The organism is Komagataeibacter saccharivorans (assembly GCF_004348195.1).
Taxonomy (GTDB): Bacteria; Pseudomonadota; Alphaproteobacteria; order Acetobacterales; family Acetobacteraceae; genus Komagataeibacter; species Komagataeibacter saccharivorans.
In genome coordinates this window covers 1-41,060 of sequence record NZ_CP036409.1, presented here as the reverse complement: position 1 = coordinate 41,060, position 41,060 = coordinate 1, and the positions used below count along the sequence as shown (strand labels likewise).

The window sequence follows — 41,060 nt, the reverse complement described above, 5'->3', positions numbered from 1 at the left end:
CTCCATATGATGCTGCGGCATGGCCGGTTGCGGCGGTGCCATGACGCGGCTGGCGACCGCGGGATACCCGACAGGTGCTGCGACGGAAGCTTTCTCCTGTTTCCCTGAAGCGCGCCGGTTGGCCTCCTCGATCTTGGCTGCGGCTTCCGCAACCGACGTCTCCTGCTGCATGGTCAGGATGCAGGCATTGTTCGTGTCGATCTGCTCCTCGGTCAGGACGCCGCCGACGGGCGGTTGCGCGAGGTGGAGGGCGCATGAGGGCAGCGGGATATCCGCTGCGAGACAGGTCGCCGGAAGGGTTGCCATCATGGTCGCGGCCAGAAGGGTCCTCTTCATAGGGTGTGCGCCTCCACGGTTACGACGACATGGGTTTTCTGGACCACGGCGTCCCCGCCGCCGCCGAAGAGCCAGTTCATTGCCGAGCCAACGCCGTTTCGGGTGCGCTGGGTGGCGTCGTCGACGTAGCCGCTGAGGACGAGGGTCGAATTGTTCTGGAGCGTTACCGTGTCGTCGAGCGAAGTGCTCGACGTCTTGGGCGCCTGAATGGAGGACCCGTTACTGGTGATCGTGGTGATCGACAGCAGTGTCTGCAGCAGGAAGTTCACATGAAGCAGGATGCGGTTGTCGATGACCTTGGGAGTGACCGACCCCATGAACCCGGACATGACGACGCCGGGAGAGAGGGTGCTGGATGACCCGGCATTGGTCGCGAGCATGGAGCTGGAGTTTTCAAGATAGGTCGTGTTGATCCCGTTCTGGAATGGCGCCACGAGCCCATTGGTGGTGACTACCGAGCGGTCATACTGTTCCGTGACATTGCCGATCTGCTGGAGGGCCTGCACCACCACCTTCGAGCCCGAGAAAAGGCCACCAGTCCCCTTGCCGGTATCGAGGATGGAAGCGCCGAACGAGAAGGGGGTGTCGGAAGTCTGCAATGCCGGGATGGAGGCAGGCGTTGAGGTCAACCCGACCAGTCCGCCATGGGAGGTGAAGGAGACCTGGGGACTGAAGCCGTAATTGCTCTCGCGCGAGACCTTCACGGTGTAGACATGGACCTCGACCGCGACCTGCTTGAGCATATTGTCGCTAAGGGCGTGCACCCAGTCCTCGACGCGCGCGATCTGGTCGGGCGTACCCGTCACGGAAAGCGTGCCAAGGCCGTCATCCGCGACCACCTGTGCCCCGTTCGAGACGGTTCGGGCGGTTTTTTCGAGGTTCTTCCAGCGATCCGTCTTCGTCTGGGTGTAGATGCCACCCATGCCCATGGACTGACCGGACGAACCGCTGTTGCCGCCCATGCCTCCACCGCTACCCATGCCGCCCGAAGACATGCCGCCGCCCATACTACCCATGCCGCCGCCCATCCCGCCGGATGAACCGCCACCGCCGCCCGTATAGGCGATGATGGAATTGCTCGACGTGGTTTCGCCCGCAAACGCCGGAATGGGGAAAGTCCTGGTCTGGTAGCGGAAGAACTCGATATGGTCGTCGGCCCAGCGCTGCGAGATGCCGAAGCGTGTGGCGATCGTCTGGAACAGTCCTTCACGGGTGCCATGATAATCGAACCATGTGCCGCTCCGGCTCCAGCTCGAACTGCCACTTCGGGCAGCACTGCCCGAACCGCGCGTGGCGCTGGCGGCCGTCGTTGCACCCGGGGGCGGGGGGAGTGTTGTCCCGTTGAACGCCACCGGCATGGCAGTGGCCATGGTTTCCCCGCCGCTGTCATCGGCGTCGGCATCCGGGGCTATCCTTACAGGGATTGCCGTCACCCGGCTTGCGGCCATGACGAGATCGCGCAGCGACATGGGGCGTGCGAATGTCAGGCCGGCCGGTCGCAGCAGGGTTTCGGGCACCGGGTCCACGTCCCGGATGCTGTCCCCCAGAAGCCAGGGCTTGTCGCTGAATGTGACGACCGGCTGGTCAGGGACGTGGTTTTCGCGCGCGAACTTGCGGATGTCGTCTTCGCTACGGTGCGCGGTGTTGAAATCCTTGCAGCCGGCGAGAAGGGCAAGAAGGGCGCAGGACCCGACAAGGGTGCGGAACGGTTTCATTATCGGCTGTCTCCGCCCGGGGATGTGACGACCAGCATGCGGTTCGAGGCATGGAAGTCGGCGTGAATGGATTTGCCTTCATCCGAGATGGTGCGCACCACGTCGCCCATGATCTTGACGAAGTCGCCGGTGAAGGAGGTCATCGCCGGCACGGTCCAGTTCAGGGAATGCGGCCAGATGACTTTCCATCCGGCGCGGTCGCCCCATGCGATCATCTGGTCGCGGATGGGCTGGCCTTCGACAAGCGACCAGATTTCGACAGACGGCGCAGCGGGCGCGGTCGGAGTTGCGACCGAATGACTGACCGGGTGGATCGCCATACCGGCGGGTCCTGCCCTGGGGATGCGCAGTGTCAGGGTGGAACCGGCGCGCAATGTGCAACTGCCCACGCGCTGGAGGGCGCCGTCTTCGTCATGGCCGTAAAGACAGGTTGCATCCGCGTCATCGACATCGAGTTCGAGCAGCAGGTTCTGGCCGACCGGCGAGACGGCGTATCGCACGCCGTGGGCGCCCGGATAACGCATGCCTTCCGGTGAGATGGCAAAGCCGCGCTCGCGTAGTGTGTCGCTCAGCAGGATCTGTGCGTGGTCCGTATCCGGACCCGAATACGGCATAAGCTGGATCGTCGACTGGGGCGCGTCCATGCTGTTGGCAAGAATATCGGCAATAAAGACGGTCAATGCCGACGTATCGCGAAACGTCGCGCCCGAAATATGGGAGGTCGCGTCAGGGGCCTGCCCTGCGCAGCCGCCGAGGGCTATGGCAATGGACAGGCCGGCGGCATGATGGCGCAGTCGCATTACTGCTTTCCTCCATGGACAATGCGGATTGTGGGGGAACCGGCTTCCCGTCCGATGAGCAGGGCATCATCGACGGGCCGGTTGACGATGTAGGAATCTCCGGTCGTCGCATAATCCTGCACGCCTGATGCCTGCGGGGAGACGATGACCAGGCGGGGCGCGGCATTGATGCCCCCCGGTGGAAACTGGATGTATGTCCGGCCGCCGTCGCGATACACGCGCATGGGCTTCCATGATGGTTCCGCACCGCTCATGCGATAGGAAAAGTCGGGAGGCGACCTGTCATGTGTCCCGCTGGCGGGTATCTCGGCCGGTTCCGGCTGGGAAACCGGATCATTCGCGCCGTAGGCAAAGGCCACCGTCCGCATGCTTGGCGCACGGGGTGTGAGGCGCAGGATGTAGGAACGTCGGTTGGTCACAAGTCGCAGGACGGCCTCGGTCGCCTGTGATGTCGCTGAAATGGCGACCGCCCAACCTGCATGCACGCCCTTCGTGCCGCGTACCACATCGGCCCGCCAGCCGGCACTTCCGGTCAGCACTGCCGCATCCTGCGATGCCGTCTCGCCCCCCTGCAGCCGCACAATGCACAGATCGCCCGCAGCACAGGTGATGACAGGAGAGCCATCCGCATAGGCGAACCATACGATACCGCCCTTGCCGTAGACGGGTGCGGGATCGGGACGGGCAGTCTGCGGCGTGGCGGCCGGCGCCGGCAGCGCGGGTGATGCGGATGGCGCGGCAGCGGGAGCCGTCTTCGCCAGTGCGGCTTCGGCCGCGCCGGGTGGGGCCGCTACCGGGGATGGCACTTCCAGCCGTTGGTTCAGGCTCCCCATGAAACTGTGAACGCGGTCGATACTGTGCTGGAGCGCCAGTTCGGGCGAAGGCAGTCCCGGTGTGGTCACATCGACGGGCGCCGTATCCGGATGCTCCGTGCATCCGGCAAGGAGCGGCAGCACCGCGAGCAGAAGGTGGTTTCGTTTCATGAAGACAGTATCACGGCATCGTTTGTGGGTCCGGACATGCGTCACGCTTTTTCTTCGCGGATGACCGTACCCAGCCCCGTGCCGTTGATGATTTCGCAGGCCAGCTCGCTTACGACGCCACCCATGGCCACCGTCGCCGTCTCGCCCTGTCGGGTCCGGGCCTGTTTCCGGCGCTCGATCTCCGTCAGGGCCGTGCCGCGCGGGAAGACCTGCGCCAGTCTGCGGCGGGCTTCGGTCGTGCCCAGGGCGTCATAGACCCGTCGACGCAGTGCCGTATCCTCGGGCGTGGTTGAAAGCGCCCAGAGTTCGATCGGTCCCATGAGGTTGAGAACATGCAGTTCGTACCATGCGCCATGCACGAGGATCTGCAGGAGCAGCGGAGATCCGGCCCCGTCCTGTCGCGGGCCGGTGAGGCCGGTTTCAACGATCTGGTGGCCAGCGGGTGTCAGGCGGAACGTCTCGGCAATTTCCGTGGCTTCGTCCGGGTTGGCCGCGCCAAGGATGAAGCGTCCGGTGGAATGCTGGATGAGATAGGTCCCGAAATCGCCGAGTTTCTGGCTGGCGAGCCCGATTTTCACGTTGAGCTTGGCCGCGCGGCGGGCAGCTTCCTCGAACTGGCGCTGGATGAGTGGCGCACCCGCCGTACGCTGGAATTCATCGCAGCCGATGCGCTTGAAGGATTCACGGAATTCGCGAAACCGCCGTTCGTGATGGGGGCGCACATGCTCGGGGACGTCATGGGCTTCATCGGGGTCGAGGAAGAAGTTCCGGGCCATGATCTGGAAGCCAAGCAGGAACATGAGTTCCGTCTGGCGCTGGGACTCCCCGTGCCCTTCGGGTGCGACGCGGGCAATATCCACCACGATGATGCGCGCATCGCCAAGATCCAGCCTGGTCGGCTGGTTCAGGGTGGGATAGCGGCTGATGAACGAAGTGATGTAGCGGTGGAAGATGTCGATCGAGTTTTCCTGTCCGCCTGTCGGATTGGGCTTTTCAAACGGAATCCTGATCCGGTCTTCGCGTATGGCGTCCAGCAGGTCCGCCATGACGGGCACCGCCTGCTGGGTCGCAAAGTGTGCGAACCGCATGTCACCGGCCTGCGCGAAGGCGTCGGCGATGTCCCACCATGTCGCGTATTGCGCGACGTCGATGCGCAGGCTGGCGAGGCGTGCGTCCACGTCGGGGCGCATGCCGGCGCGGTACATCCTGGGCCTGACCGACGGCCCTTCATCGGAATAGAGTTCATAGACACAGGTGATCACCGCCGAAATCAGCTGGTTCATGCTCTCGAATGCCTTGCCATCCAGCGGGGTGCAGACCAGCGAGAGGAAGTTTTCGAGAAACGTGCGATGATAGCTCAGGGGTTTGCGGCAGCACGCCTCGGTGTCGAAGATGTTGTAGGCGTGGTCGACGATGAGCTGGAAGGGAACGTGCAAGGCGAGGTGGCGGTCCTCGGGGCGCAGGCCATTGATCGCCATATCGACAAAGCCACTGGTTGAATCCCCGACATCGAGCTTGCCGATCATGGGGATGCGCGGCCCTTCATCGCTCATGCTCGCATTGCTGAGCAGCGTGCCGAGAAGCAGGGCGTTATCGAGGACGGACTTGCCGCGACGGGAGGGGCCGACGAAAAGGTCGAGCACCGCGCCCCGTCCGGCGCCGGATGGGTCAAAGAAAACGATCTTCCCGTCCGCCGCACGGAACATGATGGCGCCGTCGCGCCATGGCGATGCCTGCCGCGCCCACGGCATCAGGGCAAGGGCTTCGGTCAGGGGGGCTGCCGTTGGTGGCGCGGTTGAGGCGATCGCGAGCCCCGGCGATGAGGACATGACACCGGCAAGGGGGTCGCCACATACCCGTGTCGCACTTGCGCCGCCCCATGCCCCAATGGCCTGCTGCAGCCGTGAGGCCCTGATTCCGAGGCGTTCGTCGTCACCCGTGCTGGCCCGCGTGGCAAAGGAGACGCGGAGCCTGGTGATCGCCTCCCCCTGTCGCGCGCGGATGGCGTCAAGTTCCTGAAAGGCGATGTGGATGGCCCTGTTGGTGCCGAATTTGAGAAAGGTGGCGATCGCGGCCTTCCAGTTCATGTAGCCGGGCCGTACGCCCTCGATCAGCGCGCCCATCCGCCACGGCATCCTGCGCTGGGCCATGCGCGCGGCCAGTTCGGTGAACGGCGCCAGCGTATTCGGGTCCGGAGCGCGGGTCATGTCGACCGGCGTCCAGTCATTCACGCCGATGCGGATCGTGGAAAAGTCCCGCGTATAGGCATCGTCAAGGAAAAGCTGTTCGCGCAGCGGCGGCCAGAGCATGTCTGAAATGTCCGCCGGCCTGTCCTCGTCGGGAATATGCTGCGGCGGGCGGTCCAGGGGTGTGGACGGTGTCCATGTGCTGCTCGCGGTTTCGGGAAGGATTTCCTCACGGATCGCACGCAGCCCGTCGCGCGGCGGGAGTTCGTCCACCAGGACGTCACGTTTGGACATGGCCTCCATGACGCGACCGACGAAGGCTGTATGGATGGTTGCCAGTTCCGGGTTCGACAGGCAGGGGTTCTGCGCGTCACCGAGCGGGGGAAGCATTGCCGTGTCGCGCTTCTGGCGTCGCGCGGCCAGCTTCTGTTCGGGGCGGGAAAGGCGGCCGGGGCGTGTCCATAGTACGAGCCATATGCGTTCCTCGCGCATGTAAGGCGTGAGCACGCGGGCGCGTTCGGAGAAGATATCCTCGAAGCCGGCGTTCAGTGCGCGGGCGATCGCGCGCCGGTCGGCAAGGTTGCGCTCCACCACGTCTTGGGCGGCATCCGGATCGGCGGCGTAGCAGAACTGCAGGGCATGTCCGGGTTCGGTAAACAGGCTCACCAGTTCGTCGCGAAGCCCCCTGGCCGCGTCGATGATGTCCTGTTTTGTCGCCAGCCTGCGCAGGCCGCCGATGCGCAGGACGGTGGCGTAATCGCCACCGAAGGTAATCAGGCCACTCGCGTCGCATGTCGCAAGGTCGCAGAACGATGTGAGGTCGCGGCGGAATACCCGCGACAGGCTGGCAAGAACGCGCAGTATGGCGCCCGTCGGGGACGTCGTCCTGCGTAGTGGCATGTCGCGGCGGCCGACTTCGTGTTTCTGCGTTCGTGTTTTCATGAGCCCGTCGCCTGGTCATGGAGCGTGCGGAGATAGAAGTCGGGGTCTGTACCGAACCATGTTCCGCGCATGAGGATGCGCAGTCCCGACATGCCGTTGCGGGCGTCGAGATCGGGGGACGGGGTGCGTGAGACCACCCGGCGTAGCGTGGCCGGTGAGTCCGTGCCGAAGCGTTCACGGGCCTCTGCGCGTAATGCATGGAGTTCGCCGAAAGTGCGGCTGGCGTGGTCTGCTGCCACACCCATGCCCGCTACGTCCGTTATTTCAGGATGTTTGCGGGCCAGATGGATGGCGCTGACCAGACGGCCCAGCACGCCCTGATCCATCTGTGGCAGCCATATGAGGGCTGCTACCGTTTCAATGTCCGGCTCATCAAGTGCGTAGGCGGGAGCGCAGGTCAGGCACACGACGACATCAGCCACGGTGACACGGGCGTCGATGCGACCGCAGCACATGCAGCCCTGTCCCGGCCGGATGCCCTGTGTCGAGAGTCTGAGGGCGCCTTCCGGCGCCCTCGCATGTATCACAGGATCATACATGTCACTGATCGAACAGCATCTGCTTCTGTTCGCCGGTAACCGCAGGAGACTGGTCGAAGAGGGTAAATGTCGCGGTCTTGGCGAGGAACGGCAGTGTCAGCAGCAACCCGCCGCAGACCAGACCGGCAATGACCATGCCCATCCGTATGCCGGAATTGGCGTTGCGCTGGTGCTGGTACCACGAGAATACGGAGATCGCGAGGAGCAGGCCGCCGCCGATCCAGCAGACCATGTTCAGCAGGTAGCCCCATGCCGTAATGACATGGGCACTTGCGGTCTGAGCCATCTGGTCGATGGCCTGCGCGTGCGCGGCTGTCTCGGCCAGATGGAGTGCGATGAGGGAAACGCCGAGGATGGAGGCCAGTTTTCGTGCCTGATGAAGTCTGTTCATGGATGATTCACCGTTTGGATTTGGCGGAGCGTTTTCATGACGATGTCAGGTTCAGCTCCTGAAGGAGCATGGGGCCGATGACGTCCGCGTTCATGACAAAGAAGCCACCGGCCAGCATGATCATGTTCAGGCCGGTGGAAGAGTTGTTGATGCCCCGGGCGCGGCCGACCTGCCGGATGATCGCGAAGTAGACGATCAGTGCGCCGTAGCTCATGAAGTAGAACCGGAAGAGATGCAGGATTGCCGTAAGGACCTGTACCGGGCCACCGGAAACGGCGCTGGTCAGGGCGTCGATGGACACTGCGGCGGGCGCATTGCCTTCCGACAGGGAAGCCGTGCTGTCGAAGCCGAGGGTCTGGTTGCCCATGTTCAGGAACTGCGGGAAGGACAGGAAGGTCGCTCCCGCCAGAATCATGAGTTCGGGCACGAAGGGACGGCTGGCCAGTCCGTTCGCCTGCGCCGAGCGCTGGTAGATCCCGTAGACGCCACCGATCAGGAATCCGCTGCCCCCGACGTAGCAGAACATCGGCAGGAGCCATTCCAGCGCCGAACCGATATCCGCAATGAAGTTGAACAGTCCCTGCATGGGACGATTACCGGATCACGCCATGATCGGTCTGGACCACCCAGCCGTTGCGCTCCTGGCGGACCGTGGAAACCTTGCCCCACGCTCCGAGATCCGTGCCGGGTTCCACCCGGATCGGGCTGCCTTCCGGCCCCGTCAGGATGGCGATGTCAGGGGCTGCCGCCTGCACCGTGTAATGCGGCAGGGAAATCGCCGGTGCGGCGGGTGCTTCATGATGTGCGCTTTCATGGCGCGCAGGCTTCTTTTCCGGTGCGGGGGATGCTTTCGCGGGGGGCGCGGCTGAAGGCGCGGCACTTGCCGGTGCTGCAGCCTCGGTCGCGGGAGCCGGCGCGGGCTGCGGTTGCGCCCTGCTGGCCGCCTGTTCATGAGCCTGCGTTTCCAGCATATCCTGGCGGTGGCGCAGTTCATCAAGACGGCCACCGAATTCGCCGATGCTGGTCGCCAGTCGCTCTCCCATCGCCTGCTGCGTGGTGTCGAGCTGATGTTCAAGGGCGTCCACATGGTCGGACAGCTCTTCCATCCTGTGACTTACCTCCACGAGAAGGCGATCCTCGGCGCTCGGCTGCGTGGGGGCGGTGGAGGGTGCTTCGACCGCTGGCTGCGTCGGGGGTGCTGCAGGCAGGGCAGTGACAGGAGCAGACGGCAGGGCGGGGGGCTGTGGCTGTGCTGGCTGCATGGCGACATTCAATGACGTCGGCAGGGCCGCGTCAGATATCCCCGCCGGCGCCGGGGTCGCCGGGATGCCTGGAGGATGGGCAATGGCTGCATTCCGGGGCAGGGTCGGCGGCTGCACGGGGCCGCCCTGCGCTGACACGCCTGCTGCATCAAGCTGGGGCGGCGAGATGGTTGCCGCGCGGGCCGATGCGGGTGCGGGATTGACGGCCGGGTCGCTGGAATGAGCGACCTCGTGCGTGGCAGCGAACGGCAGGCTTACGCCGTGGCGCATGGCGACAAAGCCCGGAAGGGCTGTTGCGACGATGACGACTGCCGCACCGGTATAAAGCGTCCTGCGCGAAATGCCGGGTCGCGGGGCCTGCGCTCCGTCCTGCGGGACATGCCCCCGTGCGGTCATGACCTGTGAGGGGGCGGATTGCGTCTGCGTGCCGGTATTGTCCGGCTGCCGAAAGCCCGGCTGCATGGGCGGGGGCTGGGCGTCGGAACCGCCCGTTGGTGGGGCTGCGGGCGTGCGGAGCATCGTGACCGAGCCGCCGTCATTGTCCTGCATGAGTGCGCTACCTTTCATGGGGTATCTCTCCTTCTCACCCCATTGTGGGATGTCCGGTTGTGGGTGCGGATCAGGGCGCGTAGACGGGTTCGTCGAAGAGGACGCCGATCTCATCACCCTGTTTGAGCTTCACCGTCGCCTGCTGCGGGGTCTGCTTCTGGAGGACCTGGAGAGTTCCTGTCCCATGCGACCGCCCGCGGCACCCATCTGCTGGGCAAGGTTGAGATGGGTGAAGGCGCTGACCCCATATCCCCCGGTGTATGATGTTGTGTTTGCACTCATCATCGCGTTGCCGAGACCTTCGACGAAGGCTGCGGCCGTGGGCAGGATGATGCGTGTGGCAAGGTGTTCGTTCACTTCGGACGCGACACCTGTTTCCGCCGTTCTGGGGGAGACGGCGTAGGCGGAGACCTGAAGCGGGGCGGCATCGCCGATCATGAGGCGATTGAACCTGATGATGAGCCGGTCGTTTTTCATTTCCAGCGCCCCGCTTATGCGGGCTTTCGCAAACGGGCCTGAGTCGATTTCCACGAGGACTTCGCTACCCAGATCACTGTTCGAGGTGATCACCGAATGGCCATAGACGCCGCGTCCCGCCGCCAGCAGGAGCTTTCCGCCCGCATGCGAAGACGGATCCGCGGCACCTGATGAGGACGTCCGGGTCGCGCCACCGCCCGTGCTGTCCACATCCCGTGCCGCGTCCGATCGCGTCCCGGCCGTAGAAATGGCACCTGCAATCGTATTACCCCTGCGTGCCGTGCGCGGGCTGTCATTATCGGGAAGCATCATTTCAAGGGTGGAGCCATGTCCGGACCATGCCGCGATCAGTTCGGCCTGGGCGGCCAGACTGATGGCTGGCTCCGCTTCGTGTGCCTCCATGCGCTGAGCCCGGTGCGTGGCGGGCGGCGGCGACGCAGGCGCGTTACTGAAAGGGTCGTCAGCCGCTGCCGTCTGCGGTGGTGTCGAAGCAGGCTTCGCCGCGGGTGGCACCGGTGCCGCAGGGGGCGGGGGAACAGGCGCTTGCGGGGCGCTGGCGGGCGCTGGAGGCTTGGGTTTCCCCGTGCCGGGCAGGTCGCCCAGTTCGGCGATGTGCTGCTCTTTGGGAATGTCGCGACCGGTCAGGGCAGCGGTGTAGGACTGGTTCCTGCGCGCAGCGTCTTCGGCGTTTTTCTTTTCCTGCTGGCTGGTGATGTCATCAAGGCGGGATGACTGGTTGTCACCGCCTGCAGGCGCGTCCAGTGCCGGGCTCCTGACACTGGAAGAGTGCGGCCTGTCCTTCTGGCCTACATGAAAGATGAAATACAGGCCGGCCAGAACCACCCCGATCAGGACCATCAGATAGCCTGCGACGCGCCGTGTGTCGTCAAAGCTTGCGCGCAACCGGGTTCTGGGGGGAGCAGGCTGGTCGTTCACGGGCCGTCCTTCGCGAGATGGAGGGGGAAGGACTGCGTACCGGCCCCGTTATTCACCAGGACTTCCGGTGTCTCGGGGATCTCGTAGACCACGTAGCCATACTGTTCCTCATGTCCGGTCGGGCCGGGCGACAGCACGTCGTAGTTTGTACGCAGATAGATGTGGTGGTCGTACTGCCACGCGCGCGCGCGATCGGGGTCGCCCCCGGATACGAGAAGCGGCACGGCTTCCGCAGGCGGGGTGCCATCGAGCATGGCGTTGAAGAACGACGATCCCGTGGCCGGGATTTCCGGCCCCGCACTGGGCCGGTCGCGGGCATTGGGACCGCGTGCGGCGATGCGCGCCGTAAGATCGGCGTCATAGGAGCCTGTACCGGCCACGATCATGAAACTGATGGGCTTTGGCGCACCCTTCAGGCTCACGAGAACGCCGCCATGGGCGTAGCGTGTCACCGGGGTCAGCTGCAGGACGTTTGATCCCGGCTCAGGCACGCAGGCATTGATGCCAACCGGGCGCACGGCGGTATTATGCCCTGCGCCGTCCTGGTCGCAGCCACCATTTTTGTTACTGGCGATGTCCCATGCGATCGGCCATGGCTGACCGGTTTCGTCGAGGAACGTGATGGAGGCCGGGTAGTCCTGTGCAATCCGCACGATATTGATCTGCGCGCCAGCGGCCAGGGCGACCGTCACGGATCGTGACACCGGCACAACGATACGATGGGGATCATCCACGCCATCCAGCGCGCGCTGTCCTGCGTCAAACCGGTTGTACAGCGTATTTACCGCATCAGGTGGCGGCGGCAGGGTGCCTGAGTAGACAGGATCGACATGTACGTTCCTGTCATCATGATTGAGAGACTGTGCGTACACAGCCGGAACCGGGGCTGTTGCAAGCAGCAGACCCAGCAATACCGCACGACAGGAGCGCATTCAGTCACCGCCATTACTGGCGCGGGGCGCGTTCAGCTCGGCAATGACCAGTCCGTCGGGATGAAGCGGGTCATTTGTCCTGCGGATGATGACATCGACCGAAAGCTGGTCGGTCTTCGAGCCACTTCCGTTCTCCCATCTGAGATACATCGGGAAATGGACATGCCATTCGTAATCGCCGCTCGGGGTTTTCCCTTCCCACCTGAGGGAGGCTGCCGATTTCGGGGTGGCGGTCAGCATGACCCGTCTTGCCTTGATGAACTCGATGTTTCCGGGCTTGCGGAATGCGTCGAGCCATGTATTCCACGCGGCCGCCGTAAAATACTGCGCATAGGATGAAAGCTGCTGCGCGTATTGCAGGAAATTGATTGTATAGAGACCTGTTACTTTCTCGGTCGCCCAGTTCGCGACCTGCGCATCCGTAAAATAGGGCTCGTTGGTGACGAGCAGCTCGCGCGGCTTGCCAAACGGGTCGTGATAGATATGCCGCACGCGGGGTGGATGGGTGATGGCGACGAACAGGCAGATCGCCAGTCCGAGGTTGAGCGCCATGCTGACAATAAGGCCGATGGCAAGCCTGCCCATCAATAGTTGCCCGAATGCCGGATCAAGTAGACGCCGTGTAACTGCCTGCCTGCTATTGCGCATATTCAGGCGAACCCGGCCGCATATGTGGCAAGGCGCCTGCGGCCGAGTAGGCTGCAATGGACTGTTTTCTGGTGACGCGGGGAGACGAAGAAGATGCGGCTGGTGACGCGGCAGATTTTTCTGATCATCTGGCTGGCCACCGTGCTGTTCGCAGGAACGGCGAACGGATCTTCGGACGGGCAGGTATTGAGCAGGGTCAGTCCGGTTCGTGCGGGCAGGCCGGCACGGCGGGCGGCTTCGCCCACGGTCTTGGGCGACAGGCCAAGAAGTTCTGCAATGAAAGTGGGGCTGTAAAGGCGCTTCCACAGTTCGGCAAGATGGGTGACGGCCCTGTCATCCCAGATTGCGCGGCCCGACCGGTTGCGTGAAACCAGGCCGGAAAAGTCAAGTTTATTTAAATAGATACTTGAATTTGTGATCGAAAAATGCGGGGGGGGGGGGGGGGGCGTCATGAGCAGAGGCGGCGTCAGCCGCCCGACCGCGTAGCGGTCGACGTAAGCCAAGGCGTAAAGCCTTGGCGCGTACGGCCCCGATTGTACGGCCCGTAACGCTGGCGATGAATTTGACCGTAACCTGCGTGGGGTACCTTAATGTAACGTACCGCTCTTCATCCGCGCTCCAGCGCGCTGTGCGACCCGTCCTGCCGTTACCGGGGAACCTGCCGTCTGTACCAGTCCGCACAAAGGGAATGGCGGAAGGGATAAATACAGGAGCGAACGGGTCCTGATAGAAACGGGAAAATGCGCTTCCTGTTATTAATGAAGATCGCACCAGAACCCTCCTGACCGGTAATCATTAGTGAATATGTTCGTTACATTACACGGCGAATAACAGCTTTGCACGCATAATCGCTCTGGTCCGCGGTCGTGGACAGTAATTCTTTCGTTCAGAAATCCCTAGTTATAATAACGAATTCGCGTTCGATAGATTTTCTGTCGTACCTGCCATGTACTCCGCGCATGGGTGCAATGTATCCACCCGGCTGGACACGGAGTCTGGCCGCGACGGCGATGTGCGCCATCACGCCTGTCCGGACCCACAACCGCCAGACCTATCCTCGGCACGATAATGTCTGTCGGAGCCAGTTATGGATCATCAGGAAGATCGTATGGTGGAAAGCCGCCTGCCGGAATGGCTGGAGGCCGGGCGTGCCCGTGACGTCCTTGCGCCAGCCCCCCAGAGGGAGGTGGCCGCTACCGGTCATGGCGATAACAGCGCCCACGTCATGCCGGAGCCCGTCGAATGAAACGGACCGCGTATGCTGGAGCCGTGGCGATAGCCTGCCTTGCCCTTCATGCCCGTGTAGCCATGGGGGCTTCGGCTACGGGATGCGAAACCCTGATCCAGTCCGCGGCGACAGGTGCTGCCGCCCAGATGAAAGCGGACGATACGACGATCCACCAGCCCCAATCCGTTACGCAGTTCACCTGTCTGGGCAATTTCTTCAATGGCGCGGGACTGGATGTGCTGACCAACGGGCTCAACGTCGCCTCGATCGCACAGGCGACCATGGGCAAGGTGTGCTCGGAACTGACCAGTGTATGGCAGAACCTCGAAGGCGCGGCGCAGTGTGGCCTGACCGTAACCGGCCTCGACAACAATTTCGATCTCGGGCTGGGGGCAGGCGCGTTCTGTCCCTCGCTTAATTTCGGGGGTGGGGGTGACGCGCTTATCAGCACGGCCACGAATACCAGCGGCGACAGTTCGTGGGACGTCACGGGAGATTCCCAGCTTCCCGATGGCTATTCGCTCCAGCTCATGGGCCCTGGTTCCGGCATCTCGGAGATCTCCCAATGAGGGCGGCGCGCGGCATCCTGCTTGCATCCGCCTGCTTTGCCGCGGGCATGATGCTGGCACCCCGGCCAGCTTATGCGCTGTTCGGGATTGATGAAGGGCCGATCATAGCCGCCATCACCGCCCTGCAGAGTGCAATGAACTCGGTCGTCAATACGACAAAGACTGTTCTCAATGACTCGCTCGGCCTCATCAATGGTTCGCTCGGCAACGGGTTTACCCAGCTCAGCAATTATATGAAGGCGCAGGTGGGCGCGCAGGAGCAGATTGCGGATGCGAACAACCTGGTCCAGGCCCGACTGGCCCGCGATGTGCGCAATGCGCAGATCCGCGACGATCATGCAGTCAACCGCCAGGACTGCCTCAACCTTGAAGGCGGACAGTCAGCGGTTGTAGCGGCGCATAACGCAATGGCGGTGGCGACCGCGCTCGACGGGGCAAAGGACAACCGGACGCACGCGGCCCGGGATACGCCGTCATGGGCTGGCGGGGGACAGGCGGCGCAGGCCAACAATACGCATCATTTCTCGAAATACTGCGACGATGCCGAAGCAGAAGCCGGGATCTGTTCGCTTGCGGCCGCCGGGGTAAAGGCGGCCGACCAGAACGCCTCCAGCCTTCTGACCCCGCCCGTCTATGCGGACCAGACGGCGATTGATCGCGCGAACGACTACGAAACCACCCTGATCCAGCCGGTGGCGCCCGCGGCATTGCGGGGCAGCGCCCTCAACACTACCGAAGGGCAGCAGGGCCTCCCCCAGCGCCGGGGCTATAACGCGGCGATCTCCCTTGCACACAAGATCGGTGACGATGTCCTGAGCTGGCATACCGGCACGGTCACGCTTTCCGCGGCGCAGAAAGCCGAAGCGCAGCGTGAGGGCATTACCCAGACCGACACAGGCAGCCAGTGGGAAGCCACCGAGCTTGAGGTCAACCGCAAATATGCGGGCACGGACTGGCAGGGCGATCTTCAGGCGATGCCCGGCGAAAAGTCGGTCCTGATCCAGATCGCCCTCCTTGATGCGCAACGCAACTGGCTGCTGTGGCAGCAGCTCAAGCTCGACCAGACCCGCGCGCTGGCCGAGGCGACGCGTCTTTCCATTACGGCGGAACAGCGCAGGCCCCGGACTTCCCCGATGCCTGTCCCGTCCACTTCCAGCAACTGAGGATCATATGTCACAGACAACCACCTCCCAGAGTTTTATCGCAACGGCCCTTGCTGGTCTGGATGCGCAGCAGCGCACCGTTCCCGAGGGCGAACGCGGTCTTGCGAAGGATCTCGCAGACCTTCAGAAGCGCCTTGCGGAAAACCCGGCGCTTGAAAACGATCCGCGTTTCTGCACGCAGGTCGCATGGCTGGTGCAGGACTGGCAGAAATTCAGCGGCACGGGTCAGGCCCCGGCTGTCTCGCCCTTCCTGACCGCAGGCATGGCGCATCTGGCATCCACCTATCCCGGGCTTGAAAACCCGCAGATCCGGGCCGCCCTTGAGCAGACCGCCACACTGCATGACCACGCGCTGATTACGGACATCCGCTCGGTCGCGATGGAAACGGCGCGCCTGACGCCCGAGCAGCAGGAGTCCTTCATGGCCCGGATGGCGGCCGAGCATCTTGTGCAGCAGGTGCAGGCGTCACTGGGGGCGCCGGTTATTGCGCGGGCAGCCGCCCCGTCACCGGTCCAGCCGGTTATTGCGCCTGAACTGGTGGCTGAACAGCCTGTCCGGAGCCAGCCATCCCCGGCAGCTGCAGCGGAAGCACAGCCGTTCCCGCCGGAAGCCGGAGATCCGGGATTTGCTGCGCCGCCTCAGGAGGCCGAGCTGGCGCGAGGGGCCGCGCCCGAGACCGTGCATGAAGATAGCGAACCGGGCACGGCTCCCGCCAATGAAAGATCATCGCGCGCATCACGGGGCGATGAGCAGCCTCAGGATGTGCCCGCTTCAGCAAAGGCTGCCAGTTCTCGAAATATAGAGGATCAGGTACGGGACGGGGATCGGGAGGCCGCGCGACAGGCCGAGGAATCACAGCCTTCTTCGGTTCGTGAACCACAAGAAGTTAAGGTTCCGAATAACGTTCAATCGCCAAAAGGTCCCGATCAAGAGCAGACCGAAGCGTCTGCCAGTCCCCAGAACAAACCGCAACCCGCACCTTCGAACATTCCCTCGCCGATTGCCGGCATCGGTAAATGGGCCAGTAATTTCAGGGGTAAGCGGGATGAGAGCCGGATCAACAAGATGATCGCCGCCACGACGACCGCGATGGATACGGTCAGGGATCGGCTGGGCGATCTCCGTCAGGAAGAGCCCGGTTTCTTCGAGCGTATCGAGACCGCCGCCCGCACGTCAGGGAAAACGGTTCCCGCTGTGGTGGCGGGCATGACAGCCGATGGCCCGTTCGCCGACCTGCGCAATGAATATAATACGATATGCGAGACTAATCCGGGCTTTGTCGCAGCACGCAACGAGCTTCATAAGGCCGGCATCGGACTGCGCACGGCTACGAGGCGACTGGACGAGGAGACACGCGAGCGCGGGGCATCCGAACAGGCCCCCGTTGTGGAGACGACCCGGAATGTCGCGGCTCTCGGCCTGGAACTCGAAAAAGTCCCGGGCGAGCAGGCTGGCAGGAATTTCCTGCAGGACATAGGGGGGCTGGTCGAACGACTGGTCGAGAAGTTTCGCGCGCATTTCGAACGTATCTTCGGGCAGCAGCGCGGACGTGACAGCAGCCCCTCCATGGAGCGCTGAGCCTTGATCCACACGCGCCCGCGCCCGGTCAGCCGCTTCTGGCTGATGGCTTTCGTGTTCCTGGCAGGTTATCTGCTCCTGTCAGGTAGCGCCCATGCGGATACCACCGCATCCGACGTCACCTGGAGCGATCTGGCGGCAGGGGATGACTGGACCGGGCGCGTGCTGGACAGCATTTTCCCGATGGGCAGTTCGTCCCAGACCACTACGGGAACGATGCTCTCGTATTTTTCCGCCTATGTCATGCTGATCGTCGCGGCATGGATCTCCTATGCCACGGTCATGCAGATCCACCGCACCGCTGAAAGCGGCAAGATATTCTCTGCCAGTTTCAGCGGCTGGGTTCCGGTGCGTGTGGCGACGGCGCTTATCATGATGAGCCCCATAAGCACCTTCGGCGGTTTTTCGACCGGTCAGGATCTGGTCCTGCTCGCCTCCAAATCGGCGATAGGCATGGCGCGTAATCTTCAGAATATTACGATCCGGGCCGTTGGTCCGGACGCCCTGCCGCTGGCGCAGCCCATGGCCCCCGCTACCCGTGAAATCATCTTCGGTGTGATGGCCAGCGAACTCTGTCGTGCCATAATCAACAACGCGTCAAACAACCACAATCTGATCCCCGAGCCCACCGTGCAGAATAACGGGTCCGGCAGGGTCACGCTGTCCTATAACCTCGCAGAAGGCGAACAGACCGCCGCCGCCCCATGTGGCAGCATTACCCTGCAGGTTCCAACGTCTTCTGCGCGCATGACCACATCGTCCCTCGGACCCTATATCGACCTTTCCTCCCTCGCTCCGCAGCAGCAGCAGGCCCTGACAAACCTCGTCAGCAACATCCGTGGCCCCATGCAGGGTATCGCAGCCACTTTGTGGGCAACCCGGAATGTTTCGACACTTCGCTCGCTTGATGCCGTTCTGATTGTCAACACGCAGTCCTATTCCAATGCGCTGTCGTCGATCGCCTCCAGTGCGGTCTCGCAAATACGGTCCGCGGCCGATGGATCGGGGGCCGATGCCGGGGTTACGGCCCTGCAGAACCTTGGATGGAGCGGGCTGGGAGCCTACTATCTGGAAATTGCCAGCCTGAACTCGGAAATCCTCGCCTTCTCGTCGCTCCGGCCCACCATCACCGCACCGGCATGGACGGGACTGGGCTGGTATCTTTCTGATGACGTCCTCCCGTTCGCACAGGCCATCGGCGATTACCTCGCCCAGCAGGAAGACAACATCATCACCGCCGATCAGGCCAGCGCGCCCTACGGCGCACCGCGCATGTTCGCCCGCGGACGCATCGGCAGTTCACCAGATTCCCTGCTCAGCCAGATTACGCGCGCCATCGGGATCAACGAGGATGTCTTCACCCTGATCCTCAACGAGATGATCGCCCCCAGTTCTGGCGATAACACCAGTCACCCGATCAGCGGGGGCGGGTCGGGATGGACCGACCCGCTGGCCAGCATGATTACGCTGGGACATGTGCTGATTGATATCGCCCTGACTGTCATAGGCATGGCGGCCGTAGGGGCGAGCAAGACCGCGTCCGGTGCGGCGGCCGTGGCGGGCTTTGTGACAGGCCAGCCCGGAGAGGTGGCGGCCGCGGCATCGGCCATGGTGTTCAGCGGCGCGATCAGCGCGCTCCTGACGCCGATTTTCGCGGGAGCGTTCATGCTGCTGGTGCCCGGTGTCACGCTGGCTTACGTGCTGCCCATGACCCCCTATCTTTACTGGATCGCGGGTGTCGGTGGCTGGCTCATCCTCGTGATCGAGGCGGTCATCGCCGTGCCGTTATGGATGCTGGCGCATATGGTGTTCGAAGGCGAGGGCCTGCACGGCAAGGGCATCCGGGGATATGAGGTGCTGTTCACCATCATCTTCCGGCCCTCCATGATGGTGATCGGGCTGATCCTGAGCTACACGATCTTCTCCGCGATGTCCTGGCTGCTGATGAAAAGCTTCTCCGTGGCAACCGGCTTCGTGTTTGCGCAGGGCTACCTGCTGGACAATTTCGTCGGGATCGTGGTGATGCTGGCCATGTATGTCACGACGGAGATGACACTGGCCGTCATGTCTTTCCGGCTGATCTCCACGTTGCCGCATCATCTGCCAGCCATGGCGGGCATGAACGCGATGAGCCGTGTCGATAGTGATAATTTCTCTGACAGCACAACGCAGCCATTGGAACCGCATATGGAAAAAGGCGCGCGTCTGTTGCAGGATAGTGTTTCCAGTGCTGCAAGCGGTGGGGCAAAAGAAGAAAAGTCTGCCGCTCCCGGTTCAAAGGGACTGGATTCAACAACGCAGTCCCACCTTATGGTTTCAGGTCGCGAGGAAGGTTAGGCGCAATGGGTGATTTTCTTGACTTTGACCAGCTTATCCGCATCCGGCGCGCAACGGAAAAAATGGCGAACAACGCCATCTCGGTGGCGGATTACAACGCCGTTGTACGGCAGAACGAGGCGTTGCGGCAGGAGGTCATACGGCTTCAGGCCAATGCCCGGCACTGGGAGAGCGCCGCAGTCACGTATGAACAAAACCGCAATGAGTTCAGAGATTATGGCCGGGCAGTAAAAGCAGAACGGGATTTTTTTGACCGGAAATCAGAGCGCTTGAAAACGCGTGTGGCAGAGCTTGAAAGAGAAATTGCCGCACTCAAAGGACGCAAGGGATGATGCGGCTTGCATTGCTGGGTGGGCTGGCGCTTGCGGTTTCCGGATGTTCCCACGGGAACCTCACATCGGCATCTAGCCGACCGCTCAGGCCCCCAGCGGTCCGGCAGGCACTGTATGACCCGTATGCACCCTATGGATCCGTTCCGGCACGCTGGAAGCCTGCTGTCGCGTCACGCGCCGGTAATATCGTGAAACCGTCAGATCCAGCCGACCAGGCAGACCGGCCGGATTACGAAGGCGCTTCGTGGTCGGTGGGCAGCCAGTCCGGGAGGGCTGGCACCTTCTGAACTCATTGACATTTGTAAGCAGATTGCTTACAAGCACGACAGAATGATCAAGACGTTCGCAAACAAGCAGCTCAAGGCGCTGTGGGAGACAGGAAAGTCGAGGATTGATGCGCGGTTTCATGGTCGTATTCTGCGTCGATTGGATGCGCTTGATGCGTCGGTCAATGCAGACGATATGAACCTGCCCGGGTTCGACTTTCATGCCCTCAAGGGGCATACACCGACCCGATATACAGTTCACGTAAACGGGCCGTGGTGTATTACCTTCGAGTTTAGAGACAGCGACGCCTACGTTCTTGATTTTGAACAGTACCACCAGGAGGCAACCATGGTTAGCACCGTTCGTCGCTGCCCAACTCATCCAGGCGAGTTGCTCCGAGAGGATGTGATTCCTGCGACTGAGCGGAGCAAGACAGAAATTGCGCAGTTTCTGGGCATTTCCCGACAGCATCTCTATGATATTCTCGCAGAGCGCAAGCCTGTGAGTCCGGAAGTGGGAGTGCGACTGGGCAAGCTGTTCGGGAACGGTCCCGGTCTCTGGATCCGGATGCAGGCCGCTTATGATGAATGGCATGCGGCACGAGCAGTGGACGTTTCGAACATTCCAACCTTGCAGGCAGTCGGTTCCTACCGTCATGCCGCACGGTAAGAACATAGGCGCCTGCCTGATACTGCGTTGAAAGACCGCAAGATTCAGTGGTTACGCCGGAAATGGAGCCGTTCGCTTCTGCAAACTGGTATTATCGCCGCCAGCAGTCACGTCTGTACCTGTAGAAAACCCGAAAATGATCCTTGCCTCCGCAACCATACCATCCAGTTTGAGAAATGCTGGCTGACATGCCAAATTCAGGCACTGCCACCACGAACTACAACAGCTTGAGCCAGATATATACGCCCAACCAGATATCAGCGATCACGATCGCTATTCCTTTCCAGGGGAAGGCGGAAAGGTATCTGTCAACGTCGTAGATGGCGTTAGAGGCATTGTTCATGACCGCCTCAAGTCCCTGAGCAATGGAGAACAGTGCCCCGACCGCCAAAATCAGCAGGATCAGGGAGAAGATGCCTTTTGCGGTCGGGAGCGAATTCCCTCCCGCCCCTATCCGGTAATTCCTGAATTCTTCTCGACCGCGGCGGATGAAGTCTCCATCGGAGAGCCAGCCTGATTCGCGTCGCGCAGGCTCCACCCGGGAGCCGTAATATTCTGAGTCCCTGAAATCGGCCATCTGGTGCTGTCCCGAGCCGTCTGAAGCGCGAACCGTGAAGGAATTTATGTTCGCGCCTACACGAACTGGAGTGCCACATTCCGGGCGGGTTCGTCTATCGCGGCCAGAAGTCACGTCCGTCCTGCAGAAAATCAGAGAATGATCCCCGTCTGTGCGACCGTGCCATCCAGTTAGAAAAGCACAGGCTGACATACTGGGTGCCCAGTATGAGGCTCAGCGCCAGCGACCGGATGCTGGCAGGCGAGAGAATACCCTCCCCGTTCCAGAACACGGCGTGCCCCCACATCGCGATTACAATGGCCAGCAAGAGGGCACAGAACCGTCCGTATCGCCGGGTTCTGCTCCGTGCCTGCCGCCGGATGGCATCGTCCTCGATCTGCGACCGTGCGACTGCGGCTGGCATATCGTGATCCGGCCGCATGTCAGCCAGTGCGCGCATGCCGTCGCGCGCGACCCGGTAGCTTCTGACGAACTGCACCAGGAACGGCAAGGACAGCCATTTCAGGGCGCGGACCATCCGCCCCCGCCTCGTCGGCCCGCTCACGAAGCCAGTCCTGCGACAAACCCGTCCACGTCATCGGGTAGCCCGGCTTCCTCGTGGGGTGCGCCGTCCCGGCCACTCCAGATAATGGTGGGCGTGCCCCGGACGCCGATGGCGTGCGCTGCGTCGAGATTGAGCGTCAGGGCCGCTTCCGCAGTCTCGGATACGGCTCCGTCCGCAGGTGCGTGCCCCTGTGCCATGATCCGCCGCCATACCGGCACCATGCCATCAGGGGCCGCACTCAGCATGGCGACTGCCGCAGGCGTGCTGGCTCCGTGGTTTTCGTAATCGTTGATGGAGATCGGCACGATGGCGAGCTGCAGCCTGCCCGCATCGACATAGGGCTGAAGGGTCTGCAACGCCCGGGTGGAATACGGACAGAGCGGATCGACCACCATATAGACCCGTGGCGCGTCCCTGCGCCCGTACAGGCCAAAGGATGCGGCGGAAAGCCGGCCGACCGGATTGACGGTGGCCGGTGATGCGGCAGCCCCGGGTTCGCTCCGTGAACTTCCCTGACCGTGCAGGACCACAGTCGGAATGGTGCCCCGGATGGGCGCCACCTCATCGCGGGTCAGGTTATGGCCTGACGCATCCCACATCACCCCGCCGATTTCAGCGCCGCCATCGGGCGTGATGTAGAACACCCGGAAATGGTCGCCATTGCGCGCGTAGACGGCGCGCAGGCCATGCTGGTCTTCCGGCCTGCCGATATCGAACACGCTGGCTCCCTGGCTTGCAATCCGGCTCAGGGCTGGACTCCGGGCGATCTCGGCCGCCGGTATGGGGCGGGGCTGTGGCTGCCCGCCGACCTGTGGAACAGCCACAGCCGCAGGCCGGGCGGGTGTATCGGCCACGGATGGGCATTGTGGCGCCGCCAGGGCAAGGCCGGGCAGGGCAAGGATGGCAAATGCGGGCATGAAGCGTCGCATGAAGGGTCCTCCAGTAAGGTTCCTTCACCATCCCATGCGTGGTTGTGGGTGAGTTTTTTTGCATGCCATGTCAGCACCCACAAACGGACGTGCCATCTTCAGTCCTGTAACGAACGCACCACCCAAGGAGGATTTCATGCGGAACACCTTTGCCCTGATGCTCGGTCTGGCGCTGGCGGCCACACCCGCCTTTGCCCAGCATCTCCCCCCCGACGCGCTGGACCATCTTTCAGCGGAACGGCAGGCCGAGATCGGCCATCGGAACTGGGGGCCGCCGGTCAATCCGCCCGCGCAGGCGCAGACCCTCTCGCCCCTTCCGGTTCCGGCGACATGCAAAAGTCCCGCCACGGATTTCGAACCACTTTACGCGGCACCCGCGCGCACGGCGCGTCAGGTAGGGGTGGCCGCCCCGCAGATCGCTGTCACCGATACCACCCGCGACGGCTGGACGCAGGTTGAACTCACCGGGCGCATCCTTGCATGGATACCGAGCCGGGACGTGGTGGCCTATCGCCCGCTTGTTGCGGATCACCCGACCGGCTGCACGGTCGCGGGGCAGCGGGCGAACGGCATGATCGCCTTTTCCCACCCGGACAGATGATGCGGATGCGTCTTTTCGTAACGGCGCTGGCGCCCTCGCTGTGGCTGCATGCGGCCATGGCGCAGGTCCCCCAGCAGGTCATCCCGAGCATCATGGAGCCCGGCTCGCCGGAATTCGTCTATGCCGGGACATCGTCCCAGACGGGCGGCTCTTCGGGCGCCACGACCTATACGGGGGCCTGGGGGACGACCGACGCCATGTCCACGCTTCTCGCGCAGTCCTATGGCTCGAGCGCCGTGACTGCCGCCGAGGATGAAGGGATCAATCCCGATACGCTGGCGGCCTTTGGACAGATCGAGAGCCATTTCCAGAATGTCGGCAACGCCACATCCTCTGCGGAAGGCGTCTGGCAGATCACCAACGGGACATGGGATGAGTATGCCGCGAAGCTGGGGCTCAGCGATGCCGACAGGAGCGATCCGGCCGTACAGGCGGACGTCGCCAGTGCGGTCATCAGCGACTACGCTTCGGCGGTTTCGAAATCGACCGGCACCAGTGCAACGGCGGCGCAGACCTATGGCGCCTACATGTTCGGGACAAAGGCCGGATCGGAAATCGCAACCGAGTCGGACAGCAGTACGCCATTGAGCAGATTCGTCTCCGCCAGAACCCTCGCCGCCAACAACATGACTGGCTGGACGGTGGGTCAGTACTACGCAACCATTTCAAATCGCATGGGAAATGGGGCGTCGGAACAGGTCATCAGCTCATGAAATACCATCCGGTTGCCGTGCCAAAATGGACACAAAAACGCAAGAAAAACAGCGGTTTACCAAGGTTTCGCTTGTGGCGCGGAATGAGTCGGGGCAAGGTGCTTTCGCGCTGCGGGCCGCATAGCCATGCAGACCGGGCGCCCGATTGCAGAGGCCCACCGATGACCTAGCCCAGATATGAGAAACCCTGCCTCTTCCGATCTCCAAATCGGAAAAGCCAGGGCACCCAAAAACCTTAGTTCATGTACGAAGAAATGCGACAATTTCCTCGTACATGAGAGTCCCGTCGGAACGCAAGACAAAATTGCGAACGGGGGCGGTTTGTCCGGTGTCCGGGTCGTGAGGCTCCTGAAAACTTTCTGGTTCCCGGACTTTTTTGAATGGTGATACGAGACCACAATGATGACCCGCGCCCGGTGCGCCGGCGCGGAAAGCGGACCCTTACCCCTGCCATGCTCGACGCCGTGGCCGAACTGGCGCGGCCTGCTCCGGCATTCCCCGGAAAATACGATGTCGTGCGGGTGTTGCGCGCGCTTCGCAGACCGCTTGGCCTGAGCCGGAACGCGTTCGAACTTCTGGTGTGCATGGTCGAGCGCACGGCGACAGGAGACTGGGAGGAAGGGGCGACCCCCTTCATCTACGCCCATAACACCACGCTCGTGAACTGGACGGGGCTGTGCCTTACCTCCCTGCGCCGCGCCGTACGTGAACTGGCCGGGGCACGGATGCTGACCGCCCATGACGGGCGCAACGGTCAGAGGGGGCGGCGCTGGCAGGGCGAGGAGGATACCTGCCGGGTCGGGTTCAGCCTTGCCTCGCTACGCTATCGCTGGCCTGATTTCATGGAGATGCTGGAAGCGGAGCGGCGGCATCGCAGCCAGATCAGGTTCCTGCGTGATGCGATCGCCGACCTTAACGGGGTGATACGCCAGCGCGCGGAGCAGCAGGGAAATGAGGCGGCAATCGTGCAAGCATCCGGCATCATGCGTCGTCGGCTGCGCTCTGAATCCATCGAAACACTGAGTGGCTATCATGACGACATGAAAGCCCTCTGGCATCGTCTGGAGGCCTGTCCGGCCCCTGTTGATAACCCGTCTCCGGATGCCCGATGGACCCCGAAAGTGGCACCCATGGACCCCGATTGTGGCACCCACTATACAGATACAAAAAACAATCTATCTCAAATCAAGGTAGTCACCGTAGCGGCCACGGGCCGCAATCGCATTGAAGCAATGCGGAGCGCAGCGCCAGCGGATCCAGTCGTCACATCATCCGGACCCGACCTGTCCGCCCTGCGCGGTTTTCGCGGCACATCGACGTTCTATCTCGAAATCTGCCCGCCGCTGCGCGACCTGTGTCCATCCGAAAAGCCGACCCTGCCCCAGCTGACGGATGCCGCGGAGTATCTTTCCGGCCAGATCGGCATCACCCATCACGCGTGGCGACAGGCCTGCGTGGTCCTTGGTCGCCTGCAGGCCAGCATCACCGCCATCATCATGGCCGCCCGTCTCCATCGTGGGGAACCGATCCGCTACCGGGATGCCTATTTCCGCTCCCTCGTGGATCGGGGCGCGCGCAATGCGCTCTACCTCGACCGCAGCCTGTATGCCCTGCGCGATGCCTGCGCCCGGATGACCCTTTCGGCCGGGCCGTCCCGATCCACTAGCCCTATCGGATTACGGCAGTGACAGGGGCTCAGGGATCCATTCCGCTGTGCGTCCCGCGTGACAGAGCGAAACAGGCCGCCGGGGCCGGTGCACGATGGGACAGGGTGCAGCGCTGTTTCTTCTGGGACACAGGGATTGCCGACATTGCGGAAAACGCGCCGGTCCTGGCGTTCCTGCCGTTCCGCTTTCGCCCCGACCGCAGGCCGCCTTATGTGCGGCCGTGGATGGTCCCGCAATCCCTGTGGGGATGGAACCTGCGCGCCATGCTGCGTCGCGAAGACTGGGACAGGATCCGCCGCGATGCTTACAGGCGGGCAGGCTACCGCTGCCGCATCTGTGGCGGTATCGGTCCCGACCATCCTGTAGAGGCCGATGAAGGTTGGGCCTACGACGACACGCGCTTCGTGCAGGTCCTCAGGGGCGTGATCGCCCTATGTCCCGACTGCCACGCCGTAAGGCACTGGGGACGGAGTATGGCAACCGGAAAGGAACAGCATGTCCTGCGCTGGCTGGCATGGATCAACGGGTGGACACCAGCGCAGGCCCGCGCCTGTGCGGATGAGGCCATGGCACTGTGGCATTGGCGGAGCGGTCATACGGGCTGGACCTGTGATATCGGATGGGTAGAAAAAGTCTTCGGCGTGCAGCCCGTAGCGGATGCCATGGTCCGGGCAGCGGCAACGCAGCAGGGTCTGGTCGCATTGGCGCGGCAGTCGCGCGACGGTGAAATGCGCTGATCGAGGTAGAAATGACAGATAACCCCGCTCCCGTAGAACCCATTGCCGACGCCCTGACCGTCGCGCGGTTTCCGCTGGAACGCCGTAAGGCGCGTTCGGTTGAATTCATGCAGATGCTGAGCCTTGACCGCGATGACGTGGTCGAGGTGATGAAAGAGGCCGGACAGAAGCCGCCCTACGCCCTGTCCACCCTGAAGCGGGAGGGCGCGCGTGAGGTGCGCTCCCGTCTCAGGGAATGGGACCTGAGCGTCTTTGCTGACGCGGCCGAACTGGAGGATGCCCTGCGTGCCTGGTTCCAGCCTGCCGTTACACTGGCGATCAGCGAAACGGCAGAAGCCCGTGACCTTATCATCCGGGAGCGGCAGATACGCCTTGCCACGAATGTCGAACAGAGGCTCATGGATACCGCCTACCGGCAGCAGCGGGCGCATGCCGCCCAGCAGGTCAGCGAGACGTGGATCCTGAGCGGCCGGATCATCGGCGGATGGGAGGTCGTCATCGCCTGTCTCGAACGCTATCGCGAAGGTCGGCATGTGCGGAAGGCGAAATCTGAGAAGCTGCCCGTAAGCGCACCTGTCCAGTCCGAACCGGTGGTGCAGGATGGAAATGTGGTGTCCCTGGGCGCCTGGCGGAACAGAAGTAAAGGCACCGGCTAAGTTTTTTCCTGTGCCACCATAGAGTTCGGGTTAATGCGGCGCGTTGCGTTCCAGTATGCGGCGCAGTTCTTCATTGACGCGGGTCTGCCAGCCCGATCCTGTTGACCGTCAGGAAATACGGCGCGTAATCCAGCGAAGCGATCAGATCGAGTTCGTGGCGGAGCTGGGTCAGAACGCCGTCCGGCGCGCCAGCAGGATAACGGTCTTTCAGATGCGTCCGGACAAGGGCTGCAAGGGTTTCCTGTGGCGTATTCCCTGATGCGTCGGTCTCATCGGGATACTGGTAGGCCAGATCATCGAGCGAGAAGCGGCATAGCGCGGCAATCTCGGCGCTACGCGCAATCGCGGCCTCATGCCCGGCATAGTCCTCACGGATCTCGCGTTCCGCGACAAGATGCCGTCCCGAACAGGTTTCGCGCCGCTCGCCCAGCTGGTCAACCGTGCAGCCATGGCGGATGCAGCCCAGAACGTCCTGCAGGATATGCCGCCCGGCGTTGTGATACAGGACATCGCCGGTCACGACGGGACGCAGGCCCGCCGTCATCGCCATGTCGGCCATGCGGGCGAGACGGGCTGCATCTCCCGGCCGGTAGCGCCGGACAAGGGCGACATAACCGGGCAGGCCACCCGTGCGGGCATGCGCTTCCATGCGGGCCAGGGCAGCGGAAAGCGTGGCATCGGGTGCATCGGGCAACAGGATCAGGAGCAGGCCCGCACCCTCGCGTTCCAGATCGCGCCATGTCAGGGAAAAGCCGCCCCCTTCCCTGCCCGTTTCCTGCCCAGCGTCAGGAGACGGCACAGACGGCCATAGGCCATGCGGTCGGTAGGATAGGCGAGGACGGGCGGTATATCCTCCAGATCCAGACGGCAGCCCACGACAAGGCGGACCCCATGTTCGCCCGCTGCCCGGTGCGCCCGGACGATCCCGGCGAGGCTGTTATGATCGGTGACGCCGATCGCCCGAAGCCCCAGTTCCCCTGCCCGCGCGAACAGTTCGTCGGGATGGCTTGCGCCCCGCAGGAAGGAATAGTTGGTGGCGACCTGAAGCGGGACGTAGCCGGACATCGCCTAGCCCGCATCCGCGTGCGGATGGCGGTGCGTGCTTGTGCTGGGCGCGGGAGAGCCTGCCCGCCGCAGGATGACGTAGCCGCAGCTCTGGAGGTAGGCGACAAGACGTTCGGCTGTAATCCGTGCCATCATCTCATCGGCCGTGTGCACCTTGCGGCGCCCGTCATAGCGCAGGCCATGCGACAGGGAGGCTTCGATTTCCTCCAGACTGGCCGGACGCAGATCGGGGGGACTGTCCTTTACCATTGCGCGCTCCTCAGAAAAGACCATGCAGAAACCACGAGGCAGGCGCATCAGCCGTCCCCACGCAGCGGACGGACTGGAACAGCCAGAACTGGAGGCCGCCCCCTTCCGCCGCGATCCAGTAATTCCGGATGCGGCCGTATTCGCGCGTGTCGTACCACCATTCACCATGCACGCGCTCGGGACCGTCGCATGCGACAATCCTGTAGGCATGACCGCGCCACGCCACCTGCTGCGGCACGCCCGCCGCGTCCTGCCGGATCATCACCACCGGTTCAGGTGGATCGAACCGCCGCACGGGACGTGGCCATGAACATGACCAGTCTGTGGATGTCGTGGAGGGTGTCGCAGGCGTCATGACCTGCCTTGCCCCCTCCCCGCGCTGCGCCAGTTCCATGCAGACCGTGTCCACCAGCACCCCGATCACCGTGGCGATGGCGTCCGCCGTGGAGACAGGTTCCAGCAGGGAGCGACGGCCCTGTACCGCATCGCGTGGCAGGACGGGCCGGACCGGTTCCGGCACCCGTCCCAGCGCCTGATCCAGGCGCAGCATGAGGTCTGGACCGAAGCGGCGAACCAGCGGTGCCCGTGGCGCGGTCCGCACCTGTCCGATACGTTCCAGACCGAGCTGGAGCAGTCCCTTCAGGGTGGCGCCGTCCAGACGCAGGGCGGCAACGGGCAGTGGATCGAGTGCAGCAGCCTGCCCTCGTTCGGGGATGATCTCCGCCCCATGAGGTCCCGCATGTGCGAGCGCCCAGGCGCAGCCCGGCGTATCCGCCATTGCGCCCCGCACTGCCAGGCCCATGCCAGACAGGCGCTCAAGCAGGGTGGTGAGCATGGATGTTTCGCCGCCATGCAGGTGTGCGCAGCCCGTGGCGTCAATCCAGATGCCATCAGGATCGGTTGCGGATGTCAGCGGCGCGCACCACAGGCACCATTCCGCCAGTCGTGACAGCGCCTGCGCGTCGTCATCCGGATCGGCGGGTGCGACGGCAAGATCCGGCACGAGGGCCTGCGCCTGTGCCAGCGGCAGGCCGGGGCTGATCCCGGCCTCCATGGCCGCCCGGTCGACCGCGGCGATCATGTAGCGCCGTCCGTCATGGGCGCGCGTGACCAGCGGTTGGGAAGTCGGCAGGTTGCGCAATCCATGCCGGCGCAGCCGGTCGGTCGGCCAATGGGGAAACCACAGCGAGATGATCCGGCGCATGTTCCGTCTCCACGATCCACTCCCCAGCCCTGCCACCCCGATGGCGCAGCAGTTCGACATGCATGCGCGGCCGTCCGGGACGGAATGCAACCGGAGCGGTTCCGGCCGGAAAGGGCGCAGGCCCTACGCGCCAGCGCGTGGAACTGGCCGTCGGATGCACGAGGGCGGGATCGTCCATTTTCCTGGCGCGACGCAGCAGGAAAGCGGTCTGTCCCGACCCTTCCGCCGCCAGCCGCAGGCGGCGCGACGCCGTCAGGCCCAGAGGCTGGTCGAAATCGGTAACGACTGCGGCCAGTCCCGTCTCACGCAGCACATCTTCGGTCAGGCCGAGAACCCGATCGGGAGCGACGTGAAGGCAGATCAGGCGGTCGGGAGAAAGCCCGGCCTGGGACAGCCCTTCGCCCAGCAGGTTCAGCCGTCCGGTATGGATCCATGCGACCGGCCCGGTCGTGCGCGACAGGATGGTGGCGATCCAGCGGGTCGGATAATAGCCGAGAGGCGTGTCGGCGCCACGGCCGATCACTTCATGGGTCGTGCCCCGCTCCAGGCCACCACAAAGGTGAGTGTCGATTTTGGTGGCGCCGCAGGCTAGTCGTGCGACATCATGTGCCAGCACGCCTGACCGCCGTTCGATCCGCAGGATCTGCGCCCGGAGAACGGCGACGGTATCGTTGTCCTGTGTTCGCGCCATGTTCTCCCCCCTTAAGGGAACACTTAGAGAACACGATATGATCCTGTAAAGCAGAAAATGCGTGAGGGTGTGTTACGCCTGTGTGTCGGGTGTTGTCTTGCTGCGGGTTTTCCGGGGCTGAGGCGGTTTGCCGGCCTCTTTCGTGTCAGAACTCTTTTTGGGCTGGAATCTGTCTCGTGCCCATGTTTCAGGTTTTTTACGACGATCGCTTTTCCCGGCTTTCGGGACTGTGACGCCACTTTCATCGCTAGCCGTCATTGCGACTGCAGCGTCTCCCTTGCGCTGTGTTTTTGAAACCTGTCCGGTATCCTCGACCCGCGGGCGGCCCAGTCCTATTTTCCGTGCCAACGTCGCGCGCTGCTCAGCATAGGCGGGCGCGGTCATCGGGTAGTCCGGCGGCAGGCCCCATTTCTGGCGATACTGCTCGGGCGTCATCTGGTAGACCTGTTTGAGATGGCGCTTCATCATCTTGAACTTCTTCCCGTCCTCAAGACAGACGATATGGTCGGGGAAGATGGTTTCGGAGAGCGGCACGGCGGGCACAGGCTTTGTGCCAGCCGGTAAGGCAGGCGAGGGAACCGCTTCCGTTCCGCTGGCGATATCTTCCCTCACGGCTGCCGTCACACTCCGGATCAGCAATGGAATGGCATCAGGGGTCAATGCTGTCTGGGGGTTGCCGAGATACGCTGAAACGATGCTCGTCATGGCGGTGATGATGGTATGGTCCGGCCCGTCAGCTTGATTCACTGAAATATTCTCCTGTTGTTTACGCTTCTATATTTCGAATACTGTGCCCGAGTTTATTTACTGGCACAACCAGCCGTGGTCCGGCGGGTATTCGTGCATCACGTCGAGACCAAATCTTAACCCTTCTCGTGGTGGCTATAACTGGTGCAGTGCCTATATCGGGATGCCCCATGGCGCAAATGTGTAATAATAGATGAAGAGCCCTATCCACGAAATGGCAGTGACAGATAGCCACGTCCTGCGCGTTTTCAGAACAAGCCCTGCAAGACACAATATCATCACGCCAGCGGCCATGATTTCTATCTGAAACTGGAGAAGTGCTTCAGTATCATAGTATCTGTCCATTTATTCAGCACCTCTGTTCCGATGCCTTATCTGTGTAATCCGGGCTTTCCGGACAGCGTGCCCGGATCACGTTGTTTCCCCAGGCGATAAAATCTTCCATGCTCTGCTTCGTGGCGAAGCCAATGATGACGTTCCTATCAATGACTTCCGAGATACCAGACTGCGGCATGCCAGCCGTTTGGCATGGTCCTCAGCGTCCAGATCAGCATCATCGAACAGGACGCCGTCAAACAGGACGAAGTGTTCGATATCGAAATCCGTCGCACGCTGGATAAACGCGTCCCATTCCCGGGTGATGTAATCGTCACTCCCGTCCCGTATCTGCGCCAGTGTGGCGACAGAGCAGCGGTTGATCGCCCATGAGCGCGGCCTGGCCTCTTTCGCATCAGGCATAGAATGTCTCCTTCTCCATTGGCTGTATCGCCCGATGCAATGTGCGCTGATCGTTTGTGGGTGCTGGATCGCATACCTGCTCGGCTGCTCTGACACCGCACCCACAAGCGATGGCCTCATAACAGGCGATAGGGATTTTTGGATGCCTTAACGCGCTGATTCCGATGAAGGCGCCCGGTTCATCCAGCTCTTGATGAAGGACTTTGTGATGCGTTGTTTGCTTCCTCTGGCGGTACCGCCACAAACGTGACCATGTGGACGCCTGCCTATGCGGCGGACCCGGTTTCAAAGCCGCTGTCTACATCGGCGACCTCTGGTTATAATCTGGTGTCGATCAGTGAGATGAACCCGATCGCCAGATGGGGAGAAACCGACTTCTCCATCGTGGCCGACGGTCGGGACGTTTCCATTGTGAATGATACGAAATCAGCCGACACACATGATGCTGTGGTTCCGGTTCTGATCGGCGAAACAACCGTCTACAATGCGTCCCCGCTGCCGGGCGGACGAGTGCTGGTGAAGGTCCGGAGCGAGACGACACGTCTGACGGGACTGGAGCCGATCAAGGAAGACGGTAAAAATATTCGCAAGCCTGTGCTTCGCCACGCAAGATATGAAACCGCGCTTGTCCTGGCAGGCCGACAGAGAAAGACAGTTGACGTGCCAGTGGCTGGTGGTCAGATGGCCACCATTATTATGTCCCGGTCCGAATAACGTGAGAGCTGCCCCCGGGCCGGTCTGACGCCTCTGGACGCAGCGACCGCGGGCCGGCAGGAACACCGACGCGCCCCTGTGACGGCCCACCTTGCGGCTGAAAGGAATGGGGCAGCGGCAGGCATACCTTACGACGACCTGATGCCCTGCCGGACGGGTAATCCGACTCGTCTCAATTCCATTGCACGCGATAAGCATAATTCAGGTGCCGCAAACACTCATATCGTAAATATGGCGGCAAGGGGGGGGGAGTGGACGGTCCGATTTCGGACAATAACGTTCAAAAACTGACTTAAGGCCACGGCTGGAAATTTGGTAATCCAGCAGTTTCTAACTATCAGCCGGGTTCATTACTCTCGCTAGAGGGACGGGATATAAAAATTTCTTCACTTCGTGGAATTTGCAGCATACTCAGCATAAGTTTTGTAATTATTTCGTTCACCGCCAACTCGCCTCGCTTATCCATTTCGATCCGATCCCCATCCGAATAATGTTTTTCTATTACCTCCCTTACGATCTTCTCACATAATTGGCTTCTCGCTCTATCCTCGTAAAATTTAAACGCCATTTCCAATTGTCTTTTGCATGTCTCTAAACTGCCAGTATTATTAGGGCTATCAAGCCAATCGAAGCTGAGTGAAATTTCTTTTGCAACATCATCGCTCCAAACTTCGTTATCGAGCGAGTTGGAGGCCAGTGCTATTTCTATGTTTTTGGGGCCTTCGGATTCCGACAAAACAAATTGCCAAGTATAAATATTGTAAAGACGAAAGTATGCGACTGTTCGTCCTCTTGCATCACTTTTAACATAAATCAAATTGAACAAGGGACCGTAAGTATTATTTAGGTAATCATAAGCGGGTTGAGGCATAAGACGACCGTCTGTATTAATGCGACCGCACCCTATCGTCTCGTTCTTTCCAAAAATGAAATCACGTACAGCCGCAAACGCTGGTCCTTTTAGCTGATCATTGCGCGTAATCGTGGCGAGAAGAACCATACATGACTTCACCATGGAACGTTGGGAATTGATCTGTTTACATTCAAATTTAAACTGGGTTTTTCCGGGATAAAGCGTTCTAAGTGTTCCTGGCTTGCTCTGAAGGCCATTCCACAAAACGTCTTCAGAGACACCAGCTTGCGCGGCTGCATGTGGGATGTAAAATGCTAGTTCTTCATCGCTCGAAACATTAAAATTCACCTCAACAGAACTTTCCCTTTTTATAACAACGAATGGTTTACGCTTCTGGTGAGGAGCGCCGTCTGGCTTAAAGTTGATGGGGCCCTGAGACGACAGAATATTATTGAGGGCTGGTGGCAGCTCGCCATCGCCCGATCTCATCTGGAAGAGGTTTCTTAAGCTTTTAACTTCGTCTGCCATTGTTCGATCAATCGAACAACCGAAGGTCTCGTTACAATGGCTGCAATCAGCCGTAGTTGTCGTCTTCCGACCTCCAAGAGCGTTAAGCAAAACATGCTCTCGGCGGGTATCTTCCGTTAGATTATTGTTGCAAAAAATACAACATCCTCGCCAAGAATCTATTCCGTCTTGTGCTGCTTGTGGCATCCGTCACACCCTTAACTAAAAACCCGACATGTACCGCCCGATATACTCGGCCAACATAGCCAAACGAACAGGTGAGAACTATAAGCGCAACGAATACAGAGCCGTAAGCTTAGTCTGCTTTCGGAAAGCGATAAATCCCAATCTCACGTCCGACATGAAGGCGGGAGCTGACTTTCTACCGGAAAGTAACTTCACTCTGTCCGCTGCGACGCTAATTCATAAATCTCATTATCAGCTCGCCGACCAACGGCAATCACATAGATGACGATCCGTTCGTCGATGACCTGATAAACAAGACGGTAGCCATCTTTCAAAAGCTTGATCTTGTAAAACCCTGATAGGTCGCGATGAAGCTCGTTTCCTGGAGAGTGAGGGTTCCAGATTAGTTTTTCCAGCTTCTTTTCAAATTTCTTACGCACGCTGCCGTCAAGAGCATCCCACTCCCTGAGCGCTCTATCGTCGAACTCAAGACAATACTCTTTCATTCGCGATGACGGCTCTTCAGCTCTGCAAACGTCATACGATGCTTTTGGGTCGGGTTTTTGAGGCGTTCACGCACAATCTCGATAAGCTGCGCATCCTCGTCTGTGACAAGTGTACGCTTGACCGGAGAGCGCCCCGTTTCAGCAATATATGCGAGGGTATCGCGCAATGCGTCAGAAAGTGAAATGCCTTGAGCCGACAACTTCTCAACTGCGGCTGCCTTAAGCGTTTCATCTACCCGGAATGTAACAGCAGACATAAAAAGCCTCCTTACGCGTATGCACACATGTATCACATTTGTTTATACGGATAAAGCAAAAGATGGCTGATGCTGATGTCCGCTTTGGGGAAGCTAAATCGACCGCGGAAAGAGCGGAGATGAGGCGAAACCGGCCATCTCCAGCCATCACAGCCCGACCTTCCCGGCCGGACTGTCAACCACGAGATCGAGTAGTTCGATATAGCCCCGCGTGCTGCGTGGATCGCGGTGACGGACGTGACGGCGGATTTCCTCCTCGCGCACGCCGCCGAGATAGGCTTCGGTGATGAAGCCGGAACGCAGGCCATGCGGCGTCAGCCGGGCGAGGATCTCCGGCGCGAACCCGGCCCTCTCCCCGCGCCGGCGCAGGATCTGGCGTACGGCATCGGGATGCAGTCCCGTGCTGCCGATCCGGCCCGAGGCCTCGACCTTGCGAAACAGGGGGCCGACCCCGCGCCGGGCTACATCCAGCCAGGCCTCCAGCGCCCGGACCGGGCAGGTTTCGGCCCGCTTCCCGCGGGCGAGGCCGATCACCGCCCCCTCCCCCGTCTGGTCGGTCTTGCTGGACCGGATGCGCAGCTGCAGGCCATGCGCCATCGGCGTCACGTCCTCCACATGCAAGCCGACCAGTTCCGAGCGGCGCAGGCCGCCGGCGAAGCCCACCAGCAGCAGCGCCCGGTCGCGCCGTCCCCGCGGCGACAGGTCACAGGTGGCCAGAAGATCCACCAGCAGGGTGCGGCGCACGGCCACGGGTTTGCGGACCGGCCGATGCTGCGTCCGCAGCACGCCCTGCAGCGGTCCCTGGATGGCCCGGTGGCCTGCATTCCAGGGCCAGTCGCCGAACCGGTGGGCCTTGCCGATGGCGGCCAGACGGCGGCGGATGGTATTCGGGGAAAATACCCCGGCGAGGCTGGCCAGATAGGCCCCGACGGTTTCGGGCGTGGCGGGCAGCGGCTGGAAACCGGTCTGCCGGCACCAGGCCTGGAAATGCGCCCAGTCGGCCCGATAGGCCCGCAGCGTGGCCGGTGCCGTGGCCCGGCTTGCGAACCGGATGGCCGTCTCCAGCGCCGCCGCCCCTGCCGGGGTCGGCGGCGGCCCAGCGTTTTCCGTGTCAGCGGCGGGGAGAAAACCGGAAGCCGCTATCCGGTCCAAAAACTGGTTCGCAGAGGTTCTGACGGTCATGGAACCAGGATGACAGCCCCGGGCAGGCGATTCAACCGGTATCAATGCCGTCACACGCGATAAGCGTATTTATCGCGTGTGATAGGGTCCATGTAGGGAATTCCGCACCCGGAAAAACCGGCTTTCCTCCTGATCAGCCTCGGAAAAGTTCATATCCGCGATATAAGTCTAATTTCACAGACTTAATAGTAACCTTTAATGTTATCGGAATAATTCATCATGCCGCGCTGAGAGAACTAAACATGCTTGTGACCGTGCCACTGCCCTTACTGCTCTAGCCGCCGCGGAATCCATCATCAGAAACCTTAAAATGGCTCACGACAATAACCCAGAAAGTTTCAGACTGACAGACGCGCAACTAGAGGGGGATAAAGTTTAACGACGGGCCTTGAGCGAGCAGTCGTCCAGTCTTCACCAAAGCAATTCTGGTGAAGGCTGTCTAACAAGTATCGTGTGTTATGCTCGAGGATTGTGGGGTCACGCCGCAGACCAAACATCGCGAGTTTTTTGCCAGCAGTTCCTTCGTCTCCGAGACGTCCAGCAGGTTCTCCGGCAAAAGACGCTTCAGGTTCGCGTTTCCGTCACTTCCATCACGCGGTATTTCGATCGTCAGGTGTAAAAGGTCAGCGTCGCTAATCCCGAGCCTGTGGCATAGCTCGCTCGCCCTGGTGCCCGCCAGATGCTCCTTCAGGAGCCCAATAATCTGGTCCAGCGCGAAATGCGCTTTCGTCGTCGTCTGTCTCCATTGAACAGACCGTAATTCAAATCGAGGGCAATGCAGGGAGCGGGTCGTAGAAAAGCCGTGCACTTTTGCAGCGGGGCATGTGCACTATTGAAGCTACGCCTTGCCAAGCCAACCAGCGTAAACGGCGATAAACGGAATTACCCCGTGCACTTTTGCAGCCCATACTAATATATATCTAATATATTTTAACTCGTATCCCCGCTACAAAAGTGCACGGCGACGTACGGCAACCGATTTGATAGGCTGAATGTGAAGGAGAGCCTATGAGCGAGTTGCATCAGATACTGGAGTCTTATGGGCGTCAGCGTGCTCTTGATTTCGATTTCGAGCGACCTGAGATCGAAGCAGCCGCTATGTACATGGCTGATGAAGATAGCGGCATAGGATTTCTCTACTCCGGTTGGTGCCAAGCCGCCTTACCTCATCGTCGCCTTCCAGATGATAAAGGTTGGCAGTTATCCAGTGATCAGGTTTGTCTGATCATTCAGCCAGGAATGAAGCGCGGAAGCGAAGGCGAGCCCGTTCCAGTGGGGGTCCCGTACGGCAGCCGAGCCAGACTTATCCTAATATATATGCAATCTGAGGCGATTCGGACGAACTCACGAGACATCGAGCTTGGGAAAAGCCTCCGTTCCTGGATGGGTCGCATGGGCATTCCTGTTGGAGGGAAAAATCTCCAAATCGTAAGAGAACAGGCCGAACGTTTATCCCGATGCAGACTTTCCTTTGAGGTTGTGCGAGGGGCGACCCGGGGGCTGTCGAATCAAAGCATTGTGGACTCTGCCATATTTTTAGAATCAGATTCTGACGTCAGCGGCAATCAGCAATTTATGCAAACAGCTCGTTTATCTGAAGGTTTTTTTGAGGGGCTTAAAAGGCATCCTGTTCCGCTGGAAGAGGCAGCCATAAAGGCGCTCAGTAATAACAGCATGGCATTAGATATCTATTGTTGGTTAGCCTATCGACTACATTCCTTGACCTCCCCTACGCCTATTTCATGGAAGGCGCTCAAAATTCAGTTTGGGGCGTCCTATAGCCAACTAAATAATTTTCGTAGTCGTTTTATTCCAAACCTAAACTTAGCACTTGCGGTTTATCCTCGGGCCCGCATTACCGAAATGGAGCAGCGCAAAGGGTTAATCCTGCACCCGACCCCCCCGCCAGTCCGGAAAAGATAACCTTAAGATGCAAGGCGTGCACTTTTGTAGTGCTTTTCATACTTGATCCGATGACGGAAGAATTCTCGGTGCAAATCAGGGCAGGGAAAGCTCGGCTGTTATCAATGTATAAGCGTGCACTTTTGTAGCAGGCGTCAGCGTTAAAGAGATATGCACGTGTCAGGATGAAGGCTTTTCGTCATCCTTATCGATCATCGGAGCGGGAACACCTGCAATCTCCATCGCTCGGGCAAGCTTTTCAAACAAATTTGGATGGCCGCGTTTGCTCTTTGCATCTCGCCGAACAGTAGTATGAAACCATCCAGAACGGGGCAGCGTCAGATGTATTGAATCTTGTTCCGAATCATACCATGCGCCGATCCGTAAATACGCTGTCTGCCCCCCCTTCTCGCTTTTGCAAATATCATCTGTCATTCTAATAACTTTCGAACTCGCTGTTGGATTTTGAGTCAAAGGTTTAGCTACTCGCACTTTAGATCAGTCATTCGCCTCGCCAGGCAGCTGAGAGCTGTGCCCGGGTTAATTGCTGTTCCGACCGGGTATGGCGCTCGGACAGCGTGCACTTTTGAAGCAGTTAGAGGATAAGTGCCCCGATCAGTGAGATGACGTTCCACGGTCATACAAATCGAGCAGAAACTTTAAGAACTCGTCCGAACTTCCGAATTGGGTGAGATGTTTTTGAAACCGGGCCTTTGTCTCTGGGAGCACCTTCATATTCATCTGGGCTGTCCTACCGGTACGACGCAAGGTTCTGCCGTCAATCTTTACGGTGTCAGACCTTGCGGTGAAGCCGGCTTTAGCGGCGTCACTGATCGCCTGGTGAGTTGTAGCCTTATCAACAGGTGTCCGTTTTACAGGTGTCTCCGTAAACTCGGAAAAGTCCAACCTGGCGGAAGGGCGAGAATCTTCAGGCATCTTATTGCTTCCCCATTTCTTCGCGCAGAACATCACGCACCTCAGTGGCAAAATGCTCGGCGTTCGCTATGGCACTGGCTGGGTTTCTCACTTCTTTAGGTGACAGTTCATAGATGGTGCCGCCAAGGCGAAACGGTGCCTTGAAGGCGGCACGTTCGACGATAGACGATTTGAGCATAGGGATACCTGCATCCTCAAGTTGCGCTTGGATATCACGCATCCCCTTGTCTGCTATAACCGGTGAAGTTTGGGCGAAGAAAACTCTGAAAGGGATACGTCTGCGGAAGACCGTTTCCTGGCGTCTAATGAGCTTAATTATGTTGGCGGCCTCATCGGCATCCAACTGACTGCCTTTCATTGGTATCAGTGCCAAATCAGCGCGGCCGAGACCAACACTCACTTCAACGTTGCGGCTGCCTTCCAAATCTACGATCACAAAGGGATCCGTGGCGGCGTCGACCGCTTCCGCTACGTCGCTTCCCAGCGCAGGGACGACAGAGAGATTAGCAGGCCGGTTGGATGGAAAACGTTCAGCCCATTTTTTTATGGGTAAGTTCGGGTCAGCATCGATAAGTGTGGTGGGCGCATTATGGGCTGCCAACACTGACGCCAGAGTGAAAGCGGATGTGGTCTTCCCTACTCCACCCTTACTGCTGGCGAAGACGATTACCGGCATGCAGAAAATCTCCCGTTGATGGATGATTACAATAAGCCCTTTTAGCAGGGATACCGGATACCGTAAAGATACCGGGTATCAAAAAGGAACCGGAAACCCAAAAGATACCGGGTACCCAAAGGAACGGGATACCGGATACCAAGATGGTATCGACTACCGAACTGATCCTGTGACCCATCCCTTGATCTGCAGTGGGAGGCTGCCGAAGTCACTGGTATGTCGGATGCCTAGTATACGCGGTGAGGAACCGCAGGATCCATTATTCGGCGGTATCTCATTGTAAATGAGCTTGACACGTTACGCGGGGATACCCGATACCCGATACCCGATACCCGATACCCGATACCCGATACCCGATACCCGATACCCGATACCCGATACCCGATACCCGATACCCGATACCCGATACCCGATACCCGGAATATATTATCGCTTAAAGTCTCTTCCCCTTCTTTGCGTTAACCGGGTTTTGTTATGATGACTGTACGCTGTTGGTGGAGGAAGGATGTATCCTCACTATCGCATGGGGGGCAAGGCGAACCTCGTGTCTCTATATGTGGTTTGCACACGGTCATGGCGTGACGGGGCTAGAGGAATAACCACGATACCGGGTATCCAGAAGGAACCTGCTACCAAGAAACCAGTAAACCAGAAGCCTCACGGATAACGCGCGATCGTCACCCATATCAAAGCTGGCCGTGGCGAGGTATTCATTTTCCGGACTGGCACCTGAACCAAAGTGGCAGGAAGAACTGGTCGAAGCGAGACTACCCCAGGCCATCAACTAAACTGGCCGGACATTTAGCTCAGGCTGCCTATGCGCAAATGCACATGATATCAAATCACGCCTCACGTAAATAGTTACCGGATATCTTCCTGGTACCGGAATTTGTATTGATATATGGTATCCACCTCCTACCTGATATCTCCTAGATACCGGGTACCGAGATGTTACCCGGTATCATACTGAAAGCCAGTATCGTGTTTACCTTGCTGATTTCGTGACGTGCAAAGCGGCGGAGACGCAATCAAGAAGAGTCAAAAGATAGCATGACTAACATAAGGCATACGAGACGAAAGCCCGCACCAGCCCCCGCCGCCCGGCGCAAGGGGTGGGTCACCGCGTAGCCGCGTCGATCCCGCCGCAGGCGGCGCCCTTGCCCCGGCCGGCGCGGCCCGGTCGCGCGGATGATGTCAAAACCAGAAATGGAGAAAGGCATCATGCGCCCACACCGTATTCCCACCACAACCTCCCCTCGCCCGCCTGCCCCGATGCGCTGGGCCAACGTGACCGCTCCGCTTACCTGCACCCGCTGTGGCGTCACCTGGATGGCAGGGGACCCGGCCATCACCCTGCCCTGTCGCGGCTGTGATGCCGAACCG

General features: G+C 60.7%; 42 protein-coding genes and 3 pseudogenes. 15 read left to right on the top strand and 30 right to left on the bottom strand.

Annotated elements, in window-relative coordinates; translation table 11 throughout:
- The 13 genes and pseudogenes from KSAC_RS17010 to KSAC_RS16950 form a co-directional block, all read right to left on the bottom strand.
- A pseudogene (locus KSAC_RS17010) lies at positions 1 to 336 on the bottom strand (hypothetical protein); the annotation flags it as partial.
- Positions 333 to 2,051, bottom strand: a complete 1,719-nt coding sequence (locus KSAC_RS17005) for a pilus assembly protein PilN (protein WP_102326046.1) — start codon at positions 2,049 to 2,051, stop codon at positions 333 to 335. The gene KSAC_RS17005 and the pseudogene KSAC_RS17010, both read right to left, overlap by 4 nt.
- Entirely contained in the window at positions 2,051 to 2,851 is an 801-nt protein-coding gene (locus KSAC_RS17000) for a toxin co-regulated pilus biosynthesis Q family protein (protein WP_102326048.1), read from the bottom strand. The genes KSAC_RS17005 and KSAC_RS17000 overlap by 1 nt, the downstream gene beginning before the upstream one ends.
- Positions 2,851 to 3,834 carry a TrbG/VirB9 family P-type conjugative transfer protein gene (locus KSAC_RS16995; RefSeq protein WP_102326050.1) on the bottom strand — a complete coding sequence of 328 codons (984 nt, stop codon included), beginning with the start codon at positions 3,832 to 3,834 and terminating at the stop codon, positions 2,851 to 2,853. Before KSAC_RS16995 ends, KSAC_RS17000 begins: the two co-directional genes overlap by 1 nt.
- A 41-nt stretch (positions 3,835 to 3,875) precedes the next feature.
- Entirely contained in the window at positions 3,876 to 6,962 is a 3,087-nt protein-coding gene (locus KSAC_RS16990) for a type IV secretion protein DotO (protein ID WP_132307065.1), read from the bottom strand.
- The gene (locus KSAC_RS16985) at positions 6,959 to 7,417 is read right to left on the bottom strand and encodes a hypothetical protein (protein WP_132307063.1); all 459 of its coding nucleotides are present in this window, start codon (positions 7,415 to 7,417) and stop codon (positions 6,959 to 6,961) included. Before KSAC_RS16985 ends, KSAC_RS16990 begins: the two co-directional genes overlap by 4 nt.
- A gap of 85 nt (positions 7,418 to 7,502) precedes the next feature.
- Positions 7,503 to 7,892, bottom strand: coding sequence for a hypothetical protein (locus KSAC_RS16980; protein ID WP_102326057.1), 390 nt, complete (start codon positions 7,890 to 7,892; stop codon positions 7,503 to 7,505).
- A 34-nt stretch (positions 7,893 to 7,926) separates the two neighbouring features.
- Positions 7,927 to 8,478 (bottom strand): hypothetical protein, encoded by a 552-nt coding sequence (locus KSAC_RS16975; protein ID WP_243705449.1) that lies wholly within the window; start codon positions 8,476 to 8,478, stop codon positions 7,927 to 7,929.
- Positions 8,479 to 8,485: 7 nt separating this feature from the next.
- Complete coding sequence (locus KSAC_RS16970) at positions 8,486 to 9,721, bottom strand: hypothetical protein (protein WP_132307061.1); 1,236 nt, start codon at positions 9,719 to 9,721, stop codon at positions 8,486 to 8,488.
- Positions 9,722 to 9,832: 111 nt separating this feature from the next.
- Positions 9,833 to 11,116, bottom strand: a complete 1,284-nt coding sequence (locus KSAC_RS16965) for a DotG/IcmE/VirB10 family protein (RefSeq protein WP_132307059.1) — start codon at positions 11,114 to 11,116, stop codon at positions 9,833 to 9,835.
- Entirely contained in the window at positions 11,113 to 12,048 is a 936-nt protein-coding gene (locus KSAC_RS16960) for a DotH/IcmK family type IV secretion protein (protein ID WP_102326062.1), read from the bottom strand. Before KSAC_RS16960 ends, KSAC_RS16965 begins: the two co-directional genes overlap by 4 nt.
- Positions 12,049 to 12,633 (bottom strand): DotI/IcmL/TraM family protein, encoded by a 585-nt coding sequence (locus KSAC_RS16955; protein WP_243705448.1) that lies wholly within the window; start codon positions 12,631 to 12,633, stop codon positions 12,049 to 12,051.
- 65 nt (positions 12,634 to 12,698) lie between these two features.
- A complete protein-coding gene (locus KSAC_RS16950) occupies positions 12,699 to 13,199 on the bottom strand; it encodes a hypothetical protein (RefSeq protein ID WP_132307055.1) in 501 nt (166 codons plus the stop codon).
- 584 nt (positions 13,200 to 13,783) lie between these two features.
- Between KSAC_RS16950 and KSAC_RS17410 the strand changes: the two genes are divergently transcribed.
- The 8 genes and pseudogenes from KSAC_RS17410 (at position 13,784) to KSAC_RS16910 (ending at position 20,840) form a co-directional block, all read left to right on the top strand.
- Positions 13,784 to 13,942 (top strand): hypothetical protein, encoded by a 159-nt coding sequence (locus tag KSAC_RS17410; RefSeq protein ID WP_165927403.1) that lies wholly within the window; start codon positions 13,784 to 13,786, stop codon positions 13,940 to 13,942.
- Positions 13,939 to 14,493: a hypothetical protein gene (locus tag KSAC_RS16945; RefSeq protein ID WP_132307053.1), complete on the top strand. Its 555-nt coding sequence runs from the start codon at positions 13,939 to 13,941 to the stop codon at positions 14,491 to 14,493. The genes KSAC_RS17410 and KSAC_RS16945 overlap by 4 nt, the downstream gene beginning before the upstream one ends.
- Entirely contained in the window at positions 14,490 to 15,656 is a 1,167-nt protein-coding gene (locus KSAC_RS16940; RefSeq protein ID WP_243705447.1) for a hypothetical protein, read from the top strand. The genes KSAC_RS16945 and KSAC_RS16940 overlap by 4 nt, the downstream gene beginning before the upstream one ends.
- 7 nt (positions 15,657 to 15,663) lie before the next feature.
- Complete coding sequence (locus KSAC_RS16935) at positions 15,664 to 17,235, top strand: hypothetical protein (protein WP_132307051.1); 1,572 nt, start codon at positions 15,664 to 15,666, stop codon at positions 17,233 to 17,235.
- Positions 17,236 to 17,238: 3 nt separating this feature from the next.
- A complete protein-coding gene (locus tag KSAC_RS16930) occupies positions 17,239 to 19,572 on the top strand; it encodes a DotA/TraY family protein (protein ID WP_132307049.1) in 2,334 nt (777 codons plus the stop codon).
- A 5-nt stretch (positions 19,573 to 19,577) separates the two neighbouring features.
- Positions 19,578 to 19,904: a hypothetical protein gene (locus KSAC_RS16925; protein ID WP_132307047.1), complete on the top strand. Its 327-nt coding sequence runs from the start codon at positions 19,578 to 19,580 to the stop codon at positions 19,902 to 19,904.
- 330 nt (positions 19,905 to 20,234) lie between these two features.
- Positions 20,235 to 20,507, top strand: a pseudogene (locus tag KSAC_RS16915) (type II toxin-antitoxin system RelE/ParE family toxin); the annotation flags it as partial.
- 12 nt (positions 20,508 to 20,519) lie between these two features.
- Positions 20,520 to 20,840, top strand: coding sequence for a HigA family addiction module antitoxin (locus tag KSAC_RS16910; protein WP_132307071.1), 321 nt, complete (start codon positions 20,520 to 20,522; stop codon positions 20,838 to 20,840).
- Positions 20,841 to 21,057: 217 nt separating this feature from the next.
- Here the strand turns inward: KSAC_RS16910 and KSAC_RS16905 are convergent, their stop codons facing one another.
- The 3 genes from KSAC_RS16905 to KSAC_RS16895 form a co-directional block, all read right to left on the bottom strand.
- Positions 21,058 to 21,417, bottom strand: coding sequence for a hypothetical protein (locus KSAC_RS16905; protein WP_132307043.1), 360 nt, complete (start codon positions 21,415 to 21,417; stop codon positions 21,058 to 21,060).
- A gap of 94 nt (positions 21,418 to 21,511) precedes the next feature.
- Complete coding sequence (locus KSAC_RS16900) at positions 21,512 to 21,961, bottom strand: hypothetical protein (RefSeq protein WP_132307041.1); 450 nt, start codon at positions 21,959 to 21,961, stop codon at positions 21,512 to 21,514.
- A complete protein-coding gene (locus tag KSAC_RS16895; protein WP_132307039.1) occupies positions 21,958 to 22,890 on the bottom strand; it encodes a DsbC family protein in 933 nt (310 codons plus the stop codon). The genes KSAC_RS16900 and KSAC_RS16895 overlap by 4 nt, the downstream gene beginning before the upstream one ends.
- Before the next feature lie 136 nt (positions 22,891 to 23,026).
- Here KSAC_RS16895 and KSAC_RS16890 point away from each other — a divergent pair, with 136 nt between their 5' ends.
- The 5 genes from KSAC_RS16890 (at position 23,027) to KSAC_RS16870 (ending at position 27,264) form a co-directional block, all read left to right on the top strand.
- Complete coding sequence (locus KSAC_RS16890; protein WP_132307037.1) at positions 23,027 to 23,491, top strand: SH3 domain-containing protein; 465 nt, start codon at positions 23,027 to 23,029, stop codon at positions 23,489 to 23,491.
- A gap of 5 nt (positions 23,492 to 23,496) precedes the next feature.
- On the top strand, positions 23,497 to 24,204 hold the full coding sequence (locus KSAC_RS16885) for a transglycosylase SLT domain-containing protein (RefSeq protein ID WP_243705446.1): 708 nt from the start codon (positions 23,497 to 23,499) through the stop codon (positions 24,202 to 24,204).
- Positions 24,205 to 24,584: 380 nt separating this feature from the next.
- The gene (repC, locus tag KSAC_RS16880; RefSeq protein WP_132307035.1) at positions 24,585 to 25,892 is read left to right on the top strand and encodes a replication initiation protein RepC; all 1,308 of its coding nucleotides are present in this window, start codon (positions 24,585 to 24,587) and stop codon (positions 25,890 to 25,892) included.
- A complete protein-coding gene (locus tag KSAC_RS16875) occupies positions 25,889 to 26,608 on the top strand; it encodes an HNH endonuclease (protein ID WP_165927402.1) in 720 nt (239 codons plus the stop codon). The genes repC and KSAC_RS16875 overlap by 4 nt, the downstream gene beginning before the upstream one ends.
- Before the next feature lie 11 nt (positions 26,609 to 26,619).
- Positions 26,620 to 27,264, top strand: coding sequence for a hypothetical protein (locus tag KSAC_RS16870; protein WP_132307031.1), 645 nt, complete (start codon positions 26,620 to 26,622; stop codon positions 27,262 to 27,264).
- A 70-nt stretch (positions 27,265 to 27,334) separates the two neighbouring features.
- On the opposite strand, the gene KSAC_RS16865 is transcribed toward KSAC_RS16870, so the two are convergent.
- From KSAC_RS16865 to KSAC_RS16835, 7 genes are all read right to left on the bottom strand, one after another.
- Positions 27,335 to 28,063: a DNA polymerase III subunit alpha gene (locus KSAC_RS16865; RefSeq protein WP_132307029.1), complete on the bottom strand. Its 729-nt coding sequence runs from the start codon at positions 28,061 to 28,063 to the stop codon at positions 27,335 to 27,337.
- Positions 28,006 to 28,329, bottom strand: a complete 324-nt coding sequence (locus tag KSAC_RS16860) for a PHP domain-containing protein (protein WP_132307027.1) — start codon at positions 28,327 to 28,329, stop codon at positions 28,006 to 28,008. Before KSAC_RS16860 ends, KSAC_RS16865 begins: the two co-directional genes overlap by 58 nt.
- A gap of 3 nt (positions 28,330 to 28,332) precedes the next feature.
- Positions 28,333 to 28,578 carry a hypothetical protein gene (locus tag KSAC_RS16855; protein ID WP_132307025.1) on the bottom strand — a complete coding sequence of 82 codons (246 nt, stop codon included), beginning with the start codon at positions 28,576 to 28,578 and terminating at the stop codon, positions 28,333 to 28,335.
- A gap of 10 nt (positions 28,579 to 28,588) precedes the next feature.
- A complete protein-coding gene (locus KSAC_RS16850; RefSeq protein ID WP_132307023.1) occupies positions 28,589 to 29,782 on the bottom strand; it encodes a Y-family DNA polymerase in 1,194 nt (397 codons plus the stop codon).
- Positions 29,673 to 30,473 (bottom strand): ImuA family protein, encoded by an 801-nt coding sequence (locus KSAC_RS16845; protein WP_132307021.1) that lies wholly within the window; start codon positions 30,471 to 30,473, stop codon positions 29,673 to 29,675. Before KSAC_RS16845 ends, KSAC_RS16850 begins: the two co-directional genes overlap by 110 nt.
- Positions 30,474 to 30,545: 72 nt before the next feature.
- Positions 30,546 to 31,220, bottom strand: coding sequence for a MucR family transcriptional regulator (locus KSAC_RS16840; protein WP_243705445.1), 675 nt, complete (start codon positions 31,218 to 31,220; stop codon positions 30,546 to 30,548).
- Positions 31,221 to 31,631: 411 nt separating this feature from the next.
- Positions 31,632 to 31,958 carry a hypothetical protein gene (locus tag KSAC_RS16835; protein ID WP_132307019.1) on the bottom strand — a complete coding sequence of 109 codons (327 nt, stop codon included), beginning with the start codon at positions 31,956 to 31,958 and terminating at the stop codon, positions 31,632 to 31,634.
- A gap of 213 nt (positions 31,959 to 32,171) precedes the next feature.
- Between KSAC_RS16835 and KSAC_RS16830 the strand changes: the two genes are divergently transcribed.
- Positions 32,172 to 32,672 (top strand): hypothetical protein, encoded by a 501-nt coding sequence (locus tag KSAC_RS16830; RefSeq protein ID WP_132307017.1) that lies wholly within the window; start codon positions 32,172 to 32,174, stop codon positions 32,670 to 32,672.
- A gap of 337 nt (positions 32,673 to 33,009) precedes the next feature.
- Here KSAC_RS16830 and KSAC_RS16825 read toward each other — a convergent pair whose 3' ends face one another.
- From KSAC_RS16825 to KSAC_RS16810, 5 genes and pseudogenes are all read right to left on the bottom strand, one after another.
- Positions 33,010 to 34,053, bottom strand: a complete 1,044-nt coding sequence (locus tag KSAC_RS16825; RefSeq protein ID WP_243705444.1) for a hypothetical protein — start codon at positions 34,051 to 34,053, stop codon at positions 33,010 to 33,012.
- Positions 34,054 to 34,239 (bottom strand): annotated as a pseudogene (locus tag KSAC_RS17880) (HNH endonuclease); the annotation flags it as partial.
- 191 nt (positions 34,240 to 34,430) lie between these two features.
- Positions 34,431 to 34,724 (bottom strand): type II toxin-antitoxin system RelE family toxin, encoded by a 294-nt coding sequence (locus tag KSAC_RS16820; RefSeq protein ID WP_048839683.1) that lies wholly within the window; start codon positions 34,722 to 34,724, stop codon positions 34,431 to 34,433.
- The gene (locus KSAC_RS16815) at positions 34,721 to 34,981 is read right to left on the bottom strand and encodes a type II toxin-antitoxin system RelB/DinJ family antitoxin (RefSeq protein ID WP_015074683.1); all 261 of its coding nucleotides are present in this window, start codon (positions 34,979 to 34,981) and stop codon (positions 34,721 to 34,723) included. Before KSAC_RS16815 ends, KSAC_RS16820 begins: the two co-directional genes overlap by 4 nt.
- A gap of 147 nt (positions 34,982 to 35,128) precedes the next feature.
- The gene (locus KSAC_RS16810) at positions 35,129 to 36,163 is read right to left on the bottom strand and encodes a site-specific integrase (RefSeq protein WP_132307013.1); all 1,035 of its coding nucleotides are present in this window, start codon (positions 36,161 to 36,163) and stop codon (positions 35,129 to 35,131) included.
- A gap of 1,008 nt (positions 36,164 to 37,171) precedes the next feature.
- Between KSAC_RS16810 and KSAC_RS16805 the strand changes: the two genes are divergently transcribed.
- On the top strand, positions 37,172 to 38,086 hold the full coding sequence (locus KSAC_RS16805) for a replication protein RepA (protein ID WP_132307011.1): 915 nt from the start codon (positions 37,172 to 37,174) through the stop codon (positions 38,084 to 38,086).
- A 159-nt stretch (positions 38,087 to 38,245) separates the two neighbouring features.
- Here KSAC_RS16805 and KSAC_RS16800 read toward each other — a convergent pair whose 3' ends face one another.
- Entirely contained in the window at positions 38,246 to 38,500 is a 255-nt protein-coding gene (locus tag KSAC_RS16800; RefSeq protein WP_132307009.1) for a hypothetical protein, read from the bottom strand.
- 502 nt (positions 38,501 to 39,002) lie between these two features.
- Positions 39,003 to 39,677, bottom strand: coding sequence for a ParA family protein (locus tag KSAC_RS16795; protein ID WP_132307007.1), 675 nt, complete (start codon positions 39,675 to 39,677; stop codon positions 39,003 to 39,005).
- Positions 39,678 to 41,060 lie beyond the last annotated feature (1,383 nt).

What these genes read in the sequence shown, in the direction of transcription:
- KSAC_RS16800 (WP_132307009.1), bottom strand. Translation starts at nt 38,500, where the DNA reads ATGACAGATGATATTTGCAAAAGCGAGAAGGGGGGGCAGACAGCGTAT.
- KSAC_RS16970 (WP_132307061.1), bottom strand. Translation starts at nt 9,721, where the DNA reads ATGAAAGGTAGCGCACTCATGCAGGACAATGACGGCGGCTCGGTCACG.
- KSAC_RS17410 (WP_165927403.1), top strand. Translation starts at nt 13,784, where the DNA reads ATGGATCATCAGGAAGATCGTATGGTGGAAAGCCGCCTGCCGGAATGG.
- KSAC_RS16870 (WP_132307031.1), top strand. Translation starts at nt 26,620, where the DNA reads ATGACAGATAACCCCGCTCCCGTAGAACCCATTGCCGACGCCCTGACC.
- KSAC_RS16905 (WP_132307043.1), bottom strand. Translation starts at nt 21,417, where the DNA reads ATGGCCGATTTCAGGGACTCAGAATATTACGGCTCCCGGGTGGAGCCT.
- KSAC_RS16825 (WP_243705444.1), bottom strand. Translation starts at nt 34,053, where the DNA reads ATGGCAGACGAAGTTAAAAGCTTAAGAAACCTCTTCCAGATGAGATCG.
- KSAC_RS16980 (WP_102326057.1), bottom strand. Translation starts at nt 7,892, where the DNA reads ATGAACAGACTTCATCAGGCACGAAAACTGGCCTCCATCCTCGGCGTT.
- KSAC_RS16895 (WP_132307039.1), bottom strand. Translation starts at nt 22,890, where the DNA reads ATGCGACGCTTCATGCCCGCATTTGCCATCCTTGCCCTGCCCGGCCTT.
- KSAC_RS16910 (WP_132307071.1), top strand. Translation starts at nt 20,520, where the DNA reads ATGGTTAGCACCGTTCGTCGCTGCCCAACTCATCCAGGCGAGTTGCTC.
- KSAC_RS16795 (WP_132307007.1), bottom strand. Translation starts at nt 39,677, where the DNA reads ATGCCGGTAATCGTCTTCGCCAGCAGTAAGGGTGGAGTAGGGAAGACC.
- KSAC_RS16805 (WP_132307011.1), top strand. Translation starts at nt 37,172, where the DNA reads ATGAGCGAGTTGCATCAGATACTGGAGTCTTATGGGCGTCAGCGTGCT.
- KSAC_RS16940 (WP_243705447.1), top strand. Translation starts at nt 14,490, where the DNA reads ATGAGGGCGGCGCGCGGCATCCTGCTTGCATCCGCCTGCTTTGCCGCG.
- KSAC_RS16975 (WP_243705449.1), bottom strand. Translation starts at nt 8,478, where the DNA reads ATGCAGGGACTGTTCAACTTCATTGCGGATATCGGTTCGGCGCTGGAA.
- repC (WP_132307035.1), top strand. Translation starts at nt 24,585, where the DNA reads ATGGTGATACGAGACCACAATGATGACCCGCGCCCGGTGCGCCGGCGC.
- KSAC_RS16935 (WP_132307051.1), top strand. Translation starts at nt 15,664, where the DNA reads ATGTCACAGACAACCACCTCCCAGAGTTTTATCGCAACGGCCCTTGCT.
- KSAC_RS17000 (WP_102326048.1), bottom strand. Translation starts at nt 2,851, where the DNA reads ATGCGACTGCGCCATCATGCCGCCGGCCTGTCCATTGCCATAGCCCTC.
- KSAC_RS16995 (WP_102326050.1), bottom strand. Translation starts at nt 3,834, where the DNA reads ATGAAACGAAACCACCTTCTGCTCGCGGTGCTGCCGCTCCTTGCCGGA.
- KSAC_RS16845 (WP_132307021.1), bottom strand. Translation starts at nt 30,473, where the DNA reads ATGGCGCGAACACAGGACAACGATACCGTCGCCGTTCTCCGGGCGCAG.
- KSAC_RS16850 (WP_132307023.1), bottom strand. Translation starts at nt 29,782, where the DNA reads ATGCGCCGGATCATCTCGCTGTGGTTTCCCCATTGGCCGACCGACCGG.
- KSAC_RS16885 (WP_243705446.1), top strand. Translation starts at nt 23,497, where the DNA reads ATGCGTCTTTTCGTAACGGCGCTGGCGCCCTCGCTGTGGCTGCATGCG.
- KSAC_RS16890 (WP_132307037.1), top strand. Translation starts at nt 23,027, where the DNA reads ATGCGGAACACCTTTGCCCTGATGCTCGGTCTGGCGCTGGCGGCCACA.
- KSAC_RS16815 (WP_015074683.1), bottom strand. Translation starts at nt 34,981, where the DNA reads ATGTCTGCTGTTACATTCCGGGTAGATGAAACGCTTAAGGCAGCCGCA.
- KSAC_RS17005 (WP_102326046.1), bottom strand. Translation starts at nt 2,051, where the DNA reads ATGAAACCGTTCCGCACCCTTGTCGGGTCCTGCGCCCTTCTTGCCCTT.
- KSAC_RS16820 (WP_048839683.1), bottom strand. Translation starts at nt 34,724, where the DNA reads ATGAAAGAGTATTGTCTTGAGTTCGACGATAGAGCGCTCAGGGAGTGG.
- KSAC_RS16945 (WP_132307053.1), top strand. Translation starts at nt 13,939, where the DNA reads ATGAAACGGACCGCGTATGCTGGAGCCGTGGCGATAGCCTGCCTTGCC.
- KSAC_RS16860 (WP_132307027.1), bottom strand. Translation starts at nt 28,329, where the DNA reads ATGTCCGGCTACGTCCCGCTTCAGGTCGCCACCAACTATTCCTTCCTG.
- KSAC_RS16835 (WP_132307019.1), bottom strand. Translation starts at nt 31,958, where the DNA reads ATGCCTGATGCGAAAGAGGCCAGGCCGCGCTCATGGGCGATCAACCGC.
- KSAC_RS16955 (WP_243705448.1), bottom strand. Translation starts at nt 12,633, where the DNA reads ATGGGCAGGCTTGCCATCGGCCTTATTGTCAGCATGGCGCTCAACCTC.
- KSAC_RS16855 (WP_132307025.1), bottom strand. Translation starts at nt 28,578, where the DNA reads ATGGTAAAGGACAGTCCCCCCGATCTGCGTCCGGCCAGTCTGGAGGAA.
- KSAC_RS16960 (WP_102326062.1), bottom strand. Translation starts at nt 12,048, where the DNA reads ATGCGCTCCTGTCGTGCGGTATTGCTGGGTCTGCTGCTTGCAACAGCC.
- KSAC_RS16985 (WP_132307063.1), bottom strand. Translation starts at nt 7,417, where the DNA reads ATGTGCTGCGGTCGCATCGACGCCCGTGTCACCGTGGCTGATGTCGTC.
- KSAC_RS16810 (WP_132307013.1), bottom strand. Translation starts at nt 36,163, where the DNA reads ATGACCGTCAGAACCTCTGCGAACCAGTTTTTGGACCGGATAGCGGCT.
- KSAC_RS16925 (WP_132307047.1), top strand. Translation starts at nt 19,578, where the DNA reads ATGGGTGATTTTCTTGACTTTGACCAGCTTATCCGCATCCGGCGCGCA.
- KSAC_RS16990 (WP_132307065.1), bottom strand. Translation starts at nt 6,962, where the DNA reads ATGAAAACACGAACGCAGAAACACGAAGTCGGCCGCCGCGACATGCCA.